Source organism: Pseudomonas serbica, assembly GCF_028823535.1.
Lineage (GTDB): Bacteria > Pseudomonadota > Gammaproteobacteria > Pseudomonadales > Pseudomonadaceae > Aquipseudomonas > Aquipseudomonas serbica.
Genome location: NZ_JAQIYM010000003.1, coordinates 1 through 56,620, shown reverse-complemented (window position 1 = coordinate 56,620; position 56,620 = coordinate 1). Strand labels below are relative to the sequence as shown.

Annotated in this window: 51 protein-coding genes and 1 pseudogene (1 of these 52 cut by a window edge); 33 read left to right on the top strand and 19 right to left on the bottom strand. The window is 60.7% G+C overall.

The window, feature by feature from the left end; genetic code table 11:
- The 6 genes from hisS to NQL71_RS05145 form a co-directional block, all read left to right on the top strand.
- Positions 1–1,018, top strand: the 3' portion of a protein-coding gene (hisS, locus tag NQL71_RS05170) for a histidine--tRNA ligase (protein WP_046820388.1). Its footprint begins 272 nt before the window's first position; 1,018 of the gene's 1,290 nt are visible here — the last part of the coding sequence; the start codon falls outside the window, past its left edge; its stop codon occupies positions 1,016–1,018.
- Positions 1,019–1,059: 41 nt separating this feature from the next.
- Complete coding sequence (locus NQL71_RS05165) at positions 1,060–1,701, top strand: tetratricopeptide repeat protein (RefSeq protein ID WP_046820387.1); 642 nt, start codon at positions 1,060–1,062, stop codon at positions 1,699–1,701.
- Positions 1,694–2,845 (top strand): outer membrane protein assembly factor BamB, encoded by a 1,152-nt coding sequence (gene bamB / locus NQL71_RS05160; RefSeq protein WP_046820386.1) that lies wholly within the window; start codon positions 1,694–1,696, stop codon positions 2,843–2,845. Before NQL71_RS05165 ends, bamB begins: the two co-directional genes overlap by 8 nt.
- Positions 2,846–2,985: 140 nt before the next feature.
- Complete coding sequence (gene der, locus NQL71_RS05155) at positions 2,986–4,455, top strand: ribosome biogenesis GTPase Der (protein WP_046820385.1); 1,470 nt, start codon at positions 2,986–2,988, stop codon at positions 4,453–4,455.
- 158 nt (positions 4,456–4,613) lie between these two features.
- Positions 4,614–5,762 (top strand): pyridoxal phosphate-dependent aminotransferase, encoded by a 1,149-nt coding sequence (locus tag NQL71_RS05150; protein ID WP_248687433.1) that lies wholly within the window; start codon positions 4,614–4,616, stop codon positions 5,760–5,762.
- Positions 5,750–6,541 (top strand): amidohydrolase, encoded by a 792-nt coding sequence (locus NQL71_RS05145; protein WP_046820383.1) that lies wholly within the window; start codon positions 5,750–5,752, stop codon positions 6,539–6,541. The genes NQL71_RS05150 and NQL71_RS05145 overlap by 13 nt, the downstream gene beginning before the upstream one ends.
- A 202-nt stretch (positions 6,542–6,743) precedes the next feature.
- On the opposite strand, the gene leuA is transcribed toward NQL71_RS05145, so the two are convergent.
- The gene (leuA, locus tag NQL71_RS05140; RefSeq protein ID WP_046820382.1) at positions 6,744–8,423 is read right to left on the bottom strand and encodes a 2-isopropylmalate synthase; all 1,680 of its coding nucleotides are present in this window, start codon (positions 8,421–8,423) and stop codon (positions 6,744–6,746) included.
- Between the two features lie 388 nt (positions 8,424–8,811).
- On the opposite strand from leuA, the gene NQL71_RS05135 reads away from it, so the two are divergent.
- Positions 8,812–9,168, top strand: coding sequence for a hypothetical protein (locus NQL71_RS05135; RefSeq protein WP_274642355.1), 357 nt, complete (start codon positions 8,812–8,814; stop codon positions 9,166–9,168).
- A 110-nt stretch (positions 9,169–9,278) separates the two neighbouring features.
- Here the strand turns inward: NQL71_RS05135 and NQL71_RS05130 are convergent, their stop codons facing one another.
- Together NQL71_RS05130 and xseA are read right to left on the bottom strand one after the other, a co-directional pair.
- Positions 9,279–10,100, bottom strand: a complete 822-nt coding sequence (locus NQL71_RS05130) for a M23 family metallopeptidase (protein WP_046820381.1) — start codon at positions 10,098–10,100, stop codon at positions 9,279–9,281.
- 3 nt (positions 10,101–10,103) lie between these two features.
- The gene (xseA, locus tag NQL71_RS05125; protein ID WP_274642354.1) at positions 10,104–11,483 is read right to left on the bottom strand and encodes an exodeoxyribonuclease VII large subunit; all 1,380 of its coding nucleotides are present in this window, start codon (positions 11,481–11,483) and stop codon (positions 10,104–10,106) included.
- A 109-nt stretch (positions 11,484–11,592) separates the two neighbouring features.
- Here xseA and NQL71_RS05120 point away from each other — a divergent pair.
- From NQL71_RS05120 to tadA, 6 genes and pseudogenes are all read left to right on the top strand, one after another.
- Positions 11,593–11,792 (top strand): annotated as a pseudogene (locus tag NQL71_RS05120) (sulfite exporter TauE/SafE family protein); the annotation flags it as partial.
- A 61-nt stretch (positions 11,793–11,853) separates the two neighbouring features.
- Complete coding sequence (locus NQL71_RS05115) at positions 11,854–12,402, top strand: hypothetical protein (RefSeq protein ID WP_046820379.1); 549 nt, start codon at positions 11,854–11,856, stop codon at positions 12,400–12,402.
- A 221-nt stretch (positions 12,403–12,623) separates the two neighbouring features.
- Positions 12,624–14,093, top strand: a complete 1,470-nt coding sequence (guaB, locus tag NQL71_RS05110) for an IMP dehydrogenase (RefSeq protein ID WP_046820378.1) — start codon at positions 12,624–12,626, stop codon at positions 14,091–14,093.
- A gap of 99 nt (positions 14,094–14,192) precedes the next feature.
- Positions 14,193–15,770, top strand: coding sequence for a glutamine-hydrolyzing GMP synthase (guaA, locus tag NQL71_RS05105; RefSeq protein WP_274642353.1), 1,578 nt, complete (start codon positions 14,193–14,195; stop codon positions 15,768–15,770).
- 200 nt (positions 15,771–15,970) lie between these two features.
- Positions 15,971–17,347, top strand: coding sequence for a multicopper oxidase family protein (locus NQL71_RS05100; RefSeq protein ID WP_046820412.1), 1,377 nt, complete (start codon positions 15,971–15,973; stop codon positions 17,345–17,347).
- Entirely contained in the window at positions 17,347–17,844 is a 498-nt protein-coding gene (gene tadA, locus NQL71_RS05095; RefSeq protein WP_274642352.1) for a tRNA adenosine(34) deaminase TadA, read from the top strand. Before NQL71_RS05100 ends, tadA begins: the two co-directional genes overlap by 1 nt.
- Before the next feature lie 127 nt (positions 17,845–17,971).
- Here tadA and cmoB read toward each other — a convergent pair whose 3' ends face one another.
- From cmoB to NQL71_RS05055, 8 genes are all read right to left on the bottom strand, one after another.
- A complete protein-coding gene (cmoB, locus tag NQL71_RS05090; protein ID WP_046820375.1) occupies positions 17,972–18,928 on the bottom strand; it encodes a tRNA 5-methoxyuridine(34)/uridine 5-oxyacetic acid(34) synthase CmoB in 957 nt (318 codons plus the stop codon).
- A complete protein-coding gene (cmoA, locus tag NQL71_RS05085) occupies positions 18,925–19,668 on the bottom strand; it encodes a carboxy-S-adenosyl-L-methionine synthase CmoA (protein WP_046820374.1) in 744 nt (247 codons plus the stop codon). Before cmoA ends, cmoB begins: the two co-directional genes overlap by 4 nt.
- Before the next feature lie 93 nt (positions 19,669–19,761).
- A complete protein-coding gene (locus NQL71_RS05080) occupies positions 19,762–21,309 on the bottom strand; it encodes a M4 family metallopeptidase (RefSeq protein ID WP_274642351.1) in 1,548 nt (515 codons plus the stop codon).
- Positions 21,310–21,540: 231 nt separating this feature from the next.
- Positions 21,541–22,176: a lysoplasmalogenase gene (locus NQL71_RS05075; protein ID WP_046820373.1), complete on the bottom strand. Its 636-nt coding sequence runs from the start codon at positions 22,174–22,176 to the stop codon at positions 21,541–21,543.
- A gap of 2 nt (positions 22,177–22,178) precedes the next feature.
- On the bottom strand, positions 22,179–22,571 hold the full coding sequence (locus tag NQL71_RS05070) for a protease inhibitor I42 family protein (RefSeq protein WP_046820372.1): 393 nt from the start codon (positions 22,569–22,571) through the stop codon (positions 22,179–22,181).
- Between the two features lie 216 nt (positions 22,572–22,787).
- Entirely contained in the window at positions 22,788–25,205 is a 2,418-nt protein-coding gene (gene lon, locus NQL71_RS05065; RefSeq protein ID WP_046820371.1) for an endopeptidase La, read from the bottom strand.
- A gap of 184 nt (positions 25,206–25,389) precedes the next feature.
- On the bottom strand, positions 25,390–25,893 hold the full coding sequence (locus tag NQL71_RS05060) for a L,D-transpeptidase family protein (protein WP_046820370.1): 504 nt from the start codon (positions 25,891–25,893) through the stop codon (positions 25,390–25,392).
- A gap of 125 nt (positions 25,894–26,018) precedes the next feature.
- Positions 26,019–26,570 carry an NUDIX hydrolase gene (locus NQL71_RS05055; RefSeq protein WP_046820369.1) on the bottom strand — a complete coding sequence of 184 codons (552 nt, stop codon included), beginning with the start codon at positions 26,568–26,570 and terminating at the stop codon, positions 26,019–26,021.
- 147 nt (positions 26,571–26,717) lie between these two features.
- On the opposite strand from NQL71_RS05055, the gene NQL71_RS05050 reads away from it, so the two are divergent.
- The 5 genes from NQL71_RS05050 to purT all read left to right on the top strand — a co-directional run bounded on the left by NQL71_RS05050 (position 26,718) and on the right by purT (position 30,024).
- Complete coding sequence (locus NQL71_RS05050; RefSeq protein WP_046820368.1) at positions 26,718–27,317, top strand: CoA pyrophosphatase; 600 nt, start codon at positions 26,718–26,720, stop codon at positions 27,315–27,317.
- 56 nt (positions 27,318–27,373) lie between these two features.
- On the top strand, positions 27,374–27,898 hold the full coding sequence (locus tag NQL71_RS05045) for a gamma carbonic anhydrase family protein (RefSeq protein ID WP_027924900.1): 525 nt from the start codon (positions 27,374–27,376) through the stop codon (positions 27,896–27,898).
- Positions 27,895–28,110 (top strand): DUF1289 domain-containing protein, encoded by a 216-nt coding sequence (locus NQL71_RS05040; RefSeq protein WP_166619723.1) that lies wholly within the window; start codon positions 27,895–27,897, stop codon positions 28,108–28,110. The genes NQL71_RS05045 and NQL71_RS05040 overlap by 4 nt, the downstream gene beginning before the upstream one ends.
- A 166-nt stretch (positions 28,111–28,276) precedes the next feature.
- Positions 28,277–28,744: a preQ0 transporter gene (locus NQL71_RS05035; RefSeq protein ID WP_046820366.1), complete on the top strand. Its 468-nt coding sequence runs from the start codon at positions 28,277–28,279 to the stop codon at positions 28,742–28,744.
- A gap of 98 nt (positions 28,745–28,842) precedes the next feature.
- Complete coding sequence (gene purT / locus NQL71_RS05030; protein WP_274642350.1) at positions 28,843–30,024, top strand: formate-dependent phosphoribosylglycinamide formyltransferase; 1,182 nt, start codon at positions 28,843–28,845, stop codon at positions 30,022–30,024.
- A 110-nt stretch (positions 30,025–30,134) separates the two neighbouring features.
- Here purT and NQL71_RS05025 read toward each other — a convergent pair whose 3' ends face one another.
- The 3 genes from NQL71_RS05025 to NQL71_RS05015 all read right to left on the bottom strand — a co-directional run bounded on the left by NQL71_RS05025 (position 30,135) and on the right by NQL71_RS05015 (position 33,755).
- Positions 30,135–31,451, bottom strand: a complete 1,317-nt coding sequence (locus tag NQL71_RS05025; protein WP_046820364.1) for an MFS transporter — start codon at positions 31,449–31,451, stop codon at positions 30,135–30,137.
- A gap of 234 nt (positions 31,452–31,685) precedes the next feature.
- Positions 31,686–32,930, bottom strand: a complete 1,245-nt coding sequence (locus tag NQL71_RS05020; protein WP_046820363.1) for a transporter associated domain-containing protein — start codon at positions 32,928–32,930, stop codon at positions 31,686–31,688.
- Between the two features lie 12 nt (positions 32,931–32,942).
- Positions 32,943–33,755 carry a cytochrome C assembly family protein gene (locus NQL71_RS05015; protein WP_046820362.1) on the bottom strand — a complete coding sequence of 271 codons (813 nt, stop codon included), beginning with the start codon at positions 33,753–33,755 and terminating at the stop codon, positions 32,943–32,945.
- 195 nt (positions 33,756–33,950) lie between these two features.
- Between NQL71_RS05015 and ffh the strand changes: the two genes are divergently transcribed.
- From ffh to rplS, 5 genes are all read left to right on the top strand, one after another.
- The gene (gene ffh, locus NQL71_RS05010; protein WP_046820361.1) at positions 33,951–35,327 is read left to right on the top strand and encodes a signal recognition particle protein; all 1,377 of its coding nucleotides are present in this window, start codon (positions 33,951–33,953) and stop codon (positions 35,325–35,327) included.
- A 249-nt stretch (positions 35,328–35,576) separates the two neighbouring features.
- Positions 35,577–35,828: a 30S ribosomal protein S16 gene (gene rpsP / locus NQL71_RS05005; protein ID WP_003198088.1), complete on the top strand. Its 252-nt coding sequence runs from the start codon at positions 35,577–35,579 to the stop codon at positions 35,826–35,828.
- Between the two features lie 5 nt (positions 35,829–35,833).
- Positions 35,834–36,370: a ribosome maturation factor RimM gene (rimM, locus tag NQL71_RS05000; RefSeq protein ID WP_046820360.1), complete on the top strand. Its 537-nt coding sequence runs from the start codon at positions 35,834–35,836 to the stop codon at positions 36,368–36,370.
- Between the two features lie 2 nt (positions 36,371–36,372).
- Entirely contained in the window at positions 36,373–37,125 is a 753-nt protein-coding gene (gene trmD / locus NQL71_RS04995) for a tRNA (guanosine(37)-N1)-methyltransferase TrmD (RefSeq protein WP_046820359.1), read from the top strand.
- 45 nt (positions 37,126–37,170) lie between these two features.
- Positions 37,171–37,521 (top strand): 50S ribosomal protein L19, encoded by a 351-nt coding sequence (gene rplS, locus NQL71_RS04990; RefSeq protein WP_003175895.1) that lies wholly within the window; start codon positions 37,171–37,173, stop codon positions 37,519–37,521.
- A 179-nt stretch (positions 37,522–37,700) separates the two neighbouring features.
- Here rplS and NQL71_RS04985 read toward each other — a convergent pair whose 3' ends face one another.
- Positions 37,701–39,512, bottom strand: coding sequence for a cation:proton antiporter (locus tag NQL71_RS04985; protein WP_077182512.1), 1,812 nt, complete (start codon positions 39,510–39,512; stop codon positions 37,701–37,703).
- 106 nt (positions 39,513–39,618) lie between these two features.
- Between NQL71_RS04985 and xerD the strand changes: the two genes are divergently transcribed.
- The 6 genes from xerD to NQL71_RS04955 all read left to right on the top strand — a co-directional run bounded on the left by xerD (position 39,619) and on the right by NQL71_RS04955 (position 46,338).
- Positions 39,619–40,515: a site-specific tyrosine recombinase XerD gene (gene xerD / locus NQL71_RS04980; RefSeq protein WP_046820357.1), complete on the top strand. Its 897-nt coding sequence runs from the start codon at positions 39,619–39,621 to the stop codon at positions 40,513–40,515.
- A gap of 263 nt (positions 40,516–40,778) precedes the next feature.
- A complete protein-coding gene (gene dsbC / locus NQL71_RS04975; RefSeq protein WP_046820356.1) occupies positions 40,779–41,510 on the top strand; it encodes a bifunctional protein-disulfide isomerase/oxidoreductase DsbC in 732 nt (243 codons plus the stop codon).
- A 133-nt stretch (positions 41,511–41,643) separates the two neighbouring features.
- A complete protein-coding gene (locus NQL71_RS04970) occupies positions 41,644–42,948 on the top strand; it encodes a homoserine dehydrogenase (protein WP_046820355.1) in 1,305 nt (434 codons plus the stop codon).
- A gap of 66 nt (positions 42,949–43,014) precedes the next feature.
- The gene (gene thrC / locus NQL71_RS04965) at positions 43,015–44,424 is read left to right on the top strand and encodes a threonine synthase (protein ID WP_046820354.1); all 1,410 of its coding nucleotides are present in this window, start codon (positions 43,015–43,017) and stop codon (positions 44,422–44,424) included.
- Between the two features lie 121 nt (positions 44,425–44,545).
- The gene (locus NQL71_RS04960) at positions 44,546–45,889 is read left to right on the top strand and encodes a transporter substrate-binding domain-containing protein (RefSeq protein ID WP_274642454.1); all 1,344 of its coding nucleotides are present in this window, start codon (positions 44,546–44,548) and stop codon (positions 45,887–45,889) included.
- Between the two features lie 161 nt (positions 45,890–46,050).
- Positions 46,051–46,338, top strand: a complete 288-nt coding sequence (locus NQL71_RS04955) for a DUF3509 domain-containing protein (protein ID WP_077182514.1) — start codon at positions 46,051–46,053, stop codon at positions 46,336–46,338.
- A 169-nt stretch (positions 46,339–46,507) separates the two neighbouring features.
- Here NQL71_RS04955 and NQL71_RS04950 read toward each other — a convergent pair whose 3' ends face one another.
- On the bottom strand, positions 46,508–47,476 hold the full coding sequence (locus NQL71_RS04950) for a TIGR02285 family protein (RefSeq protein ID WP_248687443.1): 969 nt from the start codon (positions 47,474–47,476) through the stop codon (positions 46,508–46,510).
- Positions 47,430–48,629, bottom strand: a complete 1,200-nt coding sequence (locus tag NQL71_RS04945) for a CaiB/BaiF CoA transferase family protein (protein WP_077182516.1) — start codon at positions 48,627–48,629, stop codon at positions 47,430–47,432. Before NQL71_RS04945 ends, NQL71_RS04950 begins: the two co-directional genes overlap by 47 nt.
- A gap of 147 nt (positions 48,630–48,776) precedes the next feature.
- Here NQL71_RS04945 and NQL71_RS04940 point away from each other — a divergent pair, with 147 nt between their 5' ends.
- The 3 genes from NQL71_RS04940 (at position 48,777) to NQL71_RS04930 (ending at position 52,460) form a co-directional block, all read left to right on the top strand.
- Positions 48,777–49,319, top strand: a complete 543-nt coding sequence (locus NQL71_RS04940; protein ID WP_008057823.1) for a YaeQ family protein — start codon at positions 48,777–48,779, stop codon at positions 49,317–49,319.
- Between the two features lie 57 nt (positions 49,320–49,376).
- The gene (gene recJ, locus NQL71_RS04935; protein ID WP_274642349.1) at positions 49,377–51,086 is read left to right on the top strand and encodes a single-stranded-DNA-specific exonuclease RecJ; all 1,710 of its coding nucleotides are present in this window, start codon (positions 49,377–49,379) and stop codon (positions 51,084–51,086) included.
- Between the two features lie 267 nt (positions 51,087–51,353).
- Entirely contained in the window at positions 51,354–52,460 is a 1,107-nt protein-coding gene (locus NQL71_RS04930) for an NADH:flavin oxidoreductase/NADH oxidase (protein WP_046820349.1), read from the top strand.
- A gap of 51 nt (positions 52,461–52,511) precedes the next feature.
- Here NQL71_RS04930 and NQL71_RS04925 read toward each other — a convergent pair whose 3' ends face one another.
- A complete protein-coding gene (locus NQL71_RS04925; protein WP_248687445.1) occupies positions 52,512–54,137 on the bottom strand; it encodes a glucan biosynthesis protein D in 1,626 nt (541 codons plus the stop codon).
- A 414-nt stretch (positions 54,138–54,551) separates the two neighbouring features.
- Between NQL71_RS04925 and NQL71_RS04920 the strand changes: the two genes are divergently transcribed.
- Positions 54,552–54,737, top strand: coding sequence for a hypothetical protein (locus NQL71_RS04920; protein WP_008057830.1), 186 nt, complete (start codon positions 54,552–54,554; stop codon positions 54,735–54,737).
- A 195-nt stretch (positions 54,738–54,932) separates the two neighbouring features.
- Here the strand turns inward: NQL71_RS04920 and NQL71_RS04915 are convergent, their stop codons facing one another.
- A complete protein-coding gene (locus tag NQL71_RS04915; protein WP_274642348.1) occupies positions 54,933–56,417 on the bottom strand; it encodes an APC family permease in 1,485 nt (494 codons plus the stop codon).
- Between the last annotated feature and the right edge of the window lie 203 nt (positions 56,418–56,620).

Genomic DNA, 56,620 nt, shown 5'->3' with positions numbered 1-56,620 from the left:
AGTGCTCGAGCACGGCATCACCGGCGGTGGCCAGGTGCAGAAGCTCTGGTACATTGGTCCGATGTTCCGCCACGAGCGTCCGCAGAAAGGCCGTTACCGCCAGTTCCACCAGATTGGCGTCGAAGTGTTCAACCTCGACGGTCCGGACATCGATGCCGAGCTGATCGTGCTGACCTGGCGCCTGTGGGGCGAGCTGGGCATCCGTGATGCGGTCAAGCTCGAACTCAACAGCCTGGGTACCAGCGAGTCCCGTGGTCGCTATCGTGAAGCGCTGGTCGAGTACCTCTCGGCGCATCTCGACAAGCTCGACGAAGACAGCCAGCGCCGCCTGAAAACCAACCCGCTGCGTGTTCTTGATACCAAGAACGCCGAGACTCAAGCGGTGCTGGTCGATGCGCCGAAAATGGCCGACTACCTCGACGAAGAATCCCGCGTGCACTTTGAGGGCCTCAAGGCTCGCCTGGACGCCGCCGGCATTCCCTACGTGATCAACCCGAAGCTGGTGCGCGGGCTGGATTACTACAGTAAGACCGTTTTCGAATGGGTCACCGACAAACTCGGCGCCCAGGGCACCGTGTGTGCCGGTGGTCGTTACGACGGCCTGGTCGAGCAGATGGGCGGCAAGCCAACTGCCGGCGTCGGTTTCGCCATGGGCATCGAGCGCCTGGTGCTGCTGCTCGAAACACTCGAGCAGATCCCTGAAGAGATTTCCCGTCAGGTCGACGTCTACCTCTGCGCCTTCGGTGAAGCCGCCGAGCTGGCTGGCCTGGTCCTGGCCGAGCGCGTGCGCGACCAGTTGCCCAACCTGCGCCTGCAAGTCAATGCTGGCGCCGGCAGCTTCAAGAGCCAGTTCAAGAAAGCCGACAAGAGCGGTGCGCTGTTCGCACTGATCCTCGGTGACGACGAGATGGCCCAGCAAGTGGTAGGTTTCAAACCCCTGCGTGGCCAGGGCGAACAACAAAGCATTGCCTGGGACGCGCTTGCCGCTCACCTGGCCACCTGCGTCGTGCAGGGTTGAAGCTGTCTAAACAGCCGAATTAGCGATTAAGGAGTATTGGGGTGTCGAGTACCGAAGACGAACAGCTGGCGGATTTTAAGGAATGGTGGTCACGCAACGGCAAGCCCCTGGTTACTGGCGGCCTGCTGGCGCTGGTCATCGTGTTCGGTTGGCAGGCGTTCCAGAAGTATCAGAGCAACCAGTCGCAAGGCGCCTCGATGCTCTATCAGCAACTGCTCGAAACCACGCTGACCCCTGACGGCAAGCCCGATGCGGCACGTGTTTCGGACCTGGCTGGCAAGCTCAACAGCGAGTTCGGCGGCAGCGCCTATGCGCAATACGGTAGCCTGTTCGTGGCGAAAGTCGCGGTCGACAGCGGCAAGCTCGATGACGCCGCCACCGAGCTTGCGGCCATCGTCGCCAAACCGGCCAACCCGGCACTGGGCGAAATCGCCCGTCAGCGCCTGGCGCAGGTACTGGCTGCGCAGAACAAGGCCGATGAAGCCCTGAAGCTGCTGGAAGGCGATGCCGACAAGGCCTTCCTGGCCACTCGCGAAGAACTCAAGGGCGACCTGCTGGTGCAGCTGGGTCGTCCCGACGAAGCACACGCGGCGTATCAAAAAGCCAAGGCGGCACTGTCGGATGAAGCGGCGGTCGGTGGCCTGCAAATCAAGCTGGACGACCTGGCCAAAGGGGATGCGTGACGTGATTCGTTGGAAGCATGCAGCATTGCTGGCCCTGGCCATTCTGGCCGCGGGTTGCAGCAGCAACAGCAAGAAAGAATTGCCACCGGCCGAGTTGACCGACTTCAAGGAAGAAGTGGTCCTGCAAAAGCAGTGGAGTCGTTCGATCGGTGACGGTCAGGGCGAAACCTACAACATGCTGGTTCCGGCCATCGAAGGCGATACCATCTATGCCGCCGATGTCACCGGTGTGGTGATGGCGCTGGATCGCAGCAACGGCGACGTCAAATGGAAGAAAGATCTCGAACTGCCTGTTTCCGGCGCCGTTGGCGTGGGTTACGGTCTGCTGACGGTCGGTACGATCAAGGGTGAAATCGTTGCCCTGGACGCCATCAACGGTGAAGAGAAATGGCGCGCTCGCGTGTCCAGCGAAGTCCTCGCACCGCCGGCCAACAATGGCGATGTGGTCGTGGTCCAGACCCAGGACGACCGTTTGATCGGTCTGGATGCCGCCACCGGCAACCAGCGCTGGTTGTATGACAGCACCCCGGCGGTGCTGACCCTGCGCGGTACCAGCGCACCGATCGTGACCAACCGCCTCGCGGTGGCTGGCTTTTCGACCGGTAAAGTGGTCGCTCTCGACATTTCCAACGGCGTGCCGGTGTGGGAACAGCGTGTAGCGATCCCGCAAGGCCGTTCGGAACTGGAGCGCGTGGTCGACATCGACGGCGGCTTGCTGTTGTCCGGCGAGACGATCTATGTCGCCAGCTACCAGGGTCGCGTTGCGGCACTGGACCTGCAAAGCGGCCGTCAGCTCTGGCAGCGTGATGCTTCCAGCTATGCCGGTGTCGCCCAGGGTTTCGGCAGCGTCTATGTGAGTCTGTCTTCGGGCACCGTTGAAGGCGTCGACGAGCGTTCCACCACAGCCTTGTGGAGCAACGATTCGCTGGCCCGCCGTCAACTGTCGGCTCCGGAAGTGTTTTCCAGCTACGTTGCAGTGGGTGACCTGGAAGGTTACCTGCACCTGTTGAGTCAGGTAGACGGTCGATTCGTCGGCCGTGAGCGCATCGACAGCGACGGCCTGCGCGCGCGTCCGCTGGTGGTGGGTGACACGATTTATGTGTATGGCAACAGTGGCAAGCTGGAAGCCCTGACCATCAAGTAAAGGTTTGACTATGCTTGGGGTTAATCCCCAAGCGGCCCCGCTCTGTGGGGCTCGCAGCGCTTACAGGCGCTGCCCCGAGCACCAGCCGCTGCCTCGCAGCGGCTTTTGTATTTTCTGAAATAAACGAAGTGGAGAGCCGCATGGTTCCCGTAATCGCCCTGGTGGGCCGACCGAACGTCGGCAAGTCCACCTTGTTCAACCGCCTGACCAGGACTCGCGACGCCATCGTCGGCGACTTGTCCGGTCTGACCCGTGATCGCCAATACGGTGAGGCCAAGTGGCAAGGGCGTTCCTACATTCTGGTCGACACCGGTGGTATCTCCGGTGACGAGCATGGTATGGACGAAAAAATGGCCGAGCAGTCGCTGCTGGCCATTGAAGAAGCAGATGTCGTTCTATTCCTGGTAGATGCCAAGGCCGGTTTCACCGCCGCCGACCAGATGATCGCCGAGCATTTGCGCAAGCGTAACAAGCGTTCCTACGTGGTTGCCAACAAGGTCGACAACATCGATCCTGACATGGCCCGCGCCGAATTCGCCCCGTTGGGCATGGGCCACGCGATCCCGATCGCTGGTGCCCATGGCCGTGGCATCACCCAGATGCTGGAAATCGCCCTGAGCGAGTTCCCGAAAGACGAAGAAGAGCCGGAAGAAGGCGAGGAAGAAGACGTTGCAGAAGGCGAGGAAGCCAAGCGCATTCCTGGCCCGAGCGAGAAAGACGGGATCAAGATCGCCATCATCGGCCGTCCGAACGTCGGCAAGTCGACCCTGGTCAACCGCATGCTCGGTGAAGACCGGGTGATCGTGTACGACCAACCCGGCACCACCCGCGACAGCATCTACATCCCGTTCGAGCGTAACGACGAGAAGTACACGCTGATCGACACCGCCGGTGTGCGCAAGCGCGGCAAGATCCACGAGGAAGTCGAAAAGTTCTCCGTGGTCAAGACGCTGCAGGCGATCAAAGACGCCAACGTGGTGATCTTCGTGATGGACGCCCGCGAAGGCGTGGTCGACCACGACCTCAACCTTCTGGGCTTCGCCATTGAATCCGGTCGTGCGCTGGTTATCGCGATCAACAAGTGGGACGGCATGACGCCGAGCGAGCGCGACTTCGTGAAGGTCGAGCTGCAACGTCGGCTGTTCTTCGTTGACTACGCCGACATCCACTTCATCTCGGCACTGCACGGCACTGGCGTGGGCAACCTGTATGCCTCCGTACAGAACTCGTTCAAGTCCGCCGTGACTCGCTGGCCAACCAACCGCCTGACCCAGATCCTCGAAGATGCGGTGGGCGAGCACGCGCCGCCGATGGTCAACAACCGCCGGATCAAGCTGCGTTACGCTCACCTGGGTGGCGCAAACCCGCCGATCATCGTGATTCACGGTAACCAGATCGAGAAAGTGCCGAAGTCGTACGTGCGCTATCTGGAGAACACTTACCGTCGTGTGCTGAAGCTGGTCGGTACGCCGATCCGCATCGAGTTCAAGGGCGGCGAGAACCCGTATGAAGGCAACAAGAACTCGCTGACAGACCGCCAGGTCAACAAGAAGCGTCGCTTGATGTCGCACCACAAGAAGGCCGACAAGAAGCGCCGCGACAAGCGTTGATTCCTGAAGGCTGAGCTGATCATTCCCACGCTCTGCGTGGGAATGATCAGCTTGGAGAAGGGCGCCGTTTGGCGCCCTTTTTTTATGGGCGCCGGATGGGCTATCCTCGGGCTCTCCCGCGCCGCCGTTAGAGCCGGGTGCAGAGCAGGGATTCCTCGATGATCACCAGTAAGCTGCCGAATGTCGGCATCACCATCTTCACCCAGATGTCTCAGCTCGCGGCGCAAACCGGGGCGCTCAACCTGTCCCAGGGTTTCCCCGATTTCGATGCCCCGCAGGCCCTGTGCGATGCGGTCGGTCGGCATATCGCCAGTGGCCACAACCAGTATTCGCCGATGACCGGCCTGCCGGCGCTGCGTCAGCAGATTTGCGCGAAAATCGCCCGCAGCTATGGCGTCAACGTGGATGCCGAGCTTGAAGTGACGGTCACTCCAGGTGCCACCCAAGCGATCTTCTGCGCGATCCAGGCGGTTATCCGCAACGGCGACGAAGTGATCGTCTTCGATCCGTGCTACGACAGTTACGAACCCTCGGTGGAACTGGCTGGCGGTCGTTGCGTGCATGTGCAGCTTGGGCTGAATGATTTCTCCATCGACTTCCAGAAGCTGGCTGAGGCGATCACCCCGCGCACGCGAATGATCGTGCTGAACTCACCGCACAATCCAAGCGGGGCGCTGATCAGTCGGGCCGAGCTGGATCAGTTGGCGGATCTGATCCGTGATCGCGATATCTACCTGGTCAGCGACGAAGTCTACGAACACCTGGTGTTCGACGGCGTGGCCCATGCCAGCGTGCTCAATCATGAAGAGCTGTATCAGCGCGCCTTTGTGGTCAGCTCGTTCGGCAAGACCTATCACGTCACTGGCTGGAAAACCGGCTACGTGGTCGCGCCACCGGCCCTCACGGCGGAACTGCGCAAGGTGCACCAGTACGTGAGTTTCTGCGGCGTGACGCCGCTGCAATATGCCTTGGCCGATTTCATGGCCGAACACCCGGAACACGTCGAAGAATTGCCGGCGTTCTACCAGGCCAAGCGCGATCTGTTCTGCGATCTGCTGGCGCCTTCGCGTTTCAGTTTCACCCGGGTGGCCGGCACGTACTTCCAGCTGGTCGACTACTCGCAGATCCGCCCCGACCTCAATGACGTCGAAATGGCCCTGTGGATGACCCGCGAGCATGGCGTGGCGAGTATTCCGATCTCGGTTTTCTACCAGACGCCACCAGACGGGCAGCGCCTGGTGCGCCTGTGCTTCGCCAAACGTGAGGAGACCCTGCGTGAAGCAGCGGAAAAATTATGCGTGATCTGAGTGCACTGCCGAACCTGACCGTTGCGCTGATCCAGACCACCCTGGCCTGGCACGACCGCCAGGCCAACCTGGAGCATTTCGAGCAGTTGCTGGAGCAGGCCCGCGGCGCTGACCTGATCATTCTGCCGGAGATGTTCACCACCGGTTTCTCCATGGAGTCCGAGACCCTGGCCGAGGCGGAAAACGGTCCCACCAGCAAATGGCTGCGGGCTCAATCGGCCAAGTTCGATGCGGTGATCACCGGTAGCGTGATCGTGCAGGCCGCTGATGGCAGCCATCGCAACCGTCTGTTGTGGGCACGCCCTGACGGCGAAGTGTGGCACTACGACAAACGCCACCTGTTTCGCATGGCCGGTGAACATAACCATTACACCCCCGGCGAGCGCCAGGTGCAGTTCGAGCTCAAGGGCTGGCGGGTACGGCCGCTGATCTGCTACGACCTGCGCTTCCCGGTGTGGAGTCGCGATGCCCAGGACACGGACTTGCTGCTGTACACCGCCAACTGGCCCGGTGCGCGCCGCCAACACTGGAACCGCTTGCTGCCGGCGAGGGCGATTGAGAACCTGTGTTATGTGGCGGCGGTGAATCGCATCGGCTCCGACGGCAAAGGCTTTGCGTATACCGGTGACAGCCAGGTGCTGGATTTCCAGGGTGAGACGTTGCTTAGCGCAGGGGAGGCGGATGGCGTGTTCAAGGTGACGCTGGATGCGGCGGAACTGGCAGCTTATCGCACGCGGTTTCCGGCGAATCTGGATGCCGATACCTTTGAGTTCACCTGAAATCTTCGCTGCCTGAACCGGCCCCTTCGCGAGCAGGCTCGCTCCCACAGTTGATCGGTGGAGGCGCAGATGTTGGGTACACCACAAACCCCCTGTGGGAGCGAGCCTGCTCGCGAAGAGGTCTGTTCAGACAACACAGAATAAGCAGGCAAAAAAAGGCCCCGAGGTTCACACCCCGGGGCCTTTTGCATTGCAGCGAGGCTTACGCGGCTTTCGCTTCCGGCTGGCTCAGCGAGCGGTTCAGAGCGCTGAACAGGGCCTTGAAGCTGGCGGTGGTGATGTTTTCATCGATACCCACGCCATGCACCGCACGTTCACCGTTCACGCGCAGCTCGATGTAGGCCGCGGCCTTGGCGTTGGTGCCCGCGCCGATGGCGTGTTCGTTGTAGTCCATGATTTCCACCGGGATCGGCAGACCGGCCACCAGCGCTTCCAGGGCGCCGTTGCCCTTGCCGCGCCAGTGCAGGTTGGTCTCGCCCTGGCCCTTGCTCGCCACTTCCACTTCGACGGCGCTGTTGCCGTTTTCTTCCTGCAGGCGATGGCTGACCAGCGCGTACGGGGTGTTGGCTTGCAGGTACTCGCTGATCAACAGCGAGTGGATCTGCTTGGCGGACATTTCCAGGCCCAGGCGATCGGTTTCACGCTGCACGACCTGACTGAACTCGATCTGCATGCGACGCGGCAGGCTGATGCCGTATTCCTGCTCCAGCAGGTAGGCGATACCGCCCTTGCCCGACTGGCTGTTGACGCGGATGACCGCCTCGTAGCTGCGGCCGATGTCGGCCGGGTCGATCGGCAGGTACGGCACTTCCCACAGGGCGTCCGGTTTCTGCTGGGCAAAGCCCTTGCGGATCGCATCCTGGTGCGAGCCGGAGAACGCGGTGTGCACCAGGTCGCCGACGTACGGGTGACGTGGATGCACCTGGATCTGGTTGCACTCTTCGACGACCTTGCGCACGCCGTCGATGTCGGAGAAGTCCAGTTGCGGGTCGAGACCCTGGGTGTACATGTTCAGGGCCACGGTCACCAGGTCGACGTTACCGGTACGCTCGCCGTTGCCGAACAGGCAGCCTTCGACACGGTCGGCGCCGGCCATCAGGCCCAGCTCGGTGGCGGCAACGCCGGTGCCACGGTCGTTGTGGGTGTGCAGGCTGATGATCACGCTGTCACGACGGTTGATGTGACGGCCGAACCATTCGATCTGGTCGGCATAGATGTTCGGGGTTGCGCATTCGACGGTGGCCGGCAGGTTGAGGATCATCTTGTGCTCGGGCGTCGGGTTCCAGACCTCGATCACCGCGTCGCAGACTTCCTTGGCGAACTCCAGTTCGGTGGCGCTGAAGGTTTCCGGCGAGTACTCGAAAGTCCACTCGGTTTCAGGCTGCATGGCCGCGTACTTGACGAACAGCTTGGCCGCGCTGACGGCGATTTCCTTGATTCCGTCCTTGTCCTGGTTGAAGACAATGCGGCGGAAGGAAGGGGAGGTCGCGTTGTACAGGTGCACGATGGCTTTCTTCGCCCCGCGCAGGGATTCAAAGGTACGCGCGATCAGGTCTTCACGGCCCTGGGTCAGCACCTGGATGGTGGTGTCGTCAGGGATGTGGTTGCCTTCGATCAGGGTGCGCACGAAGTCGAAGTCGGTTTGCGAGGCGGCAGGGAACGACGCTTCGATTTCCTTCACGCCGACCTGCACCAGGGTTTTCCAGAAGCGCAGCTTCTTGACGGCGTCCATCGGTTCGATCAGCGACTGGTTACCGTCACGCAGATCGGAGCTGCACCAGATCGGCGCGGCGGTGATGGTCTTCGACGGCCAGGTGCGGTCCGGGATATCGATGGTCGGGAACGCACGGTATTTCGAAGACGGGTCTTTGAGCATGCTCATCGGGAAATCCTTATTGTGTGGGCCGAAAAAAGGCGGCCTGCCGGTGGATCAATATGTTCTTGGAGTAACGCTGGGATGAGGCGCCGCGATTCAGCCCGGCAGTCGTGCGCTGACAAGGCACAGACTGCGGTGCTGACGAAGCTGAATGAGGGTGTGAGAGGTTTTCATGCCTTCAACCCTAACCGCGGGGGGGAAGGATGGCAAGCGGTCGAAAAAAATTGAGAGGAATCCTCTTCAGGGCATCTGTAACGAGATTTTATTGCGATGAATCCGCCTGATTATGAGGTTGCTTGCGCAAGGTTTGAGCGATGCGCAATCGAAGGTTTTGGCCGCAGCTGTTGTCGGTGAGGCTATTCTTAAAGCCTCGACTGGCAAACAGGAGTCGGTAATGAACGAGTACGATTGGAAGCTGTACAGCGTGTTGCGACCGGCGGCCCATGAGCGGATGTGCACCCGGATCATGACCGACGTCGAAAAGATCGTGCTGGACAAGAGCATCGCACCCTATGAGCGGATCGATGCCAGCGAGGAGTTGCTCAAGGCGGGGCAAAAAGAGCTGTATTGGGCGTTTGGCGTGTTCAGGTTTTCACGGCATGAAGCGCGGTCGCATTTGCTGGGGTTGTGTGCGCGGGAGTTGATCACGGATCAGGAGCTGAGCGGTTTTTCCGAGGAAACCCAGGAGTGGGTGAGGCACTGCCTGGCGGACCGGGAGGCGCATGGGATTGAGGATCTGGATGCTGAATAAATGATCGCCTGTGACGCCGTCTTCGCGAGCAAGCCCGCTCCCACATTTAGACCGCATTTCAATGTGGGAGCGGGCTTGCTCGCGAAGAGGCCATCGGCCTCACTTGAGATTCAAGGCTGAAACGCGCCGATAAAAATCGCCGGATCCACCCGCGCATCATTCAAACTGACATTCCAGTGCATATGCGGCCCGGTAGCCCGACCAGTCGCACCGACTTTACCTACAACGCCACCGCGAGCCAGCTGCTGGCCGACCTTCACGTCAATCTTCGACATGTGGCAGAACATGCTGATGAAGCCTTGGCCATGGTCGACAAACACCGTGTTGCCATTGAAGAAGTAGTTGCCGATCAGGATCACCTTGCCTGCGGCTGGTGTCTTGATCGGCGTACCGCCAGGCACGGCAAAATCCAGGCCCGAGTGCGGGTTGCGCTCTTCACCGTTGAAGAACCGGCGCACGCCGAACTTGCTCGACAGCGGGCCGTTGACCGGCTTGTCCAGCAGCAGGTTGCTCGGTGTATTCGGACTGAACGTGCGGTAGGCAGCGATTTGCTCGGCCAGCTCACGCTCGATGCGCTTGAGGTTGTCCGGGTCAGGATTGACCTGCTGGGTGTTCTTGAGGGTGATGCGTTGTTCCGGGTATTTCTTGTTGCCAACGCTGAAACCCAGGGTGCGCCCGCCGCTGCTGATCGACTGGGCGCCCGGCTTGACCGTCAGCGGTAAACCGACGATGGCCAGCCAGTTGTTCTGTTCCTTGACCACCAACACCGGCTTGCCCTGGTAGCTGGCTTTCGGCGCTTGCGCGGAATTGCCCAGGTCGACCACCGCCACGCCGCCCGGCACCGGTTTGTTCAACAGGCGGGTGATGTAACTGTCGGCGTGGGCGTTGAAGGTCAGGCACAGCAATAACAGTGGAGCTAAAAAACGCGGCATGGATCAATCCAGTAGAGAAAGAGTGACGGGCGTCAGGTGATTGTCTTCGACTCGCACTTGCAGTTCGCCCTCGCCGAGTTTGGCTTTCAGGCGTTGGCCGGTGTGGGTCTGTGCGGCGCTACGGATCGCGTTGCCACGCTCGTCGAGCAAAATGCTGTAGCCACGGCCGAGGGTCGCCAGGGGACTGACCACATGCAGCGTTTGCATCTGGCTCTGCAGTTGCAGGCGGCGGCTTTTCAGGCCCTCGCGGATGGCCCGGGGCAGGCGTTCGGCGAGGCTGTCGAGGCGTTGGCGCAGCATCGCCAATTGGCGGCCCGGATGTTGCCCGGCCAGGCGGGTTTCCAGGCGGATCAGCCGTTCGCGACGAGTGTTGAGGCTGCGTTCGAAGGCGCGGCGCATGCGCATGTCCAGGTCATCCAGGCGTTGCGCTTGCTGGCGCAAGCGTTCGCCGGGATGCCGCAGTCGGCGAGAAATGCCTTCCAGGCGCAGTCGGTCGCGCATCAGGCGATCACGCATGCGCATCACCAGGCGACGATGCAGGCTCTCGACGCGGCGCACCAGGTCGCTGGAATCCGGTGCGAGTAATTCGGCGGCGGCCGATGGCGTGGGTGCGCGAACGTCGGCCACGAAGTCGCTGATGGATACGTCGGTTTCATGGCCGACGGCACTGACGATCGGCGTCACACAGGCATCTACCGCGCGGGCCACGGCTTCTTCGTTGAAGCACCAGAGGTCCTCCAGCGAACCGCCACCACGGGCCAGGATCAAGGCGTCGAAGCCGCGGGCATCCGCCAGTTTCAGGGCACGGACAATCTGCGCGGTGGCTTCACGGCCTTGCACGGCGGTGGGGATCAGGGTCAGTTGCACCTGCGGCGCGCGGCGGCGGAACACGCTGATGATGTCGCGGATGACGGCGCCGGTGGGCGAGCTGATGATGCCGATGCGCTGCGGATGCGCCGGCAGCGGCACTTTGCGCTCGGCGCTGAACAGGCCTTCGGCACTGAGTTTTTCCTTCAAGGCTTCGAAAGCCAGGCGCAAGGCCCCATCACCGGCTGGCTCGACGGTGTCGAGGATCAACTGATAATCGCCGCGGCCCTCGAACAACGAGACCTTGCCCCGGACCTTGACCGCCAGGCCATCCTTCAACGCCTGGCGCACGCGCGCAGCGTTTTGCCGGAATAACGCGCAGCGCACCTGGGCGCCGCTGTCCTTGAGGGTGAAATACACGTGCCCCGATGCCGGACGAGCGAGGTTGGAGATTTCGCCTTCGACCCAGATGTTGCTGAAGACGTCTTCAAGCAACACCCGCGCGCGGCCGTTGAGCTGGCTGACGGTCAGGACTTCGCGGTCCAGGCCGAGTCTTGCAAAGGGATCTTTAATCATGGGGCGCAGTTTAAAGGCATTCGGCGATCAATCTCCATGACCTGGCAGAAATCCCTTGTGGGGGGGATTCTATGTTGCAGGGGAACCCTGCCGCCTTGAATCCGGCTGGCGCCTGAGCCTGTTGATTGTCGCGGGCGTCGATGCCGAGCTACCCTTGTCGGTGCTGGCGCTGTATTTGCTGCCAGCCATGGCACTGGGCCTGTGGATCGGTCGACCATGACGATGTCGCGTGAGGCGTTCGTGCGGCTGGTGGCCTGGCTGATCCCGGCCAGCGACATCGCCTTGATCGGGCGTTACTTGAGTGCTTGACCTGCGCAGCCTTGGGCTTAAGCTGCCGGGCTTCTTTCAAAGTGTTGCAGCAGGCCGCCCCATGAATTCCCAAAGCATCATTGTCCCGAAAATCTCCACGCTGGCGGTGCATGAGCCCCGGGCACGGGCGATCGTGCGCTGGCTGGTGCGCAAGAACATCATCGAGGAAGAGCTGACCACCTGTGGTCGCACCGGCAATCGCATGGCCCACGCCATCGCCGAGGGTGCCCGGGAGGTGGTCCTGCACCCGCAAGCCCTGCCGTTCGGCGAGCCGATCAATGGCCTGGAGATCGTCACCAAGCGCTGCATCTATACACCGGCCAAGGGATTTCTGGGCGAGGCCGGCTGTGCCGAGTGCCGCAAGGAAGTCGGTGAAGCGCTGTTCGAAAGCCTCGAAGACTGGATGCCGGGGCGTACCGACAACTTCACCTGCCCGGAATGTGGGCACGAAGACGACATCAACGGTTTTCTGTTCCTGCAGGAGTGCGGCTTTTCCAACCTGGGCTTCATCTTCAACAACTGGGCCGAGGCGGGGTTCAAGCAGAGCTTTCTCGACGAGTTTGCCGATTGGCTGGATCAGCCGGTGAGTTGGGTGAAAGTCGAACTGTAATTCTGATCGACACCGATCTCTGTAGGAGCTGGCTTGCCAGCGAAAGCGGTGTGTCAGACAGACCGTATTGCCTGATTCGCTGGCAAGCCAGCTCCTACAAGAAATCCAGGTAAAATACCCGTCGATCACCGTATCGATAATAGACAGAGTTTTACATTGAACCCGAGGGGGTGTGTGACTATAATGGCGCGCTTCCATTTTCCCGCTCGGGAGCCCCCGCGATGCTGCGTATCAGCCAAGAAGCTCTGACATTCGACGACATTCTCCTAGTGCCCGGTTATTCCGAGGTGCTTCCTAACGAAGTCAGTCTCAAGACCCGCCTTACCCGTGGCATCGAGCTGAATATTCCACTGGTTTCCGCCGCCATGGACACCGTCACTGAAGCCCGTCTGGCAATTGCCATGGCTCAGGAAGGTGGTATCGGTATCATCCACAAGAACATGACCATCGAGCAGCAAGCTGCCGAAGTGCGCAAGGTCAAGCGTTACGAAGCCGGTGTGGTCAAGGACCCGATCACCATCGACGCCGACGCCACCGTGCGCGAGTTGTTCGAACTGACCCGCATGCACAACATCTCCGGCGTTCCGGTACTGCACAATGGCGACCTGGTCGGCATTGTCACCTCCCGTGACGTGCGTTTCGAGAACCGTCTGGAAGCCACTGTCCGTGAAGTGATGACGCCTAAAGAGCGTCTGGTCACGGTCAAGGAAGGCGCCGACAAGAACGATGTGCGTGAACTGCTGCACAAGCACCGCATCGAGCGCGTGCTGATCGTCGACGACAAATTTGCCCTCAAAGGCATGATGACCGTCAACGACATCGAAAAAGCCAAGGCTTACCCGCTGGCCAGCAAGGACGATCAAGGTCGTCTGCGCGTGGGTGCTGCAGTCGGTACCGGTAAAGACACCGGTGACCGCGTTACCGCGCTGGTCGCCGCCGGTGTTGACGTGGTGGTGGTCGACACCGCCCATGGTCACTCCAAAGGCGTGATCGACCGCGTTCGCTGGGTCAAGCAGAACTTCCCTGAAGTGCAGGTGATCGGCGGCAACATCGCCACCGGCGCTGCTGCCAAGGCCCTGGCCGAAGCCGGCGCTGACGCCGTCAAGGTCGGTATCGGCCCTGGCTCGATCTGCACAACCCGTATCGTCGCCGGTGTCGGCGTGCCGCAAATCAGTGCCATCGCCAACGTCGCCGCTGCCCTTGAAGGCACTGGCGTTCCGTTGATCGCCGACGGCGGCATCCGTTTCTCCGGTGACCTGTCCAAGGCCATCGTAGCCGGTGCCTCCTGCGTGATGATGGGCTCGATGTTCGCCGGTACCGAAGAAGCGCCGGGCGAGATCGAACTGTTCCAGGGCCGTTCGTACAAGGCTTACCGCGGCATGGGTTCGCTGGGCGCCATGTCCCAGGCTCAAGGTTCCTCCGACCGTTACTTCCAGGACTCCTCGGCAGGCGCCGAGAAGCTGGTTCCGGAAGGCATCGAAGGCCGTGTGCCGTACAAGGGCACCCTGAGCGCGATCATCCATCAATTGATGGGCGGCCTGCGTTCTTCCATGGGCTACACCGGCAGTGCCAACATCGAAGAGATGCGCACCAAGCCTGAGTTCGTGCGGATCACCGGCGCCGGCATGGCCGAGTCCCACGTCCACGACGTGCAGATCACCAAGGAAGCGCCAAACTACCGCGTAGGTTGAGCCTTCAAGCAACAAGCTAAGCAACCGGGGCTGTTTTATTCAGCCCCGAGTTGTTTCTGAATCACGACTGTTTCCGAATTTTTTAGACGAGACTGAATCATGGCCCTCGACATTCACGCCCACCGCATCCTGATCCTCGACTTCGGTTCCCAGTACACCCAGCTGATCGCCCGTCGCGTGCGTGAAATCGGTGTTTACTGCGAGCTGCACCCGTTCGACATGGACGAAGATGCGATCCGCGAATTCGCTCCTAAAGGCGTCATCCTCGCCGGTGGCCCGGAGTCGGTTCACGAAGCCAACAGCCCTCGCTGCCCGCAAGTCGTTTTCGACCTGGGCGTGCCGGTCTTCGGTATCTGCTACGGCATGCAGACCATGGCCGAGCAACTGGGCGGCAAGGTTGAAGGTTCCGAGCTGCGTGAGTTCGGTTATGCCCGCGTTGACGTGGTTGGCAAGAGCCGTCTGCTCGACGGCATCGAAGACCACATCGACGCCGATGGCCTGTTCGGCCTCGACGTATGGATGAGCCACGGTGACAAGGTCACCAAGATGCCGGAAGACTTCCACATCCTGGCCAGCACCCCGAGCTGCCCGATCGCCGGCATGTTCAACGACGACCGTCGTTACTACGGCGTGCAGTTCCACCCGGAAGTGACCCACACCAAGCAGGGCGGTCGCATCCTGTCGCGCTTCATCCTCGACATCTGCGAGTGTGAAGCCCTGTGGACCCCGTCGAAGATCGCTGAAGACGCCATCGCCCAGGTTCGCGCCCAGGTCGGCACCGACAACGTCCTGCTCGGCCTGTCCGGCGGTGTGGACTCGTCCGTGGTTGCCGCGCTGCTGCACAAGGCGATCGGCGACCAGCTGACGTGCGTATTCGTCGACAACGGCCTGCTGCGCCTGCACGAGGGTGAGCAAGTGATGGCCATGTTCGCCGAGAACATGGGCGTCAAGGTGATCCGCGCCAACGCCGAAGAGCAGTTCCTGGGCAACCTGGCCGGTGAAGCCGACCCGGAGAAGAAGCGCAAGATCATCGGCCGTACCTTCATCGACGTGTTCGATGCCGAATCCTGCAAGCTGGACAACATCAAGTACCTGGCCCAGGGCACCATCTACCCGGACGTGATCGAGTCGGCTGGCGCGAAAAGCGGCAAGGCCCACGTGATCAAGTCGCACCACAACGTGGGCGGCCTGCCGGAAGAGATGAACCTGAAGCTGGTCGAGCCTCTGCGCGAACTGTTCAAGGACGAAGTCCGTCGTCTGGGCCTGGAACTGGGCCTGCCGTACGACATGGTCTACCGTCACCCGTTCCCGGGCCCGGGCCTGGGTGTGCGCATCCTTGGCGAAGTGAAGAAGGAATACGCCGACCTGCTGCGTCGTGCCGACCACATCTTCATCGAAGAACTGCGCAAGGCCGACTGGTACCACAAGGTCAGCCAGGCATTCGTGGTGTTCCAGCCGGTGAAATCGGTTGGCGTGGTGGGCGACGGCCGTCGTTACGCCTGGGTCGTGGCCCTGCGTGCCGTGGAAACCATCGACTTCATGACCGCGCGTTGGGCACACCTGCCTTACGAGCTGCTGGAAACCGTTTCCGGGCGCATCATCAATGAGATCGAAGGCATCTCCCGCGTCACCTACGACGTGTCGAGCAAGCCGCCAGCGACCATTGAGTGGGAGTGATCCCGCACCAGCCCTGAGGGGCTGATCGCAGGATAAAAAGCCGTGTGAACGAGAGTTCACGCGGCTTTTTGCATTGATGCAGGCGCTGCCTGCGGCCCGTCGTCACGCCCGCTTTGCTGTTGCTTTCGCAATTGCGGGTGTATCGTATTCGCCTTTTGCGGCCCCAGGGCCCGTCGTTGATCCGTGAGGTAGTTGAGTTCATGTCCTTTACCCGTCGCCAAATCCTCGGTGGCCTGGCCGGTCTTGTAGTCGTTGGTGTCGGTGCGGGGGGCGCGTCGCGGTACTGGTTGGGCAAGCGGGCCGATGCCGATGCAGGCCACGACTATGAGCTGATTGCGGCCCCACTGGACGTTGAGCTGGTGGCCGGGCACAAGACCCAGGCCTGGGCATTCGGCCCGTCGGCGCCGGGGACCGAGTTGCGCGCGCGTCAGGGGGATTGGCTGCGGGTACGCTTCATCAACCATCTGCCGGTTGCCACCACGATTCATTGGCACGGCATCCGCCTGCCGCTGGAAATGGACGGCGTACCTTACGTGTCGCAGTTGCCGGTGTTGCCGGGGGAATACTTCGATTACAAATTCCGCGTGCCCGACGCCGGCAGCTACTGGTATCACCCGCACGTGAACAGCAGCGAAGAGCTCGGTCGTGGCCTGGTCGGCCCGCTGATTATCGAAGAGCGTGAGCCCACCGGTTTCAAGTATGAACAAACCTTGAGCCTGAAGAGCTGGCATGTCGACGACGTCGGCCAGTTCGTCGAGTTCAGCATTCCCCGTGAAGCCGCCCGTGGCGGTACGGCCGGGCGCCTGGCGACCATCAATGGCGTGCCGCAGGCGGTGATCGACTTGCCCGCCGGGCAGATCACCCGCGTACGCCTGCTCAACCTCGACAACACCCTGACCTATCGCCTGAATATTCCCGGCGTCGAAGCGCAGATCTATGCTTTGGATGGCAACCCCATCGAACCACGTCCGCTCGGCAAGGAATACTGGCTGGGCCCCGGCATGCGCATCTGCCTGGCGATCAAGGCGCCGGCGGCCGGTGAAGAGTTGTCGTTGCGCAATGGCCCTGTACGCTTGGGTACGTTCCGCTCCGTCGCCAATAGCGACGCACCGACCCAATGGCCGCCCGCACTGCCCGCCAACCCGATTGCCGAGCCGGACCTGGCCAATGCCGAGAAACTCAACTTCAATTTCGAATGGGTTGGCTCGGTCTCGGTCAATGTCGACAACGGCAGGCCACCCAGCCTGTGGCAGATCAATGGCAAGGCCTGGGATATTACCGACAAGACTTGCGCCGACCGGCCGATTGCCAAGCTCGAGAAGGGCAAGAGCTACATTTTCGAATTGAAGAACATGACTCAGTATCAGCATCCAATCCACTTGCACGGCATGAGTTTCAAGGTGATTGCCTCGAACCGGCACAAGGTCATCCCGTATTTCACCGACACTTACCTGCTGGGCAAGAACGAGCGCGCGCAAGTGGCACTGGTGGCGGATAATCCCGGCGTGTGGATGTTCCATTGCCATGTGATCGATCACATGGAAACCGGCCTGATGGCCGCTATCGAGGTGGCGTGATGCGTCAGATTCGTCCCGCCGCCATCATCGACCGCAGCCGAGACCGCGACTTCATGAGTGAAGCCTTGGCACTGGCTGCCCAAGGCGCTGCCCTGGGGGAAGTGCCGGTGGGCGCCGTGCTGGTGCAGGACGGTGAGATCATCGGGCGTGGCTACAACTGCCCGATCAGCGGCAGCGATCCCAGTGCCCACGCTGAAATGGTCGCAATCCGTGCCGCCGCCCAGGCCGTCAGCAACTATCGCCTGCCGGGCAGCACACTGTATGTGACGCTGGAGCCCTGCAGCATGTGCGCCGGGTTGATCGTGCATTCGCGCATTGCGCGGGTGGTGTATGGCGCGCTGGAGCCCAAGGCGGGGATCGTGCAGAGCCAGGGGCAGTTCTTTACCCAGGGCTTCTTGAATCACCGGGTGTTGTATGAGGGCGGGGTGTTGGCGGAGGAGTGCGGGGCGGTTTTGAGCGAGTTCTTCAAGGCCCGTAGAGCCAAGCCCGCCGAGTAAACACCGGTCCCTGTGGGAGCGAGCCTGCTCGCGAAAGCGGTATGTCTGCCACATCAATGCTGGATGTGCCACCGTCTTCGCGAGCAGGCTCGCTCCCACAGGGGATCTTCAGTAGGGCAGAGATTGGTTACTTGCGAGCGACGATCACCGCCCGCATCGGTGCCGGCAGCCCTTCAATGGTCTTGCTGTGATCCTCGGGATCAAGGAAGTCACTCAGCGACTGGTACTTCATCCACTCCGTCCCGCGCTGTTCTTCGACCGTGGTCACGCTCACGTCCACGCATTTCACATCAGTGAACCCGGCACGCCGCAGCCACAACTCCAGGGCCGGTACCGACGGCAGGAACCACACGTTGCGCATCTGCGCGTAACGGTCTTCCGGCACCAGCACCTGATGTTTGTCGCCTTCGACCACCAGCGTCTCCAGCACCAGTTCACCGCCCTTGACCAGGCAATCTTTGAGCGCCAGCAAGTGCTCGATTGGCGAGCGGCGGTGGTAGAACACGCCCATGGAAAACACTGTGTCGAAGCCTTCGAGGTTCGGCGGCAGGTCTTCGAACGGGAAGGGCAGGTGCCAGGCGTTCGGCTGTGACAAGTAGCGCTGCACGGCCTGGAACTGGCAGAAGAACAACCAGTTCGGATCGACCCCGATCACGCTGTCCGCGCCGGCCCCGAGCATGCGCCACATGTAATAGCCGTTGCCGCAGCCGACATCGAGGATACGCTTGCCCTTGAGGTCCAGGTGCGGGGCGACGCGCGACCATTTCCAGTCCGAGCGCCATTCGGTGTCGACGTGCACGCCGAACAGATCGAACGGGCCTTTGCGCCACGGCGACAAGCCCATCAGCGCGGTGCGCATTTGCGCGCGGGTGGCGTCGTCGCAATCGGTGTCCAGTTTCAAACCGTTCAGCAAGTCGACTTCGCTTGGCTGGATCGGCGGCAAGGCATCCAGCGCGCTTTGCCAGCGTTCCAGGTCGCCGTGGCCCTTTTCCATTTTCTTGTCGAGTTGCTGCTGCAGGGTGTTGGCCCAATCGGCCAGCGGCGTGCCGGCCAGACGGCGAGCGAGGGGAGACAGATCAATCATGGCAAGGCAATCAACGAGGCAAAGTTAAGACACTGGAACCACGGAACGACTTTCGAGAACCCGGCGGCCAACAGGCGTTCGCGGTGTTCTTCGAGGCTGTCGGGCTTCATGACGTTTTCGATGGCGCTGCGCTTCTGGGCGATTTCCAGTTCGCTGTAGCCGTTGGCACGCTTGAAGGCGACATGCAGGTCGGTGAGCAGCGCGTGCTCCTTTTCGTCTTCAAAACGCAGTTTTTCCGAGAGAATCAGGGCGCCACCGGGCAACAGCGATTGATGGATGCGCGTCAGCAACGCGGTGCGCTGATCCGGCGCGATGAATTGCAGGGTGAAATTCAGCGCCACCACCGAGGCCGGTTTGAATTCCAGGGCGAGGATGTCGCCCTCGATCACGTCCACCGGCAGCAACTCCTGGAACATCGAGTCCTGGCCGTTCAAGTATTCGCGGCATCGCTCGACCATGGCCGCGGAGTTATCCACAGCGACAACGCGACAACCCTCGGTGCGCACATGTCGACGCAGCGCCTGGGTCACTGCGCCCAGGGACGAACCGAGGTCGTAGAGCACGCTGCCCGGTTGGGCGAATTGCGCGGCGAGCACACCGAGATTCTCGACGATGGTCGGGTAACCCGGCACCGAGCGCTTGATCATGTCCGGGAACACCCGCACCACGTCCTCATTGAAGGCGAAGTCAGGCACCTGGGCCAAAGGCTGGGCGAAAAGGCGATCGGATTCTTTGCTCACGGCGGTTCCGGCGGTGTCGATGAAAAGGCCGGCATTTTAGCCTAGGTACCCGAGTGCCGCGACGGGATTTCGATAGCGTGTTGGTCTGATCGCTTAGCCAATGGGAGTGCCTTTGGCGCACTGTACGCCCACCTCGGCCAAGGCCTTTTGCAAGTCCGCAACGGGATGGCCTAACGCTCGTGCTGCCTGCTCGGCGCCGCAAGCGGCGGTATCAAAGGTTTCGTCTTGACTCCAATAGCTGTGATTGGCCAGCGCGAACACCTGGAAAGCCTTGCGCTGTTCCCAGCTTGGTGTCTTGGACAATAAGCAGTAAGCCTTGTTGTAGACACCGCTGGAATAATGCGCATCCATTCCATTTACGTCGAACTCTGAGGCATGTTCGATGGAGTGCCCATCGGTGGACTGGTGACACATCTGACGGAGCCCGCCGAGATAACCGTAATCGCCGTCAGGCTTGGTAATGGAGCTCGCGATGACAAAATCACTTTTGCCGTTCCTGCGGTACTTGGCCGCCTCGCCGGACATGTCCGAAAACGCCTCATTAATTCCACCTTCCTGTGCCGAAGAATCTTCCAGGCCCGAGTTCTGCAAGGAAAAGCCATGACTGATCTCATGGGCAACGATGTCCTGGCTTACCATGGGATGAAACGACGTCGCTCCGGAGAGGAAAACCCCCATGTTCTCAGTTGTACTCCATCCCGCGCCATCGCCCTTGGCAGTTAAGAAGAGCATCTTCAGTCCGCCGATTATTGGCTGGACGCCCAGTATGTCTAGATACAAGTCTCTGGTAATAATCGTGTGGAAATATAAATCGTTGACCGGCGTGTAGCCGCCATTGATTGTCTCCTGAACGCTAAAAGGGCACGGAAATATCCAAGGGGGAGAGGGTACCTGGATAGTTCCGTAGAATATCTGGATGCCATTGTGATCGAACGAGCACGCATGGCCCCGTTGCGTGGAAGGCAACGTTGGACGCTCATTACCGTAGCGATACTCGCCAATCAGCACATTGCCACCGGGACCATAGGCAGGTCGAGTCTCCAGCGACGCAACGCCTTCCCACGATTTGAGTACTTCTCCGGTCGCGGCATCGATCAACCCGGTCGGGTTAGACGGGATCCCAGTCTTGGTCTTGGCATCGGTACTATAAGACACTCGATAAATCAGTCGCGCCTTGCTCTCATGACGTGGCTGATAGATAAAAAGTTTTGTACTTGTGAAGGTCGCTGCCTTGGATGTTTCGCCTTTTTTGATCCGCCATTGCTCTTGCAATGCCTCTACTGCCTGATTTGCATCCAGCTCCGGTTCTACGTGGGGTAAATCGTGCTCAATCCCTTGCAGGTAGCGGCCGCTGGCATGGATGACCTGTCCTTGGGCATCGCGCTCAATAGCAACGCCATGGCCATATATGGATATGCCTCGGTAGGTCTGAGACATGCGTTGCACCGATCGTTTGCCAGCGAGTGCAATAGGCTCCCCCTTTGCTACAAGATGCAGTTCATCAAGCTTTAATGCGTATTGAGTGTGAGCATCTGAACCCACTCCCTTGTCGTCAACTTCCTCAATGGAAGCAGCGAGCGTGAAGAGCGGCAACATGATGGAAAGCGTGCCAAGTAGATGTGGTGCGAGACGGCCATACATAAGCGTTCCTTCATTGTCAGTAGGCGTTGAGTCATCCTGAGCGTGTCATGAAGTGTCGGCGTCTTACACCTGACAGAACTGATAGGTTTGCTTTCAATCGTAATGAGATAAGTTATTCGGTGGTTGTTTGCGGAGGAGGGAGCGTTAGCGGTGTACACCAATATGCACTCAAGTAAGTGCATGAAACGAGCGTGTTCCTGAGCATGAGGGCTGTGGGCAATCTGTGTATTGCTAGCGCAGTTTTTGAGTGAACGCCGAGGCGGTGATGCCCCATTGCCCCAGCCAGTAGCTGAGGATGATCACATAGGGCGCCGCATCGAACGGCTCAACAAAGCGACTGATACCAATCATGCTGTCCGAGAACACAAACGCCACCGCGCCTGCTGCCGCCAACAGCGCCGAACGCTTGGGCACGTCGCTGCCGAGCCGCGCCAGCGCACGCCAGAGCATGGCGCTGATCGCCAGCCCGTAGACGATCACCGGAATCAGCAACGGCCCCAGCCCGTGAGAGATCAGAACTCCCAGCAACACGACGCCGACGCTGAGGGCCAGGATCAGCGGCAACAGGGCCAGCCGCCTGCAGTCGCTCAAATAAGCCTTTAGATAGGCCAGATGGGCGACCAGGAACGCTCCGAGGCCAAACACGAACAAATCCCCCGGCCATGCCAGCAGCACGTCGCCGAGCAGGGAGAAAATCAACCCGAGGCTGATCCAGCGCCGATACTCGCCGGGCGGTGCGTCGTGCAGCCAGCCGAGCAGGGCCAGCACCGGCAGCGGCTTGACCAGCAGGCAAAGCAGTGCAGCGTGCACGCTCAGGCCGTAGAGAAAAGTCACCGCGCCCATCAGCGCCAGAATCAGCCAGCCCACGGTCAGTTGACCGAAATGGCGCAGTCGAAGGCATCCGCCGGCAGCACTTCCGGAGCCCAGGGTTGTTGCGAAGTCAGGCGTAGACGTCCCGTGCCAGTGGCAAAGGCCTGGAATCGCCAGGTGGAAACACCGGCAGCGCCGACGACACCGGCATCTTCCGGGTTGCTGTAGACCTCAGGGCTGAGCGCGCGCAGCACACCACCGGCCGAATCCTGGATCGACCAGCGATAACCCGTGGTTGGATTGCTCGGCAGGGTCAGGATCAGGTTTTGCCCGTTGCTGAGTTTTACCGGGCATTCGCTTTGTTTTTCCACGGTCACGTTCTGTTTCGGCTGCGTGGCGCAGGCGGCCAGCAAGGCGAGGGCGAGGGGGACAAACAGGCGAGTGGGGGACATAGGCTCAGCGGCTCCAGCGTTCACGACGAACGGCGAGCATAACCGAGATAAGACAAATTGTGACAGCCAGGGAAAGAGGAGGTGTCAGGGCTGACGCCTTCGCTGGCAAGCCAGCGCCTACAATGGTTTGCGTTGAACACAAATTCAGTGTTCACCAAAGAACCCTGTAGGAGCTGGCTTGCCAGCGATAGCAGTAGCGCAGTCGCTACAGGAGCATCAGAACAACACCTTCGCCACATCGGCGAACCGCTTGGCGAAATGCACGGTAATGCCTTCCTTCAGATACTCCGGCAATTCCTCGAAATTACCCCGGTTAGACTCCGGCAGAATCAGCTCGAAAATCTTCTGCCGGCGCGCCGCAATCACCTTCTCACGCACCCCGCCAATCGGCAGTACATGCCCGGTCAGCGTCAGTTCGCCGGTCATGGCCACGCCTTTTTTCGGTGGCTGGTTGCGGGCCAGGGACAGCAGGGCGCTGGCCATGGTCACACCGGCGCTCGGGCCGTCTTTCGGGGTGGCGCCTTCCGGAACGTGCAGGTGGACGAACGCTTCGTCGAAGAATTTCGGGTCACCGCCAAACGACTTCAGGTTGGAGCTGACGTAGCTGTAGGCAATTTCCGCCGACTCCTTCATCACCTCACCCAATTGCCCGGTGAGTTTGAAGCCGCGATTGAGGGTGTGAATGCGCGTCGCTTCGATCGGCAAGGTGGCGCCACCCATGCTGGTCCAGGCCAGGCCAGTGATCACGCCGATGCCGGAAAGTACCTGCTCGTTACGGAACACCGGTTTGCCCAGCGACGATTCGAGGTCTTTCGGGCCAATCTTGATCGTTGCCTGTGGATCTTCGAGCAGCTTCACCACGGCTTTGCGCACCAGTTTGCCGAGGTTTTTTTCCAGCTGGCGGACCCCGGCTTCACGGGCATAACCGTCGATCAGCGCCTTGAGGGCGCTGTCGCTGATGCTCAGGCTGCTTTTCGACACCCCGGCCTTCTCCAGTTGTTTTGGCCACAGGTGACGCTTGGCGATGGCGACTTTTTCTTCGGTGATGTAGCCCGACAGGCGGATCACTTCCATCCGGTCCAGCAAGGGGCCGGGAATCGAATCCAGGGTGTTGGCGGTGCAGACGAACAGCACTTTCGACAGGTCCATGCGCAGATCGAGGTAGTGGTCGAGGAATTCGACGTTCTGCTCCGGGTCGAGGGTTTCCAATAGCGCCGAGGCCGGGTCACCCTGATAGCTTTGGCCCATCTTGTCGATTTCATCGAGCATGATCACCGGGTTCATCACTTCGACGTCTTTGAGCGCCTGCACCAGTTTGCCCGGTTGCGCGCCGATGTACGTTCGGCGATGGCCCTTGATTTCAGCCTCGTCACGCATGCCGCCCACGCTGAAGCGGTAGAACGGTCGGCCAAGGGATTCGGCGATGGATTTGCCGACGCTGGTCTTACCCACGCCCGGCGGCCCCACCAGCAATACGATGGAACCGCTGATCTCGCCTTTGTAGGCACCGACCGCGAGAAACTCGAGGATGCGGTCCTTGATGTCGTCTAGGCCGGCGTGGTGGTTGTCCAGCACCTTGCGCGCGTGCTTGAGGTCGAGTTTGTCCTCACCGTACACGCCCCACGGCACCGAGGTCGCCCAGTCGATGTAATTGCGGGTGACGGCGTACTCTGGCGAGCCGGTTTCGAGGATCGACAGCTTGTTCATCTCTTCTTCGAGGCGTTTCTGCACCTGCGCCGGCAGGACTTTGCCCACCAGTCGCTGCTCGAACTGTTCGAGGTCAGCGCTGCGGTCGTCCTTGGTCAGCCCCAGCTCCTGCTGGATGACCTTGAGTTGTTCCTTGAGGAAGAACTCGCGCTGGTGCTCACCGATCTTGCGGTTCACTTCAGCGGAAATCTCTTTTTGCAGGCGCGCGACTTCGACTTCCTTTCGCAGCATCGGCAGGACTTTTTCCATGCGCTTGAGCATCGGCACGCAGTCGAGCACTTCCTGCAGCTCGCTGCCGGTCGCCGATGTCAGGGCGGCGGCAAAGTCGGTCAGCGGCGACGGATCGTTGGGGCTGAAGCGGTTGAGGTAGTTCTTCAGCTCTTCGCTGTACAGCGGGTTGAGCGGTAGCAGTTCCTTGATCGCATTGATCAGCGCCATCCCGTAGGCCTTGACCTCGTCGGTCGGCTCGGTGGGCTGGTGCGGGTATTCGACTTCCACCAGGTACGGCGGGCGATGGTGCTTGAGCCAGGTCTTGAGGCGCACACGGGTCAGGCCCTGGGCGACGAATTGCAGTTTGCCGTTTTCGCGGCTGGCGTGGTGCACCTTGACCAGTGTGCCGTACAGCGGCAGGGCCGAGGTGTCGAAATGGCGCGGGTCTTCCTGGGGGGTGTCCATGTAGAACAGGGCCAGGGAGTGATGATCGGATTTGGCGACCAGGTCGAGGGTTTCAGCCCAGGGTTCTTCATTGACGATGACCGGCAGGACCTGGGCCGGGAAGAAGGGGCGGTTGTGAATCGGAATGATGTAGACCTTGTCCGGCAGGTTCTGGCCGGGCAGGGCCAGGCCCTTGCCGGTGGTGTGGTGTTCGGCGGCTTGCGGGTCGGCGTATTCGCTGGGGTCTTCGGGGAATGCTTGCTGGTCGCTCATGGGGCACCTGCGCAATGGAGTATGGGTCTTAGATGGGGCAGGCCTTGGGTGGTTTCAATGGGGGAGGGGATATTCGGGGAGCGTTCAGGATCTGCACAGGTCCTGGCCATCAGCCCGTTGCAGGCGTGGCGCGCAGGTCAGTGCGGGCAGCGTTCCCACGGTATGGGAACGCTAATCCGGCATCTTACGGGCGAATCTCGATCATCGTGCCGTCCGGCACCAGGTTCCAGATTTCGCGCATGTCCATGTTGCGCATGGCGATGCAGCCGTCGGTCCAGTCCAGGGTGTGGAACAGGTGCTCGGGGTTTTCTTCGGTGTCCGGGGTGCCATGGATCATGATCATGCCGCCGGGATCGACACCTTCGCGCCGTGAACGGGCGGAATCGGTGATGTTCGGATAGGAAATGTGCATCGCCAGGTTGAAGCGGTCGCTGACCTTGCGCCAGTCGATCCAGTAGAAACCTTCGGGCGTGCGTTTGTCGCCTTCCATCAGCTTCGCTCCCTTGGGCCGCTTGCCCAGGGAAATGCGGTAGGTCTTGAACGGCTTGCCGTCATTGATCAATTGCAATTGATGGGCAGACTTGAGAACCAGGATTTTCTCGATGACCTTGCCGTTCAGGGGTTCCATGGCGGTAGCCTGGGACACCGTGATGAACGACAAGCAGAAAAGGGCAAGCAACCAGCGCATTGAAACGATTCCCCAAGAGGTGTCGCGACTATATATATATTTATAGGTGTTTTTGCAGGCGCTGCCGAAGGTTCGGGCCGAGTTCGGACGATCGTAGTGCGCCTGGTAATGATACCAAGATGACATCAAATGATGACAGGCTGAACCAGCGGCGGGATCGATTCGGACCGGACGGGATAGACCTCGGTCCGCCGGTCAGCGAAGAAGCATTCTAAGGTACGGCCCACCGTGCGGAAAGCCAGCTCGTCCCAAGGGATGTCGGCTTCGTCGAATAGTTGCACTTCCAGGCTCTCGGGGCCTGCAGCAAAATCCAGGTCCGCCAGTTCGGCGCGGAAGAAGACGTGCACCTGGCTGATGTGCGGCACATCGATCAGCGTATAGATGCTCAGGTTGCGCACCCGGGCGCAGGCTTCCTCGGCGGTCTCGCGAATGGCCGCCTGCTCGATGGTCTCGCCGTTTTCCATGAAGCCGGCGGGCAGGGTCCAGTAGCCCCGGCGCGGCTCGATGGCGCGGCGGCACAACAACACCTGAGTGCCCCAGGTCGGCACGCAACCGGCGACGATGTTGGGGTTCTGGTAGTGAATGGTGTGACAGCTGTCGCAGACAAAACGCAGGCGAGAATCGCCCTCGGGAATGCGTTGGGTCACCGGGTTGCCGCACTGACTGCAAAATTTCATGCTTGGGTTCCTGAATGCTGCGCCTATCTTGGCGTGCGGCGGTGGCTGTCGGCAAGTTGTCGTTTCGCGACATGCCACTGTCCGGGGGGTTGGGCGACCGCGGCGATTGGTGCATGATGCAGGGTAAGGCACTGATCGAGAACACTCATGCTGGACGAGCTACTGCATCGGGTAAGTCACCACACACCGCGCACGCTGGAGACTGACCGACGTTTCCCCGAGGCCGCCGTCCTGGTGCCGATTACTCGCAGTGACGAGCCGGAATTGGTATTGACCCTGCGCGCCAGCGGGTTGTCGACCCATGGTGGCGAAGTCGCTTTCCCTGGTGGTCGACGCGACCCCGAAGACCCCGACCTGATTTTTACCGCCCTGCGCGAAGCCGAGGAAGAGATCGGCCTGCCACCGGGCCTGGTCGAAGTGATCGGCCCGCTTAGTCCGTTGATCTCCCTGCACGGCATCATGGTCACGCCCTATGTCGGGGTGATTCCGGATTTCGTCGAATACCGGGCCAACGATGCCGAGATCGCCGCCGTGTTCAATGTGCCCCTGGAGTTCTTCCGCAAGGACCCGCGCGAACATACCCATCGCATCGACTACCAGGGGCGCAGTTGGTATGTGCCGAGCTATCGCTATGGTGAATTCAAGATCTGGGGCCTGACGGCGATCATGATCGTAGAGTTGATCAATCTGCTCTATGACGCGAAAATCAGCCTGCACCAACCGCCGAAAAGTTTTATCAACACCTGAAAGCCATCACTCCAATGGCCTGAACTCGCCGCTGCCTGTGCCTTGAGGACAACACGATGAAATACCGCCTGGGCGACGCCCGTGTCGAGACCCACCCACAGAGCTGGGTCGCTCCCAATGCCGTGCTGGTGGGCAAGGTCAAACTGGAAGAGGGCGCCAACGTCTGGTTCAACGCCGTGCTGCGGGGCGACAACGAGCTGATCCTGATCGGCAAGAACAGCAACGTCCAGGATGGCACCGTGATGCATACCGACATGGGCTACCCGCTGACCATCGGTACCGGCGTGACCATCGGCCACAACGCCATGCTGCATGGCTGCACTGTAGGTGACTACAGCCTCATCGGCATCAATGCGGTGATCCTCAATGGCGCGAAAATCGGCAAGAACTGCATCATCGGCGCCAATTCATTGATCGGCGAAGGCAAGGAGATACCCGACGGTTCGCTGGTCATGGGCTCGCCCGGCAAGGTGGTGCGCGAATTGACCGAACCGCAGAAAAAGATGCTGGAAGCGAGCGCCGCTCACTACGTGCATAACTCGCAACGTTATGCCCGCGACCTGGCTGAGCAGGAAGAATGACGACGAGCGAACGACCGGTGGCATCGCCCTGCGTGAACATTTGCGCGCTGGATGACGATGACATTTGCACGGGCTGTCAGCGCACGGTGGAGGAGATCACCCGCTGGAGCCGGATGGACAACGATGAGCGGCGCAAGGTATTGGGGTTGTGCCATGAACGGGCGAAGTCCAGTGGGTTGGTGTGGATGATTGGGGCAAGGCCCGATAAATGAGGCGACGCCTTCGCGAGCAAGCCCGCTCCTCCATTTGATTGATGTTGCTCATACATTCTGTGACCGGCACTGAATAATGTGGGAGCGGGCTTGCTCGCGAAGACGTCAGCACTGTCACCACCGCCTCCTCTGAAGTACCCTGTGCGCCAAATTGACAGGTACCCCCATGTTCTTCCTGATCGCCTACATCGGCAGCGTCGTGCTGATCAACTACGCCTTCTCCACTGCCCCGGACCTGGACATCATCTGGTCGGCGTGGGGCGGCCTGGTGTTCGTGTTGCGCGACATGGTGCAAACGCGCTTCGGCCATGGTGCGATTGCGGCGATGCTGGCGGCGCTGGTGCTGTCCTATATCACCTCCGACCCCTCCATTGCCCTGGCCAGCGCCACGGCGTTCGCGGTGTCGGAGTGTATCGACTGGCTGGTGTTCAGCATCACCCGGCGTCCGTTGCACGACCGCCTGTGGATAAGTTCGGCCCTGAGCATCCCCCTCGATACGTTCATCTTCTTCGGCATGATCGATGCGCTGACCCCGGGCGTCATTCTCACCGCCCTGGGCTCGAAGTTCGCTGGCGTCACAGCCGTCTGGCTGATCATGGCCTGGCGCTTGCGCAAGCAGGCGCTCGTCAGCTGAGCCAAATCCTGCGGTTCATGTAAAATGCCGCGCTTTCTCCCCATGGGAAGCGCGCCAGGCGCCGCATCCCTCGATGATCCGCTTCTTGAGGACTTGAGATGACCCGTATCGGAACTCCATTGTCGCCCACCGCGACCCGCGTATTGATGTGTGGCTGTGGCGAACTGGGCAAGGAAGTGGTGATCGAGCTGCAACGCCTGGGCGTTGAAGTGATTGCCGTGGATCGCTACGCCAATGCGCCGGCCATGCAGGTAGCCCATCGCAGCCACGTGATCAACATGCTCGACGGCGCGGCGCTGCGCGCGGTGATCGAAGCCGAGAAGCCGCACTTCATCGTGCCGGAAATCGAAGCCATTGCTACCGCGACCCTGGTGGAACTGGAGGCCGAAGGCTTCACCGTGATCCCGACCGCGCGGGCTGCACAGCTGACCATGAACCGCGAAGGCATCCGTCGCCTGGCCGCCGAAGAGCTGGACCTGCCGACCTCGCCTTACCACTTCGCCGACACCTTCGAGGACTACAGCAAGGCCGTCGAGGACCTCGGTTTCCCGTGCGTGGTCAAGCCGGTGATGAGTTCGTCGGGCAAAGGCCAGAGCCTGCTGCGCAGCGTCGATGACGTGAAGACGGCCTGGGACTACGCCCAGGAAGGCGGGCGTGCCGGTAAAGGCCGGGTGATCGTCGAAGGTTTTATCGATTTCGATTATGAAATTACCCTGCTGACCGTGCGTCACGTCGGCGGCACTACCTTCTGCGCGCCGGTCGGCCATCGTCAGGAGAAAGGCGACTACCAGGAAAGCTGGCAGCCCCAGGCCATGAGCCCGGTAGCCCTGGCTGAATCCGAGCGCGTGGCCAAGGCCGTGACCGAGGCCCTGGGTGGGCGTGGCCTGTTTGGCGTCGAATTGTTCATCAAGGGTGATCAAGTGTGGTTCAGCGAAGTGTCGCCGCGCCCGCACGACACGGGCCTGGTCACCTTGATTTCCCAGGACCTGTCGCAGTTCGCCCTGCATGCGCGGGCGATTCTGGGGCTGCCGATCCCGTTGATCCGTCAGTTCGGCCCATCGGCCTCGGCGGTGATCCTGGTGGAAGGGCAGTCGACCCAGACCGCTTTCGCCAACCTCGGTGCGGCATTGATCGAACCGGATACGGCGTTGCGCCTGTTTGGCAAACCTGAAGTGAATGGCCAGCGCCGCATGGGGGTTGCCTTGGCTCGCGACGAGTCGATCGAAGCGGCTCGCGCCAAGGCGACCCGTGCATCCCAGGCTGTTGTAGTGGAGCTGTAACCGAGGCGCGGCATTCGCGAGCAAGCCCGCTCCCCCCCGGAGGACCGCGTTCTTTCAGAAAGAATCCGGTCCCCCCTGTGGAGGCGGGCTTGCTCGCGAAGCTTTTTACTTCAAGAAACCCGATTCAGGTCGTTGTTTCGCGTCTCCTTCAGGCACAGCACAGCAATCAGGCTGAGCACCGCCGCCCCCGACACATACCCGCCGACATAACTCAATCCCCCCATCGCCACCAGTTTCTGCGCGAAGAACGGTGCTGCCGAAGCCCCGACGATCCCGCCCAGGTTGTAGGCCGCCGATGCGCCGGTATACCGCACGTGGGTTGGAAACAGTTCTGGCAGCAGCGCACCCATCGGCGCAAAGGTCACGCCCATCAGGAACAGCTCGATGCACAGGAACAGCGCCACGCCCCAGGTCGATCCCTGGGTCAGCAGTGGTTCCATCAGGAAGCCGGACAGGATCGCCAAGACTCCGCCAATGATCAGCACCGGTTTGCGCCCGAAACGGTCGCTGGCCAAGGCCGACAGTGGTGTGGCAGCGGCCATGAACAGTACGGCGAAACACAGCAGGCCGAGGAAGGTTTCGCGGCTGTAGCCGAGTGTCGCCACGCCGTAACTCAGCGAGAACACCGTCGAGATGTAGAACAGCGCATAGCACACCACCATCGAGCCGGCGCCCAGTAACACCGGTACCCAGTATTGGCTGAACAGCTCCACCAGCGGGATCTTCACCCGTTCCTGGCGCGCCATGGCGTTGGCGAATACCGGCGTTTCGTGGAGCTTGAGGCGCACGTACAGGCCGACCATCACCAGCGCAGCGCTGAGCAGGAAGGGAATCCGCCAGCCCCACGCGCGAAACTGTTCATCGTCCAGCCCCATGGCCAAGGTCAGGAACAGGCCGTTGGCCGCGAGAAAGCCGATGGACGGGCCCAGTTGCGGAAACATGCCGAACCATGCGCGCTTGCCCTTGGGCGCATTCTCCGTGGCGAGCAAGGCGGCTCCGCCCCATTCGCCGCCCAGTCCCAGGCCCTGGCCGAAGCGCAGCACGCACAGCAGGATCGGCGCCCAGGCGCCGATGCTGTCGTAACCCGGGAGTACGCCGATCAGCGTGGTGCACACGCCCATCAGCAACAGTGAAGCGACCAGGGTCGATTTACGCCCGATGCGGTCGCCGAAGTGGCCGAATAACGCCGACCCCAGGGGTCGGGCAAGAAATGCGATGCCGAACGTGAGGAAGGCCGAGAGCATCTGGGCCGTACCGGAGGTCTGTGGAAAGAACACCGGGCCAATGACCAACGCGGCGGCGGTGGCGTACACATAGAAATCGTAGAACTCGATGGCCGTGCCGATGAAGCTCGCGGTGGCCACGCGGCTGGCGGAGTTCACCGGTTGTGCGGGAGTGGATTCGTCGTAGGTTGTGCTGGTCGTCATGCGGTTATCCCTGACAGTCATGGGCCCCAGTGGAGCGAATTATTATGGTCGATTACCCAGGGATGTGGGTGGAGGCGCGGTCGCTGCTCCAGGTAGGAGCAGGCGTCGGTTTGTAGCGGACGTTTCTGGTGGTCAGGCCGGACCTGGCGGTGTGCAGGGTAAGCACGGGGCGGCGAGGCTTGGGTAAGCGGCTCGATTATAGGAAGGTGGCTAACGATTCAACAAGGGCAACGGCTATTGGATTGATGCAACAGCCGGTACAGAACTGGTATGCCAGATCAATACCTGTGTCACCCGATTGTCCTCAGTCTCGAGAATTTCCAGGCGATAACGCCCGATTTTCAGGCAGACAGGGCAGTCCGGAATGGTTTCCAGTGCTTCGGTCACCAGGCCGTTGAGGGTTTTCGGGCCGTCGCTGGGCAAGTGCCAGCCGAGGCTCTTGTTCAGCTCGCGGATCGAGGCGGCGCCGTCGATCACCAGGCGTCCATCGGCCTGGGGATGGATATGCGGGTTGTCCAGGCTTTGCTGGCTTTCGAATTCGCCGACGATTTCTTCGAGAATGTCTTCCAGGGTGACGATGCCCAGCACTTCGCCGTACTCGTCGACCACCATCCCCAGGCGCCGCTGCTGCTTGTGGAAGTTCAGCAGTTGCAGTTGCAGCGGGGTGCTTTCGGGGACGAAATAGGGTTCGCGACACGCTGCCAGCAGCGCTTCCAGGGTCAGGCTGCCATCGGGGAGCAAATGGCCGATTTGCCGGGTGTTGAGCACTGCTTCGACCTGGTTGATGTCGCTGTGAAACACCGGCAGGCGCGTGCGCTGGTTGTGGCGCAGTTGCTCGATGATGTCTTCGATCGGGTCGTCGAGGTTGATCCCGTCAACCTCGCTGCGTGGCACCAGGATGTCATTGACCGTGATGTTGTCGAGTGCATGGATGCCCGGTAGCGGGTGCGGGCGGTTGACGGCCTGTTCGTGATGGTCGTGCCGCTCCGGTGCCAGGTCGTCTTCGCTCTGTTGCACGACGCTGGCTTTGCGGGCGAACGGGCGTATCAGCAATTGGCTGATTGCATTGAGTAGCCACGCCGCTGGGTAGATAAGCTTCAGTGGCACGCGGAGCAGGTTGTTGCCCAAGGCCAGGATCGCGTCAGGATGGCGGACGGCGAGGGCACGGGGCAGGTAGTCGGCGAGAACCAGCAGAAGGGCGCCCGCGCCGAGACAGGCCAGCCACGGGCCGTTTTCGGCCCAGGTGAAAATCGCCAGCAGGGTAGAAATGACCAGTACCAGGGCGCGGCACAAGGTATTGCAAAAAATCAGGCTGACGAGGGGGAAACTCAACCGGGCCAGCGGCTTGTCGCTTGCACGCGAGGCTGTGCGCTGGGCCAGCAAATGCTGCTGCGCGGCTTCTATGGCAGTAAACAGGCCTGACCATAAAATCAGCAAGGCTACTACTGCAAGCATCGGCCCTATGGGCAAGTCGTCCATTAATGCCGCCCGTCAGATGTGCAGGATGTATTCGCGAACCAGCTTGCTGCCGAAATACGCCAGCATCAGCAGGCAGAAGCCGGCCAGGGTCCAGCGGATGGCCTTGTGACCGCGCCAGCCAAGGCGGTTACGGCCCCAAAGCAGCACGCTGAAGACGATCCAGGCCAGGCAGGCCAGCAAGGTCTTGTGCACCAGGTGCTGGGCGAACAGGTTTTCGACAAACAGCCAGCCGGAGATCAGTGATAGCGACAACAGCGTCCAGCCGGCCCAGAGGAAGCCGAACAGCAGGCTTTCCATGGTTTGCAGCGGCGGGAAGTTCTTGATCAGCCCGGACGGGTGCTTGTGCTTGAGCTGGTGATCCTGAAGCAACAGCAGCAGCGACTGGAACACGGCAATGGTGAACATGCCGTAGGAGAGGATCGACAACAGGATGTGGGCAAGAATGCCGGGTTCTTCGTCGATGATCTGCACGGTGCCCGCGGGAGCAAACTGCGCCAGCAGCACGGTCAATGCGCCCAGGGGGAACAGCAGGACCAGCAGGTTCTCCACCGGTATTCGTGAGCAGGCCAGCAGGGTCAAGGCGATGACTGCAGCGGCAATCAGGCTGGCGGCACTGAAAAAGTCCAGGCCCAGGCCAATCGGGGTCAGCAGGTGGGTCACCAGGCTGGCGCTGTGGGCCAGCACCGCAAGCACGCCGAGCGTAACCAGCAGGCGCTTGTTGGCCTTGGCGCCGGTGGCCAGGCGAGTGCCTTGATAGATAGTCGCAGCGGCATACAAGCAGGCGGCGGCGAGGGTGGTAAGCAAACTGGGTGACAAGGGGAGCATAAGTCCTGTTAGGCAAGCCCGAAAGGCGCTGAGTTTGGCATAGAACCCACGCGACACGAAAGTGCGAGGTGTCCGCCAGACGCAGTCTTCGCTATAATCCGCGACCTGCCCACGCCGCAGGCTCGCCGAGCACACGTTTAGTCCGGTCTGGGCCGCCATTATCCCGGTCTACACAGGGCCTGAAAGGATCGCGCAATGTTTGAAAACTTAACCGACCGTCTCTCGCAGACGCTGCGCCATGTCACCGGCAAGGCCAAGCTGACCGAAGACAACATCAAAGACACCCTGCGCGAAGTGCGCATGGCGTTGCTCGAAGCCGACGTCGCCCTGCCGGTGGTGAAGGACTTCGTCAATTCGGTCAAGGAACGCGCTGTCGGCACCGAGGTGTCGCGCAGCCTGACACCGGGCCAGGCCTTCGTGAAGATCGTCCAGGCCGAACTCGAAAGCCTGATGGGCGCGGCCAACGAAGACTTGAACCTGAGCGCCGTGCCGCCGGCGGTCATCCTGATGGCCGGTTTGCAGGGTGCGGGTAAGACCACCACCGCCGGCAAACTGGCGCGCTTCCTTAAAGAGCGCAAGAAGAAGTCGGTCATGGTCGTGTCCGCGGACGTTTATCGTCCGGCGGCGATCAAGCAGCTGGAAATGCTCGCCGGTGAAGTCGGCGTGACCTTCTTCCCGTCCGACCTGAGCCAGAAGCCGGTCGAGATCGCGCAAGCCGCTATCAAGGAAGCAAAACTCAAGTTCATCGACGTGGTCATCGTCGATACCGCCGGTCGCCTGCACATCGATGAAGAGATGATGGGCGAGATCAAGGCGCTGCATGCCGCGATCAATCCGGTCGAGACCCTGTTCGTGGTCGACGCCATGACCGGCCAGGACGCCGCCAACACGGCCAAGGCCTTCGGCGATGCGCTGCCACTGACCGGCGTGATCCTGACCAAGGTCGACGGCGATGCCCGTGGCGGTGCTGCCCTGTCGGTGCGCGCCATCACCGGCAAGCCGATCAAGTTCATCGGTATGGGCGAGAAGAGCGAAGCGCTCGACCCATTCCACCCTGAGCGTATCGCCTCGCGCATCCTCGGCATGGGCGACGTGCTCAGCCTCATCGAGCAGGCGGAAGCGACCCTCGATAAAGACAAGGCCGACAAACTGGCCAAGAAGCTGAAGAAGGGCAAGGGCTTCGACCTCGAAGACTTCCGTGACCAGCTGCAACAGATGAAGAACATGGGCGGCCTTGGCGGCCTCATGGACAAACTGCCGAACATGGGCGGTGTAAACCTGGCGCAGATGGGCAATGCCCAGAGTGCGGCAGAAAAACAATTCAAGCAGATGGAAGCCATCATCAATTCCATGACGCCGGCCGAACGCCGTGACCCTGAGCTGATCAGCGGTTCGCGCAAGCGCCGTATCGCCATGGGCTCCGGCACCCAGGTGCAGGACATCGGTCGCTTGATCAAGCAGCACAAGCAGATGCAAAAGATGATGAAGAAATTCTCCGCGAAAGGCGGAATGGCCAAGATGATGCGCGGCATGGGCGGTATGTTGCCCGGCGGCGGCATGCCGAAGATGTAAAGAATTCGCGCTGGAGCTTGCTCTGGCGCAGCCCACAGGGAAGTGGGATTCACAGCAAACCCGCACTTGGCGGGAGCTGACCGGCCGTTATCAACGACGGCTCTATAGCAAATCTGGATGGCGTCCGATAGGCCGCCGGAAAAAGTCATTTGCAAAAGTCCGGATATTCCTTAGAATATGCGGCCTTTCGGGCACCTATGCCCGCTGTGCCTTTAGATTTGCAGCACCGACTACAGGAACGATGTTCACATGCTAACAATCCGTCTTGCCCTTGGCGGCTCCAAAAAGCGCCCGTTTTACCACTTGACCGTAACCGACAGCCGCAACCCGCGCGACGGTTCGCACAAGGAACAGGTTGGCTTCTTCAACCCTGTTGCTCGTGGTCAAGAAGTTCGTCTGTCCGTGAACCAAGAGCGCGTAGCCTACTGGCTGAGCGTTGGTGCACAACCTTCTGAGCGCGTTGCTCAGTTGTTGAAGGAATCTGCTAAGGCTGCGGCCTGAGCAATATGAACGCGACGCCAGCTGTTGCTGATGATTTGATCGTTATCGGCAAGATTTACTCGGTTCACGGCGTTCGCGGCGAAGTGAAGGTGTACTCCTTTACTGATCCGATTAAGAACCTGCTGGAATACAAAACCTGGACGCTCAAGCGTGACGGCAATGTAAAGCAGGTAGAGCTGGTCAGCGGACGCGGGAACGACAAGTTCCTGGTCGCAAAGCTCAAGGGTCTCGATGATCGTGAAGAAGCTCGTCTTCTGGCCGGTTATGAGATCTGCGTGCCACGCAACCTGTTCCCTGAACTGACCGACGGCGAGTACTACTGGTACCAGCTGGAAGGTCTCAAGGTCATCGACACCCTCGGGCAATTGTTCGGGAAGATCGATCACCTGCTGGAGACTGGCTCGAATGATGTAATGGTGGTCAAGCCTTGCGCTGGCAGCCTGGATGATCGCGAACGCCTGTTGCCCTATACCGAGCAATGCGTGTTGGCCGTCGACCTGGTCGCAGGCGAGATGAAGGTGGATTGGGATGCGGACTTCTAAGCGTGGCTAATTTGCGCGTAGAAGTGATCAGTTTGTTTCCCGAGATGTTCTCCGCCATCAGCGAGTACGGCATCACCAGTCGGGCGGTGAAACAGGGGCTGTTGCAGCTCACCTGTTGGAATCCGCGAGACTACACGACGGATCGACATCACACTGTGGATGATCGCCCTTTTGGCGGTGGTCCGGGCATGGTGATGAAGATCAAGCCCCTGGAAGATGCTCTGGTTCAGGCCAAGGCAGTCGCCGGGGAGGGTGCGAAGGTGATTTACCTGTCCCCCCAAGGCCGTCAACTGACTCAGTCGGCGGTACGCGAGTTGGCGAATCTGGATGCATTGATCCTGATTGCCGGCCGCTATGAAGGCATTGACGAGCGTTTTATTGATGCTCATGTCGATGAAGAGTGGTCGATTGGCGACTATGTACTGTCTGGCGGCGAGCTGCCGGCGATGGTCCTGATCGATGCGGTTACACGACTGCTGCCTGGAGCTTTAGGGCATGCGGACTCCGCCGAGGAAGATTCCTTTACGGATGGTTTGCTGGATTGCCCGCACTACACCCGACCGGAGGTGTATGCGGATCAGCGTGTTCCCGACGTATTGCTAAGTGGCAATCACGCGCACATCCGGCGTTGGCGTTTACAGCAGTCCCTTGGTCGGACCTATGAACGACGCGCCGATCTTCTGGAAAGCCGCTCGCTTTCTGGAGAAGAGAAGAAGCTGCTCGAGGAATACATCCGCGAGCGGGACGATAGTTAACAACGTATCGATGGTAGATCCGACGATTTACCTTAGGAGCACAGCATGACTAACAAAATCATCCTTGCACTCGAAGCAGAGCAGATGACCAAAGAGATCCCTACCTTTGCCCCGGGCGACACCATTGTCGTTCAGGTGAAAGTGAAGGAAGGCGACCGTTCGCGTCTGCAAGCGTTCGAAGGCGTTGTAATCGCCAAGCGTAACCGCGGCGTAAACAGTGCATTCACCGTGCGTAAGATCTCCAACGGTGTTGGCGTAGAGCGTACTTTCCAGACCTACTCCCCGCAAATCGACAGCATGGCTGTCAAGCGTCGCGGTGACGTACGTAAAGCCAAGCTGTACTACCTGCGTGACCTGTCGGGTAAAGCAGCTCGCATCAAAGAAAAACTGGCTTAAGTCCAGCTTCCGATGCAGAAAAAAGCAGCCTACGGGCTGCTTTTTTGTTGCCTGCGATTTCTCCGGTTCGCGGCCTGACCTGCAACCGAGACACGGCCATCGCGAGCAGGCTCGCTCCCACAGTGGATCTGTGAGTGCGATTGGATCCCCTGTGGGAGCGAGCCTGCTCGCGATTCGATTTACGCAGCGGCGCTGACCTCAGGCTGAATCAACGCCAACAACGTCCACCCCGCCGCAGGCTTGAGCGCACTGTCCGGTGTCACCACATGCACCCAGCCACTGTCATCCCGCGCAAACAGCAGCGTCGCCCGCTCGCCATGCAATGCCTGATAATCCTCCCAGCCAAATCCATCGGTCAGGTGCGTGCTGTACAGCTCGGCCCCCTGATGCAGCTGATTGGCCAGCTTGACGTAGGTCAGTTCCTCATCGCCCAGTAAACGCCCGCGATGCTCATGGCTGGCGCGATGCTTGTCGGTGCGGCGGCTCTCCTGGCCGCTGGCGAGCCCGAACAGGCGTTGATGACCAAAGTCATGACGAAAGCGCATCGACGCCAGCGTGTTCAGTTCGCCGGACGGCGACAGCGTCAGCAAATGCCCCAGCCCGACCAGGTCCAGGTGCGCGTCGGCATGCTGCGATGCCGGATTGCCGAAGTACGTCGGCAAGCCCTCCATGCGCGCCGCGCGGATGTTTTCCCAGCTCGAGTCTGTCAGCAGCACGCGACTGCCCAGTTGCTGCAAGGCCTTGCCCAGGGTTCGCGCCGGAGCGTTGGCACCGACGATGAGGAAGCCGCTGGGCGCCGGTTCGGCGACTTTCAGCAAGCGCGCCAATGGCCGTGCCGTGGCGCTTTGCAGCACCACGGTGCCAATGATCACAGCGAAAGTCAGGGGCACAAGCAGCAAGGCACCCTGATGGCCGGCCTCATCCAGGCGAATCGCGAAAATCGCCGACACGGCCGCTGCGACGATCCCGCGAGGGGCTATCCACGATAGCAGCGCCCGTTCGCGCCAGCTCAAAGTCGAGCCGAAGGTGGAGAGCATCACGTTCAGGGGGCGGGCAATGAGCTGGATGATCAGCAACAGGATCAACACCAGCGGCCCGAGTCCGATCATGGCGTTCAGGTCGAGGCGCGCCGCCAGCAAGATGAACAGCCCGGAAATGAGCAGCACGCTGAGGTTTTCCTTGAAGTGCAGGATGTGCCGGACGTCCACGCCCTTCATGTTGGCCAGCCACATGCCCATCAAGGTCACGGCCAACAGCCCGGATTCGTGCATCACTGCGTTGGCGGCAATGAAAATCCCCAGCACCGAGGCCAGTGCGGCCAGGTTGTGCAGGTACTCCGGCAGCCACTGACGCCGGATAATCATGCCGAGCACCCAGCCACCGGCTATCCCGAACACGCTGCCACACAGAATCACGCCGCCGAAGGTCAGCAGGCTATGGCTCAGGCCTTCACCCGCCGCGCTGGCGATGATGAAGCTGTACACCACCACGGCGAGCAGGGCGCCAATCGGGTCGATGACAATGCCTTCCCAGCGCAGGATGTTGGCAATCGAGGCTTTTGGTCGCACCACGCGCAACATCGGCACGATCACCGTAGGGCCGGTGACCAGCGTCAGGCTGCCGAAGAGAATGGCGAGCAGCCAGTCAAAATCCAGCAGGTAATGGGTCGCGACCGCAATCACCACCCAGGTCGAGAGCGCGCCGAGGGTGACCAGTCGATGCACGACGCTGCCGATCTCGCGCCATTCCGACAGGTGCAGGGTCAGGCTGCCTTCAAACAGGATCAGCGCCACTGCCAGCGAAACCAGCGGCATCAGCAGCGGTCCGAACATCACTTGCGGGTCGAGCCATCCCAGGATCGGCCCGACCAGAATCCCGGTCAGCAACAGGAAGAGGATCGCCGGCAATTTCAGGCGCCACGCCAACCACTGACAACCCAGGGCCGCAGCTCCGATACCGCCAATCGCCAACAGAATCTGCTGTTCGTTCATTGAAGCTCCTGTTCCTTGAAGTAGCCGGCTATGAAAGACTAGCGGCCGTTTATTCCGTTCACCCTTTTTTCGCACGCCGTCTCTAGACGGCGTGTCCAGAGCGATCATGCCTGCTATCGATCATCCCCTGATAGACCAATTCCTCGACGCGCTGTGGCTGGAGAAAGGTCTTTCCGACAACACCCGCGATGCTTATCGCAGCGACCTGGCCCTGTTCAACGGCTGGCTGCAGGAGAAAGGCCTGGAATTGATCAATGCCGGACGCGAGTTGATCCTCGATCACCTGGCCTGGCGTCTGGAGCAAAACTACAAACCCCGTTCCACGGCGCGATTTCTCTCGGGTGTGCGTGGCTTTTATCGCTATCTGCTGCGGGAAAAGCTGATCGCCGTCGATCCGACCTTGCGCGTGGACATGCCGCAGTTGGGTAGGCCTTTGCCCAAATCCCTGTCGGAAGCTGACGTCGAAGCCTTGCTCAAGGCGCCGGATCTAAGCGAGGCCATCGGCCAGCGCGACCGCGCCATGCTCGAAGTGCTTTATGCCTGTGGCCTGCGGGTGACGGAGCTGATCAGCCTGACGCTGGAGCAGGTCAACCTGCGCCAGGGCGTGCTGCGGGTGATGGGCAAGGGCAGCAAGGAGCGGCTGGTGCCGATGGGCGAGGAGGCGATCGTCTGGGTCGAACGCTATCTGCGCGATGGTCGCGGCGAGTTGCTGGGCGGACGGCCCAGCGATGTGTTGTTCCCCAGCCAGCGCGGCGAGCAGATGACCCGCCAGACGTTCTGGCACCGGATCAAGCACCAGGCCAAGGTCGCCGGGATCGGCAAGTCGCTGTCGCCGCACACCTTGCGCCACGCGTTCGCCACGCACCTGCTCAACCACGGCGCGGATTTGCGGGTGGTGCAGATGTTGCTGGGGCACAGTGACCTTTCCACCACCCAGATCTACACCCATGTCGCCCGGGCTCGATTGCAGGATCTGCACGCCAAACACCACCCGCGCGGCTAACGATGTCTGCGATCTGCTTTATGTGGGAGCGGGCTTGCTCGCGAAGGCGGTGTATCAGCCGCCATCCATGTTGAATGACACACCGCTTTCGCGAGCAAGCCCGCTCCCACACGGATTTGGCAGGTGCAATCTCTTGCGACAGGCGCATTCGGCCACACGGACCTTATGTGGTAGGCTTTCCCGGTTTGCACGATGGGCGTTTATGACCCGGTGTTTCGGCCCGGCATTCCGAGCGTCCCATTTGTCCGCCTTCAGGAGTTCTCATGCGTCTGATCCAGATTTTCGCCGCCGCCGCCATTGCGTTGGTCAGCACCTTTGCCGTCGCCGATGACGCGGCCGATAAAGCGATTCGTAAAAGCCTGGAAAACCTCCAGCTGGAAGTACCGGTAGAAAGCATCTCCGCCAGTCCCCTGCCTGGTCTGTATGAAGTCAAGTTGCAAGGCAGCCGCGTGCTCTACGCCAGCGCCGACGGCCAGTACGTGGTCCAGGGCTACATGTTCCAGCTCAAGGACGGCAAACCGGTCAACCTGACCGAGAAGACCGAGCGCCTGGGCGTTTCCAAACTGGTCAACGCCATTCCTGTCGCGGAAACCGTGGTGTATCCGGCCATCGGCGAAACCAAGTCGCACATCACCGTGTTCACCGACACCACCTGCCCGTACTGCCATAAACTGCACGCCGAAGTGCCTGAGCTGAACAAGCGCGGCATCGAAGTGCGTTACGTAGCGTTCCCGCGCCAGGGCTTGGGTTCGCCAGGTGACGAGCAATTGCAGGCGGTCTGGTGCTCGAAAGACAAGAAAGCGGCCATGGACAAGATGGTCGACGGCAAGGAAATCAAGGCCGCCAAGTGCGATAACCCGGTGTCCAAGCAGTTTGCCCTCGGCCAGTCGATTGGCGTGAACGGCACGCCGGCCATCGTATTGGCCGACGGTCAGGTCATTCCGGGCTACCAGCCGGCGCCACAAGTCGCCAAACTGGCGCTCAGTGCCAAGTAATTCGTATCGTCACGGTCAGCCGTTGACGAGCGTGGCCCGGCGGCAGTTCCAGCCGGGCCATCAATAGAGAGCCGCGAACTTGCGGTTGTTTTCACGGCCGGCCTCGAGTCGGCCGTTTTATGGGGAGTTCACAGTGAAACCGGTCAAAGTAGGCATCTGTGGGTTAGGGACCGTCGGTGGCGGTACCTTCAACGTACTTCAGCGCAACGCCGAGGAAATTGCTCGTCGTGCCGGGCGTGGAATCGAAGTGGCACAAATTGCCATGCGCACGCCAAAGCCTCAGTTCCAAACGACCGGTATTGCGATTACCACCGATGTCTTCGAAGTGGCCACGAACCCTGAGATCGACATCGTCATAGAGCTGATGGGCGGCTACACCGTCGCCCGCGAGCTGGTACTCAAGGCCATCGAGAATGGCAAGCATGTGGTCACCGCGAACAAGGCGCTTATCGCCGTTCACGGGAATGAAATTTTCGCCAAGGCGCGCGAGAAGGGCGTGATCGTTGCGTTCGAAGCGGCCGTGGCCGGTGGCATTCCGGTGATCAAGGCGATCCGTGAAGGCCTGTCCGCCAACCGCATCAACTGGGTGGCTGGCATCATCAACGGCACCGGCAACTTCATTCTCACCGAGATGCGCGAGAAAGGCCGGACCTTCGAAGACGTGTTGGCCGAAGCGCAAGCCCTGGGCTACGCCGAAGCCGACCCGACCTTCGACGTCGAAGGCATCGATGCGGCGCACAAGCTGACGATCCTGGCGTCCATTGCATTCGGTATCCCGCTGCAATTCGACAAGGCCTACACCGAAGGCATCACCAAGCTGACCACCGCTGATGTGAACTACGCCGAAGCGCTGGGCTACCGCATCAAGCACCTGGGCGTGGCGCGCAGCACCGCGGCGGGTATCGAACTGCGCGTGCACCCGACGCTGATCCCGGCCGATCGCCTGATCGCCAACGTCAACGGCGTGATGAACGCGGTGATGGTCAACGGCGACGCCGCCGGTTCGACCTTGTTCTACGGTGCCGGTGCCGGCATGGAGCCGACCGCTTCGTCGGTGATCGCCGACCTGGTGGACGTGGTTCGCGCCATGACCTCGGATCCGGAAAACCGCGTGCCGCACCTGGCCTTCCAGCCGGATTCGCTGTCGGCGCACCCGATCCTGCCGATCGATGCCTGCGAAAGCGCGTACTACCTGCGGATCCAGGCCAAGGACCATCCGGGCGTACTGGCCCAGGTGGCCAGCATCCTGTCCGAGCGTGGCATCAACATCGAATCGATCATGCAGAAGGAAGCCGAGGAGCACGATGGCCTGGTACCGATGATCCTGCTGACCCACCGTGTGGTGGAGCAGCGCATCAACGATGCCATCGCGGCCCTGGAAGCCCTGGCGGGCGTGGTCGGTCCGGTTGTACGGATCCGTGTCGAGCACCTGAACTAAGCCGTTATCGTTCACCGGGCCAGCGTGCTGGCCCGGTATTGCGAACACTGTCCATTGGAGTCAGTCATGCGTTACATCAGTACCCGCGGCCAGGCACCGGCCCTGAATTTCGAAGACGTCCTGCTGGCAGGCCTTGCCACCGACGGCGGTCTGTACGTCCCGGAAAACCTGCCACGTTTCACTCAGGAAGAAATCGCTTCCTGGGCCGGCCTGCCGTATCACGAGCTGGCTTTCCGGGTCATGCGCCCGTTCGTTACCGGCAGCATTCCTGACGCCGATTTCAAAAAGATTCTCGAAGAAACCTACGGCGTGTTCGCCCACAATGCCGTGGCGCCGCTGCGCCAGTTGAATGGCAATGAGTGGGTGCTGGAGCTGTTCCACGGCCCGACCCTGGCGTTCAAGGACTTCGCCCTGCAACTGCTCGGTCGCCTGCTCGACTACGTGCTGGAAAAGCGCGGCGAGCGCGTGGTGATCGTCGGCGCCACGTCTGGCGATACCGGTTCGGCCGCCATCGAAGGCTGCAAGCATTGCGAAAACGTCGACATCTTCATCCTGCACCCGCACAACCGTGTGTCCGAAGTGCAGCGTCGGCAGATGACCACCATTTTCGGTGAGAACATCCACAACATCGCCATCGAAGGCAACTTCGATGACTGCCAGGAAATGGTCAAGGCAAGCTTTGCCGACCAGGGTTTCCTCAAGGGCACCCGCCTGGTGGCGGTCAACTCGATCAACTGGGCGCGGATCATGGCCCAGATCGTTTACTACTTCCACGCGGCCCTGCAGCTGGGCGGCCCGGCGCGCTCGGTGGCGTTCTCGGTGCCAACCGGTAACTTCGGCGACATCTTCGCCGGTTACCTGGCACGCAACATGGGCCTGCCGATCAACCAGTTGATCGTCGCCACCAACCGCAACGACATCCTGCACCGCTTCATGAGCGGCAACCAGTACGTCAAGGAAACCCTGCACGCGACGCTGTCGCCGTCGATGGACATCATGGTGTCCTCGAACTTCGAGCGCCTGCTGTTCGACCTGCACGGTCGCAACGGCGCGGCGATTGCCGGTCTGATGGACAGCTTCAAGCAGGGCGGCGGTTTCAGCGTCGAGCAGGAGCGCTGGACTGAAGCGCGCAAACTGTTTGACTCGCTGGCCGTGGACGATGCGCAAACTTGCGAAACCATCGCCGAGGTCTATGAGCAGACCGGTGAAGTACTGGATCCGCACACCGCGATCGGCGTCAAGGCCGCCCGGGAATGCCGTCGCAGCCTGGATATCCCGATGGTGATCCTGGGCACGGCCCATCCGGTCAAGTTCCCGGATGCCGTGGAGAAAGCCGGTGTAGGAAAAGCCCTTGAGCTCCCTGCACATCTTTCTGATTTGTTTGAAAGAGACGAGCGATGCACCGTATTGCCGAATGACTTGAAGGCTGTGCAGGCCTTTGTCAGTCAGCATGGCAACCGCGGTAAGCCTTTGTAACCGGCAAACTTTGTCACACAAGAAAGCCCGTCTCCTGACGGGCTTTCTTGTTTGTGCATGCCACACTTGCCAGCAGGAGTCGCCCATGGGAACGGGCGGACTGTTTACCAAGGATGTGGCAATGCCGGTTTATAGAAAATCAAGGCCAGCGGCATACTGGCTGCTTTTGCTCGGTGCGCTGGGTGGTGTATTGGGTGGCATGGCCGCGGCTGATCCGGCTCCGGCGAAGGCGGTCGCGGGTGTGCGCATCGCGCTGGATGCCAAGGAGCTGCAATGGATCGCCGAACACTCGCCAGTGAAGGTGGCGTCGCTGGATTACCCGCGGTACCTGTTCAAGAATGAGCATGGCCAATGGAGCGGCCTGAACAGGGACATGCTGGATCGCATCAGCGCCATGACAGGCTTGCGCTTTGTCCATGTCGAGTCGTTCTCCATCGAGCACATGCTTGAACGCCTGGAGCGGGGTGAGGCGGACATGAGCACCACGCTGGCAATGAATGACGAGCGCAAGGTGTTCCTGGATTTCAGTCATTCCTTTGGCGGCTCTGGTTGGGTGTTTGTCGGGCGGGCCGGGGCGCCCCAGGTCGAATCGTTGCAGCAGCTGGCCAAACGCGTGTTGGTCCTGCCGACTCGGCATGCGCTGGAGGCGGTCATTCGTCGTGACTACCCAGCCATCGAGTTGCGGTCGGTCAAGACCTACGCTGAGGCTCGCGCGCTGGTGGAAAGCGGTGAGGCCCATGCCACCATCGACAGCGAAACAGGGGCGCAACTCTTTCCCTCCGGCCAGCTTCAGGTCGGGCAAGTCGTGGAAGGGCAGTGGGACCCGGATTACCTGACGGTGCGCAAAGGACAACCGCAACTGTTGAGCATCCTCAACAAGGCCCTGGCGGCTTTTCCTCCCGCCGAACTTCGCGCTCTGCGTGTGAAGTGGCTCACTGGCGCCAACCCGGCTCCGAACGCCTGGCAACGATTAGCCCCATGGATTGGCTGGGGCTTGTTGGTCGCCTGTCTGTTCGGTGTGCTGTCGCTGCTCTGGAGCCGCCGCCTGGCGGTTTTGGTCCGGCAACGAGAGGAGGCCGAACAGGACCTGGGCGATCAACTGGCTTTCCAGCACGCATTGATCGACGCCATGCCCGATCCGCTGTTCGTCCGTGATCTCCAGGGGCGTTTGATCCTGTGCAACAAGCGTTATGAGGAGAGCCTGTCGACCCGTTTCGAGCGGATCAAGGGGCGACAATTGATCGAACTCGACCTGTTGCCCAAAGAGACCGCCGAACTCTTGCATGATGAGTTCATGGCCCAGCTGGGCACGCGCAAACCGTGCTTCTGCGAGCGGCAATTGATGTTCAATTCAGGCCCCCGGGCGATCTACCAGTGGACGGTGCCCTTCTACGGTGCGGACGGCCAGCTACGAGGTTTGCTGGGTGGCTGGAGCGATATCGGGCGGCGAACCGGCCAGGCTTGATGTGGTTGTTTTTTCCTTGTCATCTTCGCCGTGCATGCTCTATCGACCAGAGGCGCAGGCTCACCTGCACTCGGTTTTCAGAACTTTCTACTCGGGCCCGCGGTCATTTACTGTACACACGCCCCAGGCACTTCGTTTTCGGACTATTGAGTGGTGATCGGATGGAAAGTATCAGTCTCTTGCTCGGTGAGGCTCTGAGCCCGTACCAGGTGACGTTGACCCCTTCGGGGATTCATGGCGAATGCCGGGTGACCTTGAAGAATGCGATCGGCGCCATAGTGGTCGATCGGGCGTTCAATCAGGCACAGTTGGCCGACAAGCGTCAGCTGACGGATGTTGTCGACGGGTTGCACCGCGACGTGCTGATTGCTGAAGGACGCCTGGAGCCCTGTGTGATCGCGGCGTTGCGCAATGCCGCACAAGACAAGTTGCTCGCCAGTCGAAATTGAATTGTCGGTTGTGGGAACCTTCCTGCATCCCCATCGTCAGACCTAGTAACAGCAAGATCAAGCATTGTGCTCCGGTGCTTGCCGCTTGCCGTTACGGGTCCTTGAAAAGACCACGTTTAACCCCGAGTCGTCTCCCCACTTCTCGGGGTTTCTTTTTGCCCGGCAATTGTCAGTAGCCGTCCTGTTGCTCGAAAAACGTCTTGGCCGCTTGCAGGTAGTCGCTGCGACTTTGCGAATCGAGCCAGCCGGCATATGCCTCGCTCAAGTGATCCCGGGGCAGGGCGCGCAGCAGCTGATTGATCTCGACGATCGCCTGGCGGCCCTGGGGCGTATTGGTGCAGCCGATGTAGCCAGACAGGTATTTGCCGGTGCCACGGATCGGGTAGAACTGCAGCTCCTCCTCAGCGATGCCTTGTTGCCGGGCCTGATAGCGAATTTCCGGGCGATAGCCCAACAGCAACTGCAGGCGTCCCAGGCGCTGCATCTGCAACAGGCTGCCCAGGGCGTCGTTGCCGTAGTGCGAGGTCAGCACCTTGCCCGGCGCCTGCTTGAGCAAACCGTCGAGATACTCGCCATAGTTGCGTTCGGCAACAATGCCCAGCGTCACGTTGCCGGTGGCCAACAGGGCCGCCAGGTCCACTTCTCCATCCTTGAGGAACGGTGTCAGTACTTCCCGATCGTTACGCCGTATCGCCAGGCCATTGCTCATGGCGCGAAAGACCGGCAGGGAAAAGGCGATCCAGCTTTCGCGCTCCTTGCTCCAGTTCAGCGCCGCATCGCAGGTGAGTGACGGTTCGTGAAGCATCTGCAAGCCACGGGCACGATTGACCTTCATCACGCTGTGACGGTACTGCGGCATGCCGGCAATCAGTTGTCGCAGAAATTGATCAATGATCCCCTGGCCTTTTTCCGGGCCGTCAAAAATGAACAGCGGCGGCAGATCGCGTTTCAGCCAGAGCAGGGACTCCTTGGGCTGCGCCGACACCGGCGAGGCCAGCGTGATGATCAGGAACAGGCTCGTCAACGCGGCCAAGCGCCGCCCGTCCGGCAACAGGCAGGGCTTGATGAGTCGCGCAAACAGACGCTTGAGCTCAGATGGCTCCGTCTTTGCGCAGCTGTGTGATCTGCGACGCGTCATAGCCAAGTTCCTGGAGTACCTGGGCATTGTGCTCACCCAGTTGCGGCCCGACCCATTCACAATCACCGGGTGTCTCTGAGAGTTTCGGCACGATCCCCGGCATCTTGAAATCCTTGCCATCGGGCAGCTTGGCCTGCAGGAACATTTCCCGGGCGAGGTACTGGGGATCGCTGAACATGTCTTCGGCGCTGAAGATCCGGCTGGCCGGTACGTCAGCCTGATTCAAGCGTTCGATGACGCTGTCCAGGGGCAATGAATTGACCCAGCGATCGATGACCCCGTAAATTTCGTCGCGACGACTGTCGCGGCCGTCATTACTGGCCAGCGCCGGGTCGTTGGCCAGGTCTTCGCGGCCTAAGACCCGCATGAAACGCTTGAAGATGGCATCGCCATTGGCGCCGATCTGCACATGCTTGCCATCGGCACTGGTGTGGATCGAGGAGGGCGTGATGCCCGGCATGATGTTGCCGGTGCGCTCGCGGATGAAGCCGAACACGTCGAACTCCGGCACCATACTTTCCATCATGGCGAAGATCGCCTCGTAGAGCGCCACGTCCACCACTTGCCCCTCACCGCCATTGACCTCGCGGTGACGCAGGGCCATCAGGGCACCGATCACGCCCCACAGTGCGGCAATCGAGTCACCGATGGAAATCCCGGTGCGCACCGGCGGCCGGTCATCGAACCCGGTGATGTAGCGTAAACCACCCATGGATTCGCCGACCGCGCCAAACCCGGGCTGATCCTTCATCGGGCCGGTCTGGCCGAAGCCCGAGAGGCGCACCATGACCAGCTTGGGATTCAGGGCATGCAGGACTTCCCAGCCCAAGCCGAGTTTTTCCAGTACGCCGGGGCGGAAGTTCTCGATCAGGATGTCTGCTTCACTGAGCAGTTTCTTCAGGATCGCCAGGCCGTCCGGGTGCTTGAGGTTCAGCGTCAGCGACTTTTTATTGCGAGCCTGAACGAACCACCACAGCGAGGTGCCTTCGTACAACTTGCGCCATTTGCGCAATGGATCGCCGCCGTCCGGTGATTCGACCTTGACCACATCGGCGCCGAATTCAGCGCAGATGCGCGAGGCAAACGGGCCGGCGATCAAGGTACCCAGTTCGATGACTTTCAGACCTGAGAGCGGTTTGGCAGAAGACGGCATGCGGGTTCCTGTAGGACAAAGATTGAGCGAGTACAGAGTTTTAACATAGCCGACTGTCAGGCGCCCAAGGGAGATCTGCTTCTATTCGTTGATTGGTGGCTGCATCGGTTAGACTTGCCGCCTTTCCCCGTATCAAGAAGCCCGTTCATGGCCCAGCCGTCCACGACCTACAAGTTTGAACTGAACCTCACCGACCTCGATCGCAGTGTCTACGAGTCCGTCAAGCAGACCATCGCCCGCCACCCTTCGGAAACCGAAGAGCGCATGACCGTACGCCTGCTGGCCTACGCCCTCTGGTACAACGAACAACTGTCGTTTGGCCGTGGCCTGTCAGACGTGGATGAACCGGCCCTGTGGGAAAAGAGCCTGGATGACCGTGTCCTGCACTGGATCGAAGTCGGCCAGCCGGATGCCGACCGCCTGACCTGGTGCTCGCGCCGCACCGAACGCACCAGCCTGCTGGCCTACGGCAGCCTGCGGGTCTGGGAAGGCAAGGTGATCCCGGCGATCAAGAACCTGAAAAACGTCAACATCGCGGCTGTTCCCCAGGAAGTCCTAGAAACCCTGGCCAAGGACATGCCCCGCGTCATCAAGTGGGACGTGATGATCAGCGAAGGGACGATTTTCGTCACCGACGACCGCGGCCAGCATGAAGTCCAGTTGCAATGGCTGTTGGGCGAACGCGGCTGATCAGCCGCGGCCTCACCGGTTTTATCCTACGTATTGAAGAGAAGCCCCTGTCACCCCATGCGCATCGAACCTCGCCTGCTGCCCGACACCCTGCCATTCCTCGGTGATATTCCACCGCTGTTGACCCGGCTGTACGCCGCGCGGGGCGTGTTATCCGAAGCCGAACTGGACAAGAGCCTGGCGCGGCTGATTCCGTTCCAACAGCTCAAGGGTATCGAGGCGGCGGTGGATTTGCTGGTGACCGCGCTCGAACAGCGTCAGCGGATCCTGATCGTCGGTGACTTCGATGCCGACGGCGCCACAGCCAGTACCGTGGGCACGCTGGGCTTGCGCCTGCTGGGTGCGGCGCACGTCGATTACCTGGTGCCCAACCGGTTCGACTACGGCTACGGCCTGACCCCGGAAATCGTCGCCGTGGCCCTGGAACGCCAGCCTCAGTTGCTGATTACCGTGGACAACGGCATCTCCAGTGTCGAAGGCGTGGCCGCGGCGAAAAAGGCCGGGCTCAACGTGTTGGTCACCGACCACCATTTGCCCGGCGACGAACTGCCAATGGCCGATGCCATCGTCAATCCGAACCAGCCCGGTTGCACCTTCCCGAGCAAGGCGCTGGCCGGTGTCGGGGTGATTTTCTATGTGTTGATGGCTTTGCGTGCGCGGTTGCGCGAACTTGGCTGGTACACCAGCAAGCCGCAGCCGAACATCGGTGAGTTGCTCGATCTGGTGGCTTTGGGCAGCGTGGCCGACGTGGTGCCGCTGGATGCCAATAACCGCATCCTGGTGCATCAGGGCCTGGAGCGGATTCGCGCCGGACGCGCGCGGCCGGGAATCAAGGCGATTCTTGAAGTGGCCAAGCGTGATCATGCGCGCATCACTTCCACCGACCTGGGGTTTATCGTCGGCCCGCGCCTCAATGCCGCCGGGCGACTGGATGACATGAGCCTGGGCATCGAATGCCTGCTGACCGACGACGCGGCGCTGGCCCGTGAGATGGCGGCGCAGCTGGACGGGATGAACCAGGACCGTAAATCCATCGAGCAGGGCATGCAGCGTGAAGCGCTGGCCCAGCTCAAGGATTTGCCGGTGGAATCGATGCCATTTGGCTTGTGCCTGTTCGATCCCGAATGGCACCAAGGGGTCATCGGTATCCTCGCCTCGCGCATGAAAGAGCGTTATTTCCGGCCGACCATTGCCTTTGCCGATGCCGGCGAGGGCTTGCTCAAGGGGTCGGGACGTTCGGTCCAGGGCTTTCATATTCGCGACGCCCTGAGCGTGGTGGCGGCGCAGCATCCGAACCTGATCACCAAATACGGTGGCCATGCCATGGCCGCCGGCCTGACGCTGCCGGAGGCGAATTTTCCGTTGTTCGCCGAAGCCTTCGATGCCGAGGTTCGTCGTCAATTACGCGACGAAGACCTGACCGGGCGCCTGTTGTCGGACGGCACCCTGGCGGTCGAGGAGTTCCACCTGGAACTGGCCCGTGCCTTGCGCCATGCCGGCCCTTGGGGGCAACACTTCCCGGAACCGCTGTTTCATGGAGTGTTTCAATTGGTCGAGCAGCGTGTGGTCGGCGAGCGGCACCTCAAGGTGGTGCTGCGCAGCGAGTGCGGCTCGGTCAAGCTCGACGGCATTGCCTTCGGCATCGACCGTGAGGTCTGGCCGAACCCGACCATCAAGTGGGTGGAGTTGGCCTATAAACTCGACGTTAACGAGTTTCGCGGCAATGAGACGGTGCAACTGATGATTGCCCACATCGAACCGCGTTGACCCTTTCGCGAGCAGGCTCGCTCCCACAGGATTTGCGCGAACCCTGTGGGGGCGAGCCTGCTCGCAAAAGCGATCTTTCCGACACCGAATCTCGATGAACCCTCCCTCATCCCCCGATGTCGACTAGGCTCTAAGCACTGCTTGATTATCCTTGTGACGTCTCGTCAATTTTTTGCCCGCGGGGGCGGGTGCTGCATCCTTTTCCTGTCACTCGTCGACTATTCAAACAGAACCCTGGAGCCTGACCACTGATTTGAGAGGTGCCCCATGAGTCTGCTGCTTGAACCCTACACCCTTCGTCAATTGACCCTGCTCAACCGCATCGCGGTGTCGCCGATGTGCCAGTATTCGAGCGTCGATGGCCTGGCCAATGACTGGCACCTGGTCCACCTCGGCAGCCGCGCTGTCGGGGGCGCCGGACTGGTATTTACCGAAGCCACGGCGGTCACGGCCGACGGGCGTATCACAGACCAGGACCTTGGCCTGTGGAACGATGAACAGATCGAACCGCTGCAACGCATCACTCGCTTCATTGCCGCCCAGGGCGCCGTCGCCGGCATCCAGCTGGCCCATGCCGGACGCAAGGCCAGTACCTATAGACCCTGGCTCGGCAAGCATGGCAGCGTAAAAGTCGACGAGGGTGGCTGGCAGCCGGTCGGCCCGTCACCGATCGCCTTCGACCCCCAGCACACACAACCCATACAGCTCGACGAAGGCCAGATCGCCGAGGTCATTCAGGCCTTTGTCGAGGCGGCGAAACGCGCGTTGACCGCTGGTTTCAAGGTGGTCGAAGTGCATGCGGCCCATGGCTACCTGTTGCACCAGTTTCTGTCGCCCCTGAGTAATCAGCGGCGTGACCAGTACGGCGGCTCGTTCGAAAATCGTATTCGCCTGGTGTTGCAGGTAACCGAAGCGGTGCGGGCGGTGTGGCCGGAAGAATTGCCGTTGTTTGTGCGGGTGTCCGCCACCGACTGGGTGGAGGATGGCTGGAATCCTGATGAAACCGTCGAGCTGGCGCGACGCTTGAAAAGCCTCGGCGTGGACCTGATCGATGTGTCGTCAGGCGGCACGGCGGTCAACGCGGAAATCCCCACAGGCCCGGGTTATCAGACCCGTTTCGCAGAACGTGTACGCAAGGAGTCAGGCATCGCCACCGGCACTGTAGGCATGATCACCGAACCGGCACAGGCCGAGCATATCCTGCGCACCTGTCAGGCCGACATCATCTTCCTCGCTCGTGAGCTGTTGCGTGACCCCTATTGGGCGCTGCATGCCGACGATGACCTGGGCGGGCGCAAGGCCATATGGCCAGCGCAGTACCACCGCGCGACCCATCGAGACCAACCGATTCACGAGTCGGATTTGCGTGATTGAGTGAGGCTGCAAACAAAAGCCCCGGTCGATTTGGCCGGGGCTTTGTTTTCGTCAGCTGTATTTGCGCTTGTCCGGCGCTGGCGGGAAGTACTGGTACAACCAGGTTTCACTCAGCGTGCGGTCATTGCTGCGGATGAACAGCCGCAGCTCCACCGGCTCGACACTGTCGTTGGTCGGGTACCAGTCAAAGGTGATGCGGTAGCCCTTGATGTCATCGAGCACCAGCACGTTGAAGTCCTTCACCTGGCCGTTCGAACAGGTGACCACCGGTTCGATGCCGGTGCCCGGGGGTAGGCGATCCAGGCCGCCGCCGTTGAAGTCCACGGCAAAACGACGGGCCCAGACCTCCGGATAATGCTCGCCCGGCGCCCAGCCTTCGGTGAAACCGCCCATGCCCGACCGGGTCGCATTGACCCGTGCCAGCGGTGTGCCGACGGGCGGCAGGGCGCTCCAGTAGAGTTTGTAGCCGTAGTTCAGCGAATCGCCAGCGGCGACCGGTTTTTTCGGAGTCCAGAAGGCAACGATGTTATCGAGGGTCTCGCCGGTGGTAGGAATTTCCAGCAGATCGATAGAGCCTTCGCCCCACGCGGTCGTCGGTTCGACCCACAGGCTCGGGCGTCGGCTGTACCAGTCGACAGTGTCCTGGTAGCTGGCGAACTCGTGGTCGGTCTGCACCAGGCCGAAACCTTTCGGGTCCTTGTCGGTGAAGGCGTTGAATTGCAGGGTCGCCGGGTTGTTCAGCGGGCGGCAGATCCACTCGCCGTTGCCACGCCACATCGCCAGGCGATCGGAGTCGTGGATCTGCGGGTGAATGGTGTCGCACATGCGCCGCTCGTGGGTGCCGCAGCTGAACATGCTGGTCATCGGCGCGATGCCCAGTTGTTCGATGGCGGTGCGCGCGTTGACGTGGGCGTCGACCTCCATCACCACGCGCTCGGCCTGGCAATCGATGTCAAAACGGTAGGCGCCGGTGGCGCTCGGCGAGTCGAGCAGGGCGTAGACCACGAAACGCGTGCTGTCCTTGCCTGGCGTCTCGAACCAGAACTTGGTGAAGTCGGGGAATTCTTCGCGTTTCTTCGCATAGGTGTCGATCGCCAGGCCGCGGGCCGACAAGCCGTACTGGCCGGTGGCGTCTACCGCACGGAAATAGCTGGCGCCGAGGAAAGACACCACGTCGTGTTTGTCCAGTTCCGGCGCCTTGAACAGCTTGAAGCCGGAAAAGCCCAGGTCGCCCTTGAGCTGCTGGGTATCGACCGACGTATTTTCATAGTTGAACAGCGAAGGGCGGAAGTGCACTTCGCGGGCCATGTGGGTATTCGGATCGACGCTGTACATGCGTACCGGCTGGCGGAAACCCATGCCCACATGGAAAAACTGCACATCCAGCTGACCATTCAGGTCATTCCACAACGAATGTTTGCCGTCATAGCGAATGGCATTGAAGTTCTGCGGGGTCATGGTCGCCAGGGTGGGCGGCAGCACCTGCTTGGTGTCCTGGTAGCGATTGCTGGCCAGTTGCTTGGCCTGGACCTTCAGCGCTTCGAAGTCGAACGCCTGAGCCTCGCCATCCGCCGTGCCGTTGCTTGCCCAGGCACGTGCAGCGAGCAGGCCGGTGGCCGACAAACCGGTGTAGGCCGCAATGGCCATGGAGGCTTTGAGCAAATTCCTGCGATGCATAAGTACAACCTGTCGTGAACGATCCCGCGCCGTTCCTGGCACTGCTGGATCAAAAATATCGGTTCGGACATGCCTTCGGCCAAACGCAACTGACTTTAAACAGATAACCAATAGCTTAAACCGTTCGGTTACGCAGAAAAAATGATTGATGGCGTGATGGTGGCGCGGCAATGAAACAAGAGATGTCGGTTAACGTTTCCGACAGCAGATTCTGATTTAGAGGGCATTTCTGCTTTTTTCGACTAATTACTCTAAAAACTGCTTTTCAGCGCCCGGATAGTTTCTATTCTATGGGCATGACCGGTTTCTGCCCTTCGGGCCGGTGGGCTCCAGCGGCCGCAGGGTGGCTGCTGAAAAAAGGGTAGGGCGATGCGGTTTCTGAAGTTTTCTTTGACGTAGAGAAGGACATCGTCCATGTCGAAAGTACAAGGCATCACCGAAATCCTGGGAATTTTTGCGTGCCTGTCTACTGGCCGGCGAAGACGTCGGCTCAATAGCGAGGAGATGAAGTTGGTGGAGCGCTATCGGGAGTTGTCGGAGAGTGACCGTATTGCAATGCGTTATCTGGTGGATGCGATGCGCAGTGTTTCGCGGTTTTGAAGAAATGGAACGTTCAGTCGCGGCAAATCTGCCGCGGCTGGATGTTCTCCCTTACCAATCCTCAGAGCGTTCGGAACGCTGAAGCAGCACTCTCAACACCTGTACATCCGCGGGACGCCGGGAACTGTTTCGAAATGCTTGCCTGTTGCAGACTCGAGGTACCCCCGGTACCCGTTGGCACCGGGGCAACTTCCGTTATCGACTAACCTTCCACGCATCCCCGGCTGGCGCCTTGCCGTGGTCATACGGCTTGGCGACCCACATGTAGAGCAACCCCAGGCCGATGACGATGGCGGTACTCAGGACCATGGCGTAGTTGATGTACCACGCGGCGTCCGGGGTCCGCGGCCAGGCCATGTTGACGATTGCGCCGACGCCATAGACCAGCGCGCCGATGTTCACCGGCCAGCCCCAGGCGCCGAGGGTGAATTTGCCGCTGGGTTTCCAGCCTTTGAGGCGGGCGTACAGCGCCGCGAGTACGATCATCTGGAAGGCCAGGTAGATGCCGATGGCGGCGAAGCTGACGATGGTGGCGACTGCATCCTGCAGGAAGAAACCGAGGATGATGATCAGCGCCGGCAGGACGCCGGACACGAACAGCGCTGCAACCGGAACCTGGGTTGTCGGAGAAATCTTCTTCAGCAGTCCGCTGCCGATGACCATTTCGTCCCGGGCGTAGGAGTACAGCAGGCGACTCGCCGCCGCTTGCAGGCTGATGACGCAGGAGATGAAGGAAATCATCACCACACCCATCACCATTTTCGAGCCGACCGGGCCGAAGGCGTTGTTGAGGATGGTGCCGACCGGGTCCTTGTCGGTGCCATCGATCACCGCCTGCATATCCGGCACGGCGAGGATCAGCGCCAGGCAGGCGAACATCGCCGCGATGCCGCCGATGTAGATGGTCATGCGCATGGCCACCGGGATCTGCTTGCTCGGGTTCGGGGTTTCTTCGGCCACGTCGCCGCAGGCCTCGAAGCCGTAGTACAGGAACATCCCCGCCAGCGAGGCGGTGAGAAAGGCCGGCAGGTACGAGCCGTCGACGCTGATGTCGAAGGTGTTGAACAGCACGCTGATCGACTGATGGCGTTCGAAGACCAGCAGGTAGACACCGACGATCACCGCCCCCACCAGTTCGCAGAGGAAGCCGAACATGGCAATGCGCGCCAACACCTTGGTGCCGCTGAGGTTGACCAGGGTGGCAAACAGGGTCAGTACCAGGGCAATGACGATGTTGGTGTTGTTGTTCGGTTCAAAACCAAGCATGGCGGCCAGGTACGGGCCGGCGCCGACCGCAACGGCGGCTATGGTCACGCACAGGGCGATGGAGTAGATCCAGCCGACCATCCACGCCCAGCGCTTGCCCACCAGGCGACGGGCCCATGGGTACACGCCACCGGAAATCGGGAACTGCGAAACCACCTCACCGAAGATCAGGCACACCAGCAACTGGCCGCAACCGACCAGCAGGTAGGCCCAGAACATCGGCGGCCCGCCAGCGGCGAGGCACAGGCCGAAGAGGGTATAAACCCCTACGACCGGAGAGAGATAGGTGAAGCCCAGGGCGAAGTTTTCCCACAGGCTCATGCTGCGGTTGAAGTTGGAGGTGTAGCCCAGTTTACGCAGCTGCTCGGCATCGCTGTCGGCGATGACCGAAGAGAGATCGGGTGATGCACTCATGTGTGTTTGCTCCGTGAAATCGGCAGATTTCGGGTGTCCGGGACCGTGGCGGCGCTTGGAGACGCCGCCCGGATCGGTAGTTATTGTTATGACTTATTTGGGTTGGAGCCCGGTGGTGCCTAATGCCGGTTCCTGCCTTGAAACCGAGGTGACACCATCGCTGGCAAGCCAGCTCCTACAGGAGCCAGCCTGCTGGCGATGTT

Excerpts from the sequence above, each read along its gene's own strand:
- bamB (WP_046820386.1), top strand. The coding sequence starts at position 1,694 with ATGCGTGACGTGATTCGTTGGAAGCATGCAGCATTGCTGGCCCTGGCC.
- der (WP_046820385.1), top strand. The coding sequence starts at position 2,986 with ATGGTTCCCGTAATCGCCCTGGTGGGCCGACCGAACGTCGGCAAGTCC.
- NQL71_RS05150 (WP_248687433.1), top strand. The coding sequence starts at position 4,614 with ATGATCACCAGTAAGCTGCCGAATGTCGGCATCACCATCTTCACCCAG.
- NQL71_RS05145 (WP_046820383.1), top strand. The coding sequence starts at position 5,750 with ATGCGTGATCTGAGTGCACTGCCGAACCTGACCGTTGCGCTGATCCAG.
- leuA (WP_046820382.1), bottom strand. The coding sequence starts at position 8,423 with ATGAGCATGCTCAAAGACCCGTCTTCGAAATACCGTGCGTTCCCGACC.
- NQL71_RS05135 (WP_274642355.1), top strand. The coding sequence starts at position 8,812 with ATGAACGAGTACGATTGGAAGCTGTACAGCGTGTTGCGACCGGCGGCC.
- NQL71_RS05130 (WP_046820381.1), bottom strand. The coding sequence starts at position 10,100 with ATGCCGCGTTTTTTAGCTCCACTGTTATTGCTGTGCCTGACCTTCAAC.
- xseA (WP_274642354.1), bottom strand. The coding sequence starts at position 11,483 with ATGATTAAAGATCCCTTTGCAAGACTCGGCCTGGACCGCGAAGTCCTG.
- NQL71_RS05115 (WP_046820379.1), top strand. The coding sequence starts at position 11,854 with ATGAATTCCCAAAGCATCATTGTCCCGAAAATCTCCACGCTGGCGGTG.
- guaB (WP_046820378.1), top strand. The coding sequence starts at position 12,624 with ATGCTGCGTATCAGCCAAGAAGCTCTGACATTCGACGACATTCTCCTA.
- guaA (WP_274642353.1), top strand. The coding sequence starts at position 14,193 with ATGGCCCTCGACATTCACGCCCACCGCATCCTGATCCTCGACTTCGGT.
- NQL71_RS05100 (WP_046820412.1), top strand. The coding sequence starts at position 15,971 with ATGTCCTTTACCCGTCGCCAAATCCTCGGTGGCCTGGCCGGTCTTGTA.
- tadA (WP_274642352.1), top strand. The coding sequence starts at position 17,347 with ATGCGTCAGATTCGTCCCGCCGCCATCATCGACCGCAGCCGAGACCGC.
- cmoB (WP_046820375.1), bottom strand. The coding sequence starts at position 18,928 with ATGATTGATCTGTCTCCCCTCGCTCGCCGTCTGGCCGGCACGCCGCTG.
- NQL71_RS05080 (WP_274642351.1), bottom strand. The coding sequence starts at position 21,309 with ATGTATGGCCGTCTCGCACCACATCTACTTGGCACGCTTTCCATCATG.
- NQL71_RS05070 (WP_046820372.1), bottom strand. The coding sequence starts at position 22,571 with ATGTCCCCCACTCGCCTGTTTGTCCCCCTCGCCCTCGCCTTGCTGGCC.
- lon (WP_046820371.1), bottom strand. The coding sequence starts at position 25,205 with ATGAGCGACCAGCAAGCATTCCCCGAAGACCCCAGCGAATACGCCGAC.
- NQL71_RS05060 (WP_046820370.1), bottom strand. The coding sequence starts at position 25,893 with ATGCGCTGGTTGCTTGCCCTTTTCTGCTTGTCGTTCATCACGGTGTCC.
- NQL71_RS05055 (WP_046820369.1), bottom strand. The coding sequence starts at position 26,570 with ATGAAATTTTGCAGTCAGTGCGGCAACCCGGTGACCCAACGCATTCCC.
- NQL71_RS05050 (WP_046820368.1), top strand. The coding sequence starts at position 26,718 with ATGCTGGACGAGCTACTGCATCGGGTAAGTCACCACACACCGCGCACG.
- NQL71_RS05045 (WP_027924900.1), top strand. The coding sequence starts at position 27,374 with ATGAAATACCGCCTGGGCGACGCCCGTGTCGAGACCCACCCACAGAGC.
- NQL71_RS05040 (WP_166619723.1), top strand. The coding sequence starts at position 27,895 with ATGACGACGAGCGAACGACCGGTGGCATCGCCCTGCGTGAACATTTGC.
- NQL71_RS05035 (WP_046820366.1), top strand. The coding sequence starts at position 28,277 with ATGTTCTTCCTGATCGCCTACATCGGCAGCGTCGTGCTGATCAACTAC.
- purT (WP_274642350.1), top strand. The coding sequence starts at position 28,843 with ATGACCCGTATCGGAACTCCATTGTCGCCCACCGCGACCCGCGTATTG.
- NQL71_RS05025 (WP_046820364.1), bottom strand. The coding sequence starts at position 31,451 with ATGACGACCAGCACAACCTACGACGAATCCACTCCCGCACAACCGGTG.
- NQL71_RS05020 (WP_046820363.1), bottom strand. The coding sequence starts at position 32,930 with ATGGACGACTTGCCCATAGGGCCGATGCTTGCAGTAGTAGCCTTGCTG.
- NQL71_RS05015 (WP_046820362.1), bottom strand. The coding sequence starts at position 33,755 with ATGCTCCCCTTGTCACCCAGTTTGCTTACCACCCTCGCCGCCGCCTGC.
- ffh (WP_046820361.1), top strand. The coding sequence starts at position 33,951 with ATGTTTGAAAACTTAACCGACCGTCTCTCGCAGACGCTGCGCCATGTC.
- rpsP (WP_003198088.1), top strand. The coding sequence starts at position 35,577 with ATGCTAACAATCCGTCTTGCCCTTGGCGGCTCCAAAAAGCGCCCGTTT.
- rimM (WP_046820360.1), top strand. The coding sequence starts at position 35,834 with ATGAACGCGACGCCAGCTGTTGCTGATGATTTGATCGTTATCGGCAAG.
- rplS (WP_003175895.1), top strand. The coding sequence starts at position 37,171 with ATGACTAACAAAATCATCCTTGCACTCGAAGCAGAGCAGATGACCAAA.
- NQL71_RS04985 (WP_077182512.1), bottom strand. The coding sequence starts at position 39,512 with ATGAACGAACAGCAGATTCTGTTGGCGATTGGCGGTATCGGAGCTGCG.
- xerD (WP_046820357.1), top strand. The coding sequence starts at position 39,619 with ATGCCTGCTATCGATCATCCCCTGATAGACCAATTCCTCGACGCGCTG.
- dsbC (WP_046820356.1), top strand. The coding sequence starts at position 40,779 with ATGCGTCTGATCCAGATTTTCGCCGCCGCCGCCATTGCGTTGGTCAGC.
- thrC (WP_046820354.1), top strand. The coding sequence starts at position 43,015 with ATGCGTTACATCAGTACCCGCGGCCAGGCACCGGCCCTGAATTTCGAA.
- NQL71_RS04960 (WP_274642454.1), top strand. The coding sequence starts at position 44,546 with ATGCCGGTTTATAGAAAATCAAGGCCAGCGGCATACTGGCTGCTTTTG.
- NQL71_RS04955 (WP_077182514.1), top strand. The coding sequence starts at position 46,051 with ATGGAAAGTATCAGTCTCTTGCTCGGTGAGGCTCTGAGCCCGTACCAG.
- NQL71_RS04950 (WP_248687443.1), bottom strand. The coding sequence starts at position 47,476 with ATGACGCGTCGCAGATCACACAGCTGCGCAAAGACGGAGCCATCTGAG.
- NQL71_RS04945 (WP_077182516.1), bottom strand. The coding sequence starts at position 48,629 with ATGCCGTCTTCTGCCAAACCGCTCTCAGGTCTGAAAGTCATCGAACTG.
- NQL71_RS04940 (WP_008057823.1), top strand. The coding sequence starts at position 48,777 with ATGGCCCAGCCGTCCACGACCTACAAGTTTGAACTGAACCTCACCGAC.
- recJ (WP_274642349.1), top strand. The coding sequence starts at position 49,377 with ATGCGCATCGAACCTCGCCTGCTGCCCGACACCCTGCCATTCCTCGGT.
- NQL71_RS04930 (WP_046820349.1), top strand. The coding sequence starts at position 51,354 with ATGAGTCTGCTGCTTGAACCCTACACCCTTCGTCAATTGACCCTGCTC.
- NQL71_RS04925 (WP_248687445.1), bottom strand. The coding sequence starts at position 54,137 with ATGCATCGCAGGAATTTGCTCAAAGCCTCCATGGCCATTGCGGCCTAC.
- NQL71_RS04920 (WP_008057830.1), top strand. The coding sequence starts at position 54,552 with ATGTCGAAAGTACAAGGCATCACCGAAATCCTGGGAATTTTTGCGTGC.
- NQL71_RS04915 (WP_274642348.1), bottom strand. The coding sequence starts at position 56,417 with ATGAGTGCATCACCCGATCTCTCTTCGGTCATCGCCGACAGCGATGCC.